The sequence below is a fragment of the Streptomyces sp. NPDC052023 genome (assembly GCF_044548465.1).
In the GTDB taxonomy this organism is placed as follows: Bacteria; Actinomycetota; Actinomycetes; order Streptomycetales; family Streptomycetaceae; genus Streptomyces.
Genome location: NZ_JBIUBW010000017.1, coordinates 115344 through 171851, shown reverse-complemented (window position 1 = coordinate 171851; position 56508 = coordinate 115344). Strand labels below are relative to the sequence as shown.

Sequence of the window (56508 nt, the reverse complement as noted above, 5' to 3'; positions counted from 1 at the left end):
ACGTCTTCGACGTGGAGACCGACGCGGCCCACCGCGGACGAGGACACGGCCGCACGCTGATGCTGCTCGCCGAGCGCCAGACGATCGCGGCCGGCCTGCACGTCCTCGGCCTCAACGTGTTCGCCGGGAACACCCCGGCCGAACGGCTCTACGAGTCACTCGGCTACGAGACGACCCGGCGCACCTTCTACAAGACCCTGCTCTGAGGGCCCGGGCGTCAGTCCTGCCCGGCCAGCAGCCGGTCCGCGATCTCCTCGACGCGCTCGCGCAGCCCCTCCTGGCTCTTGCCGCCGTCGAGGCGCTCGCCGCCGATGACGTAGGTGGGGGTGCCGGTCACGCCGATCGCCTTGCCCTCGGCCTGGTCGGCGTCGACGATCAGGATGTGCCGGCCGTCGATCAGCGCGGTGTCGAACTCCTCGGCGTCCAGGCCGAGTTCCCGCGCCACCTCGACCAGGAAGGCTTCCCCTTCACGGTCCAGTTCCTCGACCCGGGCCAGCACCGCCTCGACGTACTTCCACCCCTGCCCCTGCTCGGCGGCCTCCTCGGCGGCCTGCGCGGCGGCGAAGGAGTGCTTGTGCTTCTCCAGCGGGAAGTGCCGCAGCCGCAGTTCGAGCCGGTCGCCGTAACGGGCGCGCAGGGCGCGCAGATCGTCCAGGGCACTGCGGCAGTCCGGGCACTGCAGTTCGCACCAGACGTCGAGGACGGGCGCGGGGCGGGCGGTGGAGTCGTTCATGGGGCCAGTCTTCCAGCACCGGCGCACCGGACCCAATCGGCTCGGGGCCCTCATGCGTGCACCTGCGGAGGAGCCGACCCGGAGATGTCCCTGATGTCCGGGCGGGGCATGGCCTGGCGGGGTTCGGGAGGTGCAGGATGGAGGAGGCGACGCGCACCGCCCGCCCGAGGCTGCCTGGAGGACCGGATGATTGCCGAGACCGTGTGTTCCGCCGTTGCCGCGGCCGGCCTGGGCATCGCCGCGGTGACGGCGTTCCGCAGGCGCTTCCTCACGGCCACCCGTATCGCGGCCTATGCGCTGGTCCCTCTCGGACTGGTGATGACCGGTGTCGTGGAGTGGGCCGCGGACACCGCCTTCAGCCCGGTGGCGTGGGCGGGCTTCGGCGTCCTCGGCGGTGCCTGGCTGCTGTTCGCGGCCACACGGGCCGTGGAGCGGCGACGCGGACGCGAGGGCCGCGCGGTGGCCACGGCGGGCCCGCACGACCCGGTGGCCCCGCAGGCCTCGGCGCCCTCCCTCGGCCCGGCATCCCGCCCGGCCCCCCAGACCCGCACCAAGCCGCAGGCCGCGCCCCGGGCGGACGCCGCGGACGACTTCAGCGACATCGAGGCCATCCTCAAGAAACACGGCATCTGACGCCCGTCATGGCGGTCTGAAACGACCCGACGCTCCGGGTGATCGGAAGCTGTCCGGCTCGCGCCACAGACGTGCAGGTGATCACGGATTTCGGCGAACTCGCGCACATCCGTGCGTCTTGATCGCGTGGGGGCCGCCACCTGCGTCATCATCGCCGCGAGATGCTGGACACGACACAGAGCGATGCCGCGCCGCCGAAGGACGAGCCGCGCGGGTGCCTCTTCGCCCTTTCCCAGCCACCGCTGATGATCTTCCTTGCGGTGATCGGGTGTCTGCTGCTCATGGCTGCGTTGCACGATCTGTTCCTGCTGTGAGCCGTACGCGCGGTCCCCGGCGCCACCCGCCGGGAACCGCGTCGGCATCGACACTGCGCTGATCGGCCCGGAGGCCGTGATCGCGGCCGGGCGTCAGCCCGCCGCCTCCTTCCGGCGCGCCCGGTAGGCGGCCACGTGAAGACGGTTGCCGCAGGTGCGGCTGTCGCAGTAGCGCCGCGAGCGGTTGCGGGAGAGATCGACGAAGGCGCGCCGGCAGTCGGGCGCCTCGCAGCGCCGCAGCCGCTCCTGCTCGCCCGCGACCACGAAGAAGGCCAGCGCCATCCCGCAGTCCGCCGCCAGGTGGTCGGCGACGGAGGCGCCGGGCGCGAAGTAGTGCACGTGCCAGTCGTAGCCGTCGTGATCCGTGAGGCGGGGCGTGGTGCCGGCGGCGGCGACCAGTTCGTTGATCATCCCCGCCGCGGCCCGGCAGTCCGGCGCCGCGAAGATCCCCGCGAAGCGGCCGCGGATCTTGCGCACCGCCGAGAGGTCGAGCTCCGAGAGGACCCGGACGTCGCTGATTTCGTGGTTTCGTACGAATTCCGCGAGCGCCGCGACATCCGGCAGCCCGTCCGGCGTCGTCTCGTCCTCCGGTGCGGTGTTCACCAGATCGACCACGGTGTCGAGCGCGCACCGGGTGTCGTGGGTGATCAGCACGTTTCGCTCCCTGGCCTGGTGGTCGGGCGGGCGCCCGCCGATGCTGGCCGATGGTAGTGGCTCCGGGCCACCGCCCCACCGGCTCCGGAGGCACCGGGCCCGCGCCTGCTCGTTGAACGCGGCCGGGCGCGCCACGGTTCCCGACGGGCCAGGGGGGCGTCGCCGAGCGCCGGGGGAGCGGCTTCCACGCAGACCGGCGCCGCCTCCGCAGGATGTGCGGTGGCAGCGTCGCTGTGTGCCGTATGAGGTTGTCCTGGGCGCCATGGGGCCTGCCCGGAGGATCGTGCCGGAGACGGGCCCTGGCGGCTTCACGGTGACCGATCAGCGCCGTGGCCTGCTCCGGCCCGATCCGCCGGACAGGCCCGAGCCGTCTCCCCGAGTGGACGGCCGGGCAGCTTGGTGGGGGCCTCGACCTAGCTTTCCGCCAGGATGTGCGAGAGCTCCTGGTCGAGGTCGAAATGCCGGTGTTCCGTGCCGGGCGGCACGGCGGCGTCGGTTCGCTTCAGGAACGACTCCAGGGCCCGCGCCGGGGCCTCGAGCAGCGCTTCCCCCTCGGGGGAGCTCAGGGCGATGCAGACGACGCCCTGACCGTGGCTGCGCGACGGCCAGACACGGACGTCGCCGGTTCCTGTGGGCCGGTGAAGCCCCTCGGCGAGGAGGTCGCGGGCGAACACCCACTCGACGGTCTCCTCGGCTCCGGTGTGGAAGGTGGCGTGCACGGCGTAGGGGTCGGCCGTGTCGTACCGCAGGCCTGCGGGGACAGGCAGGGAGGACTCGCTCGACACAACGAGGCGCAGGTGCAGCTCGCAGCTGACCGTGGTGTTCATAAGCGCCAGGGCCTTTCGCTCAGTGTGCGCTCGGGGATTCGCACGTCGGCGAAATCGACATGCCACCTACGGTGCCGTTGTAAACCCCTCTGAGGGTTTTGCGTGTGTTTACGTAACTCTTCCGGCCGAGAACCTGTTCGTCCGATGCGCCCATTCCGGTGACCGGAATCGTTCGGGTAGGGTTTGGCCGTATGAATACGGGGAGTAGCAAGGCTGGCGAGGTTGCCGTGGCCGCCGACGAGACGGGGACGCATCGGGCGGAAGGTGAGCGTGCGCTCGGTTCCCGGGCGCCCGAGTTCATCAAGGCCCGGCGCCTGCTCCACGTGAGCTGGCAGGTGGGCGTCTTCCTCGTCGGTCTCGCGGTCGTGGTCACCGGCATCATCCTGCTGCCGCTGCCGGGTCCCGGCTGGGTGATCATCTTCGGCGGCATGGCGATCTGGGCGACCGAGTTCGTCTGGGCCCAGTTGGTGCTGCGCTGGACGAAGCGCAAGGTCACCGAGGCGGCACAGCGCGCACTCGATCCCAAGGTGCGTCGGCGCAACATCATCCTGACGTCGATCGGCTGCGTGGTCGTGGCCGCGATCGTGGGGTTCTACGTCTGGAAGTTCGGCTTCATGATGCCGTGGAAGATCAAGGACCAGTGATCCGCGGAGCGGGGTGCGGGGGCGGCCGACCGTGGTCACCCGCAGCCCCTGACATGGGGTAATGTTCTTCCTGCGCCCGGGCGATTAGCTCAGTGGGAGAGCGCTTCGTTCACACCGAAGAGGTCACTGGTTCGAACCCAGTATCGCCCACCCGGAACACGGCCCGTCTGCGAGACAGCAGGTGGGCCGTTGTCGTGTCCCGATGCCGCGGCGGCGTCGCCGGTTTCCGGAATTCCGTCGCGTTTCTCAGGAAGTACGACCGGCGGGGTGTTCTTCTCGACCTCTGGTTCAGGATCCACCGGATCCGACACAGCGTCACTCTTCATTGTCCTGAAGGCTTTTGAGAGGCACCGCCGCAATTGCCGAAGAGCGCCGCCGCACGGGCGGCGGCGCTTGTTCTGGAGTGTCGTCCAGGCCGCCAGGCACGCCATGAGTACGCGTACTCAGAACGTACTCGGACGGTGTACGGGAATGTCCCCTTACGGGCAGACTCGGTGCATGGACTGGACCCACTACCGCTTCCGCAGTCTGTGGTCACTGCCCGCCGCACCCGCCGCCGTGTACGGGGTGCTGGAGCGGCCCGAGGAGTACCCGCGCTGGTGGCGTCAGGTGCGCGAGGTCCAGCGGAAGGACACCACCACGGGCGTGATCCGGATCCGGTCGCTCCTCCCGTACGACATGACCTTCACCGCGCGCGAGGTGCGCCGGGATCCCGGGGCGGGGGTGCTGGAGATCGTGATGTCCGGCGACATCGAGGGCTGGGCGCGCTGGACGGTCACCGCTGCGGGCAGCGGGTGTCTCGCCCGCTACGACCAGGTGGTGGACGTGAACAAGCCGCTGCTGCGGCGGTTCGCCGTGCCGGGGAGGCCGGTCTTCCGTGTCAACCACCGGCTGATGATGCGGGCCGGACGGCGAGGACTGCTGGCGTACTTGGGCCGCGATCCCCAAGCGGTTTGAAGGAAGCGCCGGGGCACCTGTATTGTTCAGTGCGTTCCCGGGCGATTAGCTCAGTGGGAGAGCGCTTCGTTCACACCGAAGAGGTCACTGGTTCGAACCCAGTATCGCCCACCGGGAAGGCCGGTCCGCCATGGCGGACCGGCTTCTTTCATGTGCGCCGGGCGGTCAGGCCGCCGCCGCGAGCCCCGGCCGCAGGGGCCATGCCGGGTCCACCGCTTCCTCGTTGCCGGTGCGCGCGAACCACGCCTGCAGGCCACGCGCCTGCGCCGCGTGCCAGACCGCCTGCAAGGTGTGCAGCTCGGCCGGGGACAGGCGCTCCAGCCGGGACGCGAAACGGCGCCCTATGGCCCGCACCAGCTCGAGGGAGGCCATCGCGTCCGCCGCCGCGTCATGCGCGCCGTCGAGCGGGACGCCGTAGTGCTCGCACAGGTCGGTGAGCGTGCGGCGGCCCTTGCGATAGCGGTCCAGGTGCTTGTCCAGGACCCGCGGGTCCAGCACCAGCAGGGGCACCGACTCGAACCAGCGGCTCAGTGACGAAGCGCGGTGCCGGCGCAGCTCGCGGTCCAGCAGCGTCAGGTCGAACGGTGCGTTCATCACCACCAACGGCCTTCCGGTGCCCGCCTGTTCGGCGAGCTCGGTGGCTATCTCATGCATCACCGGTGCCGGCCAGCGGCCGTTGCGCGCCAGGTGATCCTCCGTCAGCCCGTGCACCGCCGTCGCCTCGGCGGGCACGGGCACGCCCGGGTTCACCAGCCAGTGGTGCATCCGGGGTCGCGTGCCAGGGGCGTCCTGGACGACGAGGGCGGCCGACACGATCCGGTCGGTCTCGACGTCCACGCCCGTTGTCTCTGTGTCGAATGCCGCCAGCGGGCCCTCGTACCAGCACGTCATACCTACACAACTCCTCGTTCACCCACGGCAGCTGACGCACCGTCTTCTGCCCGTTTGGTGATACCCGGGCTGTTTGCGCCGTACGCCGGTGGGAGACAACAGAAGTACGGGTCGGCGCAGTTCAGCGGCATGTCCCGCGGGCACGGCCCGGCGCGGGGAAATTCACTTTGCTTGGAAGGCTGCCGGCCATGGCGATAGCGCAGCCCGAGCGGGGCGGGCTGCTGCCCGAACGCACGGGCCCCCATCGCGGTTCACTCGCCACCACCGCCTGCATGGAGACACTGCAGGTGGGTTATCTGCACGCCGTCGCGGCCGCCGCCGGCTGCTCCCTGTCCCAGCCCTTTCCCGACAACGGCATCGACTGGCACGTCAGTCACAGCGCCCCCGGGCACACGGTCGACGACGAGGTCACCATCAAGGTGCAGCTCAAGGCCACGTACCAGATCGCACCCAAGCCGCCCGGGCGCTTCTTCTCCTTCACGCTCGACAACGACCACCTGGCGAAACTCGCCCGCACCCCGGTCTCGGTGCACAAGATCCTCGTCGTGATGCTCGTCCCGCGCTCGCAGGACGACTGGCTGCGCGCCAGCCACGACCGGCTCGACCTCAGGCACTGCTGTTACTGGGTCAACCTCGCCGGCCACCCCGTCACCGGCCGGCACCGGACCAACGTCCGCATACCGACCGCACGCATCTTCGACGACCGGGCGCTGTGCGAGATCATGACGCGGGTCGGGACGGGAGGCAGACCATGAGGCACCGTCCGCTCGACGAGCACCTGCGGCCCGTGCGGCCGCACCCGGAGACTCCCTGGGACCAGCCGCCCGAGCCCGGCCAGGTCGACCCCGCCGTGCTCGGCGCCCTGCTGCACCGGCACGGCTGGCAGCGGCGCGGCGGCGCCCCCGGGCGCTACGGCCGCTGGACACCACCTGGACCCGGCGCGTCCGGCACCAGCCTGCTCGTGCCGGAGAGCCGGGCCTTCCCCGACAGCGAGGACCTGCTCGGCGAGGCGCTGCTGGCCCTCTCCCGCAGCGCCATGCCGTCGGCGCGCGAGGTGCTCGTCGGGCTGAGCGTGCCCAGCGACGAGATCCGCTGGTGGCGTGACGTACCCGCCGGACCGGCGGGGGCGGCGCCCTGGGCCGTCGAGGAGCAGCTGCGCTCCGCCGCCCGCCAGACGCTGCTCGCCGGGGCGCTCGCCACACGCGCGCGTGCGGGCTACTACGGTGCCCGGCACAGGCGCGCCGCCGCCGTGATGCTGGAGAGCGTGCTGGTCGGCGCCGCGACCGGCGGCCGCGGCCTCACCGCCTTCGTCCCGGTCGACCCCGCCCGCCCGCTCGCCCTGCGCCTTCATCAGGCCCTCTACGCCGTCCGCGAGGCCATCGACTACCAGCGCGCCACCGACGGCATGGACGCCTTCGACGGGGCCGTGGAAGCCGGTGTGAGCCGCGAGCTGACCGAGGCCCTGGTCACCCTGGTCCGGGGCACGGAGGGGGCGCGCGTCGCCGTGGAGTGGGCGCCCGGCGCCGGTCCGCCCGAAGGCGGCGCCGCCCCCGGCGAAGCCGTCGAGTTCTCGCCGGGCGACCTGCCGGTGCTGCGCGAGGCCGGCGCCCGCTTTCTGCGCGAGGAGCCGTCCGTGCCGGTGCGGATCACCGGCGAGGTGGTCCGGATGCGCAGGTCGGAGCGGCGCGGGGAGGGGACGGTGCGGCTGCGGGTACTGGCCGGGGCCGAGATCCCGCACGTGCGGCTCACCCTGGACGAGGAGGACTACCGGATCGCCGGGCAGGCCCACCTCGTCGGGCTGCCGGTGCGGGTGCACGGGCGGCTGGAGAGCCGCGGCGGCTTCCGCAGGCTGACCGGCGCCTCCGGGGTCGTACCGGTGCAGGTGGACGAGGCGGAGCGGGACCGGCTGCTGAAGTCGTTGCAGGAGAACCTCGACTTCTTCGAGGAGGCGTGCGGCGGGGAATGATTTCGCCTGGGGTGGTCCGGGGTCGGTACGATCCCTTATTGCGCGCGCTCTCGGTACGGCGCCGCTTCCACCTTCAGTCAGGAGAGACCGGTGTCAGACGTCCGTGTGATCATCCAACGCGATTCCGAGCGGGAAGAGCGCACGGTGACGACGGGCACCACGGCGGCCGACCTCTTCGCCGGCGAGCGCTCCGTCATCGCGGCGCGCGTGGGCGGTGAGCTGAAGGACCTGACCTACGCACTCGGCGACGGCGACGAGGTCGAGGGCGTCGAGATCTCCTCCGAGGACGGCCTGAACATCCTGCGCCACTCCACCGCGCACGTCATGGCGCAGGCCGTGCAGGAGCTGTTCCCCGAGGCCAAGCTGGGCATCGGCCCGCCGGTCAAGGACGGCTTCTACTACGACTTCGACGTCGAGAAGCCGTTCACGCCCGAGGATCTCAAGGCCGTCGAGAAGAAGATGCAGGAGATCCAGAAGCGGGGGCAGAAGTTCTCGCGCCGGGTGGTGACCGACGAGGCCGCCCGCGAGGAGCTGGCCGACGAGCCGTACAAGCTGGAGCTGATCGGCCTCAAGGGCTCCGCGTCCAGCGACGACGGCGCGGACGTCGAGGTCGGCGCCGGTGAGCTGACGATCTACGACAACCTGGACGCCAAGACCGGCGAGCTGTGCTGGAAGGACCTCTGCCGTGGTCCGCACCTGCCCTCGACCCGCCTGATCCCGGCGTTCAAGCTGATGCGCAACGCGGCCGCCTACTGGCGCGGCAGCGAGAAGAACCCGATGCTCCAGCGGATCTACGGCACCGCCTGGCCGTCCAAGGACGAGCTGAAGGCCTACCTGGAGTTCCTCGCCGAGGCCGAGAAGCGGGACCACCGCAAGCTGGGCAGCGAGCTCGACCTGTTCTCCATCCCGGAGCAGATCGGCTCCGGCCTGGCCGTCTTCCACCCCAGGGGCGGCATCATCCGCCGGGTGATGGAGGACTACTCGCGGCGCCGCCACGAGGAGGAGGGCTACGAGTTCGTCTACACCCCGCACGCGACGAAGGGGAAGCTCTTCGAGACCTCGGGCCACCTGGACTGGTACGCCGAGGGCATGTACCCGCCCATGCAGCTCGACGAGGGCGTGGACTACTACCTCAAGCCCATGAACTGCCCGATGCACAACCTGGTCTTCGACGCACGCGGCCGGTCGTACCGCGAACTGCCGCTGCGGCTGTTCGAGTTCGGCACCGTCTACCGGTACGAGAAGTCCGGCGTCGTGCACGGCCTCACCCGCGCGCGCGGGTTCACACAGGACGACGCGCACATCTACTGCACCCGTGAGCAGATGTCCGAGGAGCTGGACAAGACGCTCACCTTCGTCCTCGGCCTGCTGCGCGACTACGGCCTGACCGACTTCTACCTGGAGCTGTCCACCAAGGACCCGGAGAAGTTCGTCGGCTCGGACGAGGCCTGGGAGGAGGCGACCGAGACGCTGCGCCAGGTCGCCGAGAAGCAGGGGCTGCCGCTGGTCCCGGACCCGGGTGGCGCCGCCTTCTACGGGCCGAAGATCTCCGTGCAGGCCAAGGACGCCATCGGTCGCACCTGGCAGATGTCGACCATCCAGCTCGACTTCAACCTGCCGGAGCGCTTCGACCTGGAGTACACCGCCGCGGACGGCTCCAAGCAGCGTCCCGTCATGATCCACCGGGCGCTGTTCGGCTCCATCGAGCGGTTCTTCGCGGTGCTCCTGGAGCACTACGCGGGTGCCTTCCCGGCCTGGCTCGCGCCCGTCCAGGCGATCGGCATCCCGATCGGCGACGCGCACGTCGAGTACCTGGCGAAGTTCGCCGCCGCGGCGAAGAAGAAGGGGCTGCGGGTCGAGGTGGACTCCTCGTCCGACCGGATGCAGAAGAAGATCAGGAACGCCCAGAAGCAGAAGGTGCCCTTCATGGTCATCGCGGGAGACGAGGACATGGCGAACGGCGCCGTCTCCTTCCGCTACCGCGACGGCTCCCAGGAGAACGGCATTCCCGTGGACGAGGCCATCGCCAAGATCGCGCAGGTCGTCGAGGAGCGTACGCAGGTCTGACGCACCCGGAAGGGCCCCGGGACGCTGCCGTCAGCCTCCTGGGGCCCTTCGTCGTGACGCGAGGGCCGGGGGGACGCTCGGTGTGGCGCCCCGGCCGGGCCTGGGTGGGTCGTGGTCCCTCCGCCCGGCTGGGCCTGAAGCGGGGCCCTCGTTCCTCCGCCCGGCTGGGTCCGGGGCGTGGGCCGTCCTCCCCCCCGCCCGGCCGGGATCTGGCGGGCGACCTCGTCCGCGGGCCCGGCTGAGTCCGGGACGTGAACCGTCGTCTCTCCGTCCGGCCGGGCCTGGAGGCCGTCCTCGTCCATCGGCGTGGCCGGCCCTCGGACAGCGGCCTCGTCCACCGGCCCGGCTGGGCCACGGGCCGTGCTCGGCGAGCCCCGGCGACACGCCGCGAATGGGCGAAGCCATATGCTGCCTTGCATGACGAGTGAGCCGGAGCAGCAGATCGGAGTGGGGACGCAGGACGCGTTCCAGCGCCTGTGGACGCCCCACCGGATGGCGTACATCCAGGGCGAGAACAAGCCCACCGGTCCGGGGGCCGACGACGGCTGCCCGTTCTGCTCGATCCCGGCGAAGTCCGACGAGGACGGGCTGGTCGTCCGGCGCGGCGCGCAGGTGTACGCGGTGCTGAACCTGTACCCGTACAACGGCGGCCACCTCATGGTCGTGCCCTACCGCCATGTCGCCGACTACACGGACCTCACCGAGCCCGAGACGGCGGAGCTGGCCGCGCTGACCAAGCAGGCGATGACGGCACTGCGCACCGCGTCGGGCGCCCAGGGCTTCAACATCGGCATGAATCAGGGCGCGGTCGCCGGCGCGGGCATCGCCGCCCATCTGCACCAGCACATCGTGCCGCGCTGGGGCGGTGACACGAACTTCATGCCGGTGGTGGGGCACACGCGCGTGCTGCCGCAGCTGCTGGCCGACACCAGGAAGATGCTGGCGGAGGCCTGGCCGACGGCGTGAGACCGCCGTCCGGTGGTGGTACGCCGCCTGCCTGGCATCCGTCCCACCACCGGGTCGCCTACGCGTCGTACAGGTCCGCCTTGCGGGGCGAGGGGTCCTGGACCGCCGTGCTGAGGAACGCCGAGCGGTTGCCGAACTTCTCGGTGTCCACCCCGTTCTCCTCGAGCACCCGGATCGCCGCCGAGTGGACCACGCGGAGCACCGGCGTGGCGGCACGCAGCGCGTCGTCGGCCATGAACCGGTGCCGCCAGGGCTTCGCGGCCCAGGCGTGCCGCAGACCGAAGGGCTCGGGCAGGACCAGCGAGCCGCCGAGCCAGTTCAGCAGCGGCGGGTACCAGGTCAGCGGCGCCCGGGCCGCCACGCGCACCACTTCGTCGGCGTCGACCAGCGGAAGCTTCACCGTCCGCGTCTCCCAGCGCTTGACCGACTTCTGCACCGCCTTCTCCTTCGCCGCCGGCTTGGAGGTGAAGAGCGGGTGCACCGGTCCCAGGGCGTGGCCGGTGACCTCGATGCGCAGGGTCTCGTAGAGCACGGTCACGGTGATCAGCATGGTGATCACGAGCTGACCGTCCCAGAGCGTCCACTGCACGCCCAGGTAGTGCCGGTCGCCGCTGCCGAACTGCTGCTTGTTGCAGATCTCCTGTATCGCGTGTGACTTGACCTGGTACGCCTCGACGTCCGTGCCCCCGGGCCGGGACACCGCCGTGGCGTTCTCACCGATCGGCGTCACGACCCAGTGCCGTATCGACGGCTTGGGGAAGCCGCCCGTGTTCAGCGGGCCGCGTTCCAGCATGCGCAGCTGGTCGTGGATGGACCGTACGACGTCCCAGCTGCGGAACGGGTGGATCTCCCGGCCGGGATCGGCCGGGGAGAGGTCCTCGGCGAGCTGCCAGCTGCCCCAGCGGGTGCCCATGCCGAGTATGCCCTTGGGCCCGGCGTAGAAGACGGAGTTGGACTGCTGCTCGGCGCTGAGCCGGGCGAGGGACTGGCGCAGCTGCTCGGCGGCGGTCTCGCCGGGGCTGCTGGGCACCGCCTCGGGCACCTTGGCGCCGACGCTGCTGCCCGACAGCAGGCTGTCCCAGCGCTCCCGCAGGTCCTTCGCGGTGCGCTCGCAGATCTGCTTGGCCCAGAACCAGCCGATCACCGGCATGACGACCGCCGCGCGTGCGTACCAGGCCCAGAAGCCGGTGAACGGCATCTGGACCAGGAAGATCACGGCCAGCGCCCCGACCGCGACGAGCAGCGTGGTGGCGAGCGTCGAGGCCCGCTTGTCCTCGCGCCGGGCGATGGTGGTGCGGATGGTGAACACCATCAGCCAGACCAGGAGCCCGGGCAGGAAGAGCAGACCGCACACGACCATGACGATCGACAGCAGGTTGTCGCGCTCCCGGCGGATGCGGTTGGCGGCGAGACAGTGCTCGACGACGACCTGCGGCTCCGCGCCGAAGGACTGGATCAGCGGTTCCCGGCCGGAGGCGAGCATGCGGTCCACCACCGCGCGGGAGAACGCCTCGCCGAGGTTGGGCCGGAAGATCTTCGCCCACTTCTGTCCGGGCTTCACCTTCGACTCGTGCCACTCGTTGTTGGCCTTGAGTATCTCCTCGACCCCGTTGTCCCGGTACGCCGCCGAGGCCAGCGCGTACGTGGCCGTCTGCCCCTCGTCGCCCGTGCGCGGCACCTGCGGCCCGAAGATGTCCGCGTAACCGCTGTCAACGGTCATTCCCGCCCCCGATCGCCGCCACTGTCGCTCTGCGGCCTTCCCGACTTCCGTGCTCCGCACACCTGTTGATCAGGCCATCAGCGTATCCCCCGGGCGCCGGCGTACGTCGGCGGACGGCCGAAGCCGTCCGCCGGCCCCGGGGCAACCGCTTCGCCCCGGCCGCGTGCGCGCGCCCCGAAACAACTGCGCGGTGCCGCGCGCCCCTTGTGCGCCTCCTAGGAAGCTTCCTGCTCCAGTTTCCGCAGCCGCTCGGCGACTTGGGCGGGCATCGGCTCGTGCCGCGCGTACTTCCGGCTGAACCGCGCGGTCCCGTGCGACAGCGAGCGCAGATCGACGGCGTACCGCCCGATCTCGATCTCCGGCACCTCGGCGCGCACGAGGGTGCGCCCGCCGGCGGTCTGCTCGGTGCCCAGCACCCGGCCGCGCCGCCCCGACAGGTCGCTCATCACGGTGCCCACGTAGTCGTCGCCGACCAGCACGCTGACCTCGGCCACCGGCTCCAGCAGATGGATCTTCGCGTCGGCCGCGGCCTCCCGCAGCGCGAGCGCGCCCGCGGTCTGGAACGCGGCGTCCGAGGAGTCCACCGAGTGCGCCTTGCCGTCCAGCAGGGTCACCCGCACGTCGACCAGCGAGTGCCCCGCGGCGACTCCCTTGGCCGCCTGCGCGCGGACGCCCTTCTCGACCGACGGGATGAACTGGCGCGGCACGGCCCCGCCGACGACCTTGTCGACGAACTCGATGCCCGAGCCGCCGGGCAGCGGCTCCACCTCTATCTCGCAGATGGCGTACTGCCCGTGGCCGCCCGACTGCTTCACATGCCGGCCGCGCCCGCCCGCCTTGGTCGCGAACGTCTCCCGCAGGGAGACCCTGTGCGGTACGACGTCGACCTGGACGCCGTACCGGCTGCGCAGCCGCTCCAGCGCGACGTCGGCATGCGCCTCGCCCAGGCACCACAGGACCACCTGGTGGGTGTCCTGGTTCTGCTCCAGCCGCATCGTCGGGTCCTCCGCGACCAGCCGGGCCAGGCCCTGGGACAGCTTGTCCTCGTCCGGTTTGCTGTGTGCCTGGATGGCGAGCGGCAGCAGCGGGTCGGGCATGTCCCAGGGCTCCATCAGGAGCGGGTCGTCCTTGGCGGAGAGGGTGTCGCCGGTCTCCGCGCGGTTCAGCTTCGCCACGCAGGCCAGGTCACCGGCGACGCAGTGCGACACGGGGCGCTGCTGTTTCCCGAACGGCGTGGACAGGGCGCCGACGCGCTCGTCGACGTCGTGGTCCTCGTGGCCCCGGTCGGTCAGCCCGTGCCCGGAGACATGCACGGTCTCGTCCGGTCGCAAGGTCCCGGAGAAGACCCGCACGAGTGAGACGCGGCCGACGTACGGGTCGGACGAGGTCCGCACGACCTCCGCGACCAGCGGTCCGTCCGGGTCGCAGAGATTCAGCTCGCGTGGATGGCCGTCGATCGTGGTGACCCGTGGCTGGTCGTGCTCCAGCGGGGTCGGGAAACCTCCGGTGACCAGCTCCAGCAGCTCGACCGTGCCGAGCCCCTGCCGGGCGCCGTCGGTCGCGGGGGCGGCGGCCAGAACGGGGAAGAACGACCCGCGCGCGACAGCCCGCTCCAGGTCCTGCACGAGCGTCTTGACGTCGATCTGCTCACCGCCGAGGTAGCGGTCCATGAGCGTCTCGTCCTCGCTCTCGGCGATGATGCCCTCGATCAGGCGGTTGCGGGCCTGCTCGATCAGCGGCAGCTGGTCCTCACCCGGCTCGGACTCCTTGCGCTCGCCCGAGGAGTAGTCGAACAGCTTCTGCGACAGCAGCCCGGTCAGGCCGGTCACGGGCGCGTGCCCGTCCGGTCCCTGCGGCCCGTGCAGCGGCAGGTACAGCGGCAGCACGGCGTCCGGGTCGTCGGCGCCGAAGGCCTCGGCGCAGATCCGTGTCATCTCCTCGAAGTCCGCCCGGGCGGCCTCCAGGTGCGTGACGACGATGGCGCGCGGCATGCCGACGGCCGCGCACTCCTCCCACACCATGCGGGTCGAGCCGTCCACGCCGTCCGAGGCGGAGACGACGAAAAGGGCCGCGTCCGCCGCTCGCAGACCGGCCCGCAGTTCCCCGACGAAGTCGGCGTATCCGGGGGTGTCGAGAAGGTTGACCTTGATGCCGTCCCACTCGACCGGTACCAGGGAGAGCTGCACCGAGCGCTGCTGCCGGTGCTCGATCTCGTCGTAGTCGGACACGGTGCCGCCGTCCTCCACGCGGCCCGCCCGGTTCACCGCTCCCGCGGTCAGCGCGAGAGCCTCCACCAGTGTCGTCTTTCCCGCTCCGGAGTGGCCGACCAGCACCACATTCCGTACGGACGTGGGGTGGTCGGCCGCCACTGCCCTGCCGGCGGCTCCGGGGTGTGCGTTGGTCTTGTCGCCCATGGATTCTGCCTCCCGTGCACGGTGAGGTCACTGTGGGCGCGGACACGCGGGACCCTCCTCCAGAGGGGAGACCCCCGGCTGGGCGGCTCCGGCGACGCCCGCGATTCTTCGAGCTTTCCACTCCCGTCACGGTGCGTCCATACGGAGGACGCGAAGGCGTCGGCCGGGGAGGGTTGCGGGCCGTCCGCCGGACCTCCCGAGAAGCCGTGGGTGCCGGGCGGCCACCCGCACGCGCGCGTGGCTACGATGGGCCAGCCGACGGCCAGCAGGGCCGCGCGGCGCAGCGACCCTCGGGAAGGCCATGCTGAACAAGTACGCGCGTGCATTCTTCACGCGTGTCCTCACACCGTTCGCCGCGTTTCTCATCCGCCGCGGCGTGAGCCCCGACACGGTCACGCTGATCGGCACCGCGGGTGTGATGGCGGGCGCGCTGGTCTTCTACCCCCAGGGCGAGTTCTTCTGGGGCACGGTCGTCATCACGCTGTTCGTCTTCTCCGACCTGGTCGACGGCAACATGGCCCGTCAGCTGGGACGCTCCAGCCGCTGGGGCGCCTTCCTGGACTCGACCCTGGACCGGGTCGCCGACGGCGCCATCTTCGGCGGCTTCGCCCTCTGGTACGCCGGTGGCGGCGACGACCTGGTGCTGTGCGCCGTCTCGATCTTCTGCCTGGCCAGTGGCCAGGTGGTGTCCTACACCAAGGCGCGTGGTGAGTCGATCGGCCTGCCGGTCGCGGTGAACGGACTCGTCGAGCGCGCCGAGCGCCTGGTGATCTCGCTGGTCGCGGCCGGGCTCGCGGGTCTGCACGCGTTCGGTGTGCCGGGCGTCCAGGTGCTGTTGCCGATCGCTCTGTGGCTGGTCGCCGTGGGCAGCGTGATCACGCTGATCCAGCGGGTCGTCACGGTCCGCTGCGAGTCCGCGGAGGCGGAGGCCGCGGACCGGGGGACCACCGGCAACGCCTCTCAGGGGAGGGAGGCGGCGAAATGAGCGCTCGGGACACGCTGACGGACGCCCTGTACGGCCTCGGCTGGAGCACGGTGAAGAGGCTGCCCGAGCCGATGGCCATGCGGCTCGGGAACACCGTGGCCGATCTGGCCTGGAGAAAGCGCGGCAAGGGGGTGCTGCGGCTGGAGAGCAACCTCGCGCGCGTGGTGCCCGACGCCTCCCCGCAGCGGCTCGCCGAGCTCTCGCGCGCGGGCATGCGCTCGTACCTGCGCTACTGGATGGAGTCCTTCCGGCTCCCGGCCTGGAGCGCCGAGCGGGTCGGGACCGGCTTCGAAGCCAAGGACCTGCACTTCCTGACCGACGGACTGGCCGCGGGCAAGGGCGTGGTGCTGGCGCTGCCGCACCTGGCCAACTGGGATCTGGCCGGCGCCTGGCTCACCACCCGGCTGGGCATCCCCTTCACCACGGTCGCCGAACGGCTGAAGCCGGAGACGCTGTACGACCGTTTCGTCGCCTACCGGGCCGGCCTCGGCATGGAGGTCCTGCCGCACACCGGCGGCTCCGCCTTCGGCGCCCTGGCCCGGCGGCTGCGTGACGGCGGCCTGGTCTGCCTGGTCGCCGACCGTGACCTGTCCGCCTCCGGGGTGGAGGTCAGCTTCTTCGGCGACACCGCCCGGATGCCTGCCGGGCCGGCGCTGCTGGCCCAGCAGACCGGGGCCCTGCTGATGCCGGTGACGCTCTGGTACGACGACTCACCGGTCATGCGGGGCCGCGTACATCCCCCGATCGAGGTACCGGAGTCAGGCACCCGGGCCGAGAAGACGTCTGTCATGACGCAGGCGCTGGCGGACGCCTTCGCCTCGGGGATCGCCGACCATCCGGAGGACTGGCACATGCTGCAGCGGTTGTGGCTCAAGGACCTCGACCCGGCGAAGGGCGGTCCGGCGGCCTCGGATCCCACGAAGGGGACGCCGTGAGGATCGGCATCGTCTGCCCGTACTCCTGGGACGTGCCGGGCGGCGTCCAGTTCCACATCCGGGATCTGGCCGAGTACTTCATCCGCCAAGGACACGAGGTCTCCGTCCTCGCCCCCGCCGACGACGACACCCCGCTCCCGCCGTACGTCGTCTCGGCCGGCCGCGCGGTCCCGGTGCCCTACAACGGCTCGGTGGCCCGGCTGAACTTCGGTTTCCTGTCGGCCGCGCGGGTCCGCCGCTGGCTGCACGACGGCGCCTTCGACGTGATCCACATCCACGAACCGGCGTCCCCGTCGCTCGGCCTGCTGGCCTGCTGGGCCGCGCAGGGCCCGATCGTCGCCACGTTCCACACCTCCAACCCCCGCTCCCGCGCGATGATCGCCGCGTACGCGATCCTGCAGGCGGCGCTGGAGAAGATCAGCGCCCGGATCGCGGTCAGCGAGTACGCCCGCCGCACGCTGGTCGAGCACCTCGGCGGGGACGCCGTGGTGATCCCCAACGGTGTGGACGTCGACTTCTTCGCGAAGGCCGAGCCCAACCCCGAATGGCAGGGCGACACCCTCGGCTTCGTGGGCCGGATCGACGAGCCCCGCAAGGGCCTGCCGGTGCTGATGCGGGCGCTGCCGCGCATCCTCGCCGAGCGGCCGCAGACACGGCTGCTGGTCGCGGGCCGCGGCGACGAGCGGCAGGCGGTGGAGTCGCTCCCCGCCGAGCTGCGCTCCCGGGTGGAGTTCCTCGGCATGGTGAGCGACGAGGACAAGGCCCGCTTCCTGCGCAGCGTCGACGTGTACGTGGCGCCGAACACCGGCGGCGAGAGCTTCGGGATCATCCTGGTCGAGGCGATGTCGGCCGGAGCACCCGTACTGGCCTCGGACCTGGACGCCTTCGCCCAGGTGCTCGACCAGGGCGCGGCGGGGGAACTGTTCGCCAACGAGGACGCGGACGCGCTGGCCGCGGCGGCGCTGCGGCTGCTGGGCGACCCCCGGCGCCGGAAGGAGCTGCGCGCGCGGGGCAGCGCGCACGTGCGCCGGTTCGACTGGTCGACGGTCGGCGCGGACATCCTGTCGGTCTACGAGACGGTCACCGACGGCACCACCGCGGTCGCCGCCGACGACCGCTCCGCGGGACTGTGGGGCCGGTTCGGGCTGGCCCGCGACTGACTGATCACGCACCGGTGACACCCCGGTAGCCTTGCCGCCCGTGACCCCAACCCTCATCTGGATCCTCGTCGCCCTCATCGCCGTCGGCGTGTACCTGAGCTGGACGGCGGGCCGCCTGGACCGGCTGCACGCCCGGATCGACGCCACCCGGGCCGCCCTCGACGCACAGCTGCTGCGCCGGGCCTCCGTGGCGCAGGAGGTGGCCACCTCCGGGGTGCTCGACCCGGCGGCCTCGATCGTCCTGTACGAGGCGGCGCACGCGGCCCGGCAGTCCGAGGAGGAGCACCGGGAGGTCGCCGAGAGCGAACTGAGCCAGGCCCTGCGCGCCGTCTTCGCCGACCCGCAGCAGGTCGAGGCGGTCCGGGAGGCACCCGGGGGAGAGTCCGCGGCCCGGGAGCTGACCGAGGCCGCACGACGGGTGCCGATGGCCCGGCGCTTCCACAACGACGCGGTGGGCGCCGCCCGCAGACTGCGGCAGCACCGCAAGGTGCGCTGGTTCCGGCTGGCCGGCCATGCTCCCTTCCCCATGGCCTTCGAGATGGACGACGAGCCACCGACGGCCCTGGCGGAGCGCGGCGCCTGAACCCCGGAGTGGCGGGAAAACGATCCACCGGCTTCCTATTGGCCCTTGCTGTGGACCGCACCCCTCCCGTTTCCTCGGTGTTTGCAGAAACCCTCTTTTCCCTTCAGTGAGGTCACCCGTGTCCAGCACGCTCTCCGAAAACCAGGCCCCCGCCACCGGCACCGCGCGCGTGAAGCGCGGCATGGCCGAGCAGCTCAAGGGCGGCGTGATCATGGACGTCGTCACGCCGGAGCAGGCGAAGATCGCCGAGGACGCGGGCGCCGTCGCCGTCATGGCCCTCGAGCGGGTCCCGGCCGACATCCGCAAGGACGGCGGGGTGGCCCGCATGTCCGACCCGGACATGATCGAGGGCATCATCGACGCCGTCTCCATCCCGGTGATGGCCAAGTCCCGCATCGGCCACTTCGTCGAGGCCCAGGTCCTGCAGTCCCTCGGGGTCGACTACATCGACGAGTCCGAGGTGCTCACCCCGGCCGACGAGGTCAACCACTCCGACAAGTGGGCCTTCACCACCCCGTTCGTCTGCGGCGCCACCAACCTCGGTGAGGCCCTGCGACGCATCGCCGAGGGCGCGGCCATGATCCGCTCCAAGGGCGAGGCCGGCACCGGCAACGTCGTGGAGGCGGTCCGCCACCTGCGCCAGATCAAGAACGAGATCGCGCGTCTGCGCGGCTACGACAACAACGAGCTGTACGCCGCCGCCAAGGAGCTGCGTGCCCCGTACGAGCTGGTCAAGGAGGTCGCCGAGCTCGGCAGGCTGCCGGTCGTGCTGTTCTCCGCCGGTGGCGTCGCCACCCCGGCCGACGCCGCGCTGATGCGCCAGCTCGGCGCCGAGGGCGTCTTCGTCGGCTCCGGCATCTTCAAGTCGGGCGATCCGGCCAAGCGCGCTGCCGCCATCGTCAAGGCGACCACCTTCTTCGACGACCCGAAGATCGTCGCCGACGCGTCCCGCAACCTGGGCGAGGCCATGGTCGGCATCAACTGCGACACCCTCCCCGAGGCCGAGCGCTACGCCAACCGCGGCTGGTAAGGCACTGCATCCCATGAGCAACACCCCCGTCATCGGTGTCCTGGCCCTCCAGGGCGACGTACGGGAGCACCTCATCGCCCTGGCCGCGGCCGACGCCGTGGCCAGGCCGGTCAGGCGCCCCGAAGAGCTCGGCGAGGTGGACGGCCTCGTCATCCCCGGTGGCGAGTCCACCACCATCTCCAAGCTGGCCCACCTGTTCGGCGTGATGGAGCCCCTCCGCGCGCGTGTGCGGGACGGTATGCCGGTCTACGGCACCTGCGCCGGCATGATCATGCTGGCGGACAAGATCCTCGACCCGCGCTCGGGCCAGGAGACCATCGGCGGCATCGACATGATCGTGCGCCGCAACGCCTTCGGGCGGCAGAACGAGTCCTTCGAGGCGGCGGTCGACGTCAAGGGCGTCACGGGAGATCCTGTGGAGGGCGTCTTCATCCGCGCCCCCTGGGTCGAGTCCGTTGGCGCCCGGGCCGAGGTGCTCGCCGAGCACGACGGCCACATCGTCGCTGTCCGCCAGGGCAACGCGCTCGCCACGTCGTTCCACCCGGAACTGACCGGCGACCACCGCGTGCACGGCCTGTTCGTCGAGATGGTGCGCGCGAACCGGACAGCGGGGTCCTTGTAGGATCTCTGGCGTTCGTTGCAGAGATGGGTTACGCGAAGGAGACAGGCAGATGTCCGGCCACTCTAAATGGGCCACGACGAAGCACAAGAAGGCCGTGATCGACGCCAAGCGCGGCAAGCTCTTCGCGAAGCTGATCAAGAACATCGAGGTCGCGGCGCGCATGGGCGGCGTCGACCTCGAAGGCAACCCGACGCTCTACGACGCCGTCCAGAAGGCCAAGAAGCAGTCGGTCCCGAACAAGAACATCGACTCCGCGATCAAGCGTGGCGGTGGTCTCGAGGCCGGCGGCGCCGACTACGAAACGATCATGTACGAGGGCTACGGCCCGAACGGTGTCGCGGTGCTCATCGAGTGCCTGACCGACAACCGCAACCGCGCCGCCTCCGACGTCCGCGTCGCCATGACCCGCAACGGCGGCTCCATGGCCGACCCGGGCTCGGTGTCGTACATGTTCAGCCGCAAGGGCGTCGTCATCGTGCCCAAGGGTGAGCTGACCGAGGACGACGTCCTCGGCGCCGTCCTGGACGCGGGTGCCGAGGAGGTCAACGACCTCGGTGAGTCCTTCGAGGTCATCAGCGAGGCCACCGACCTGGTCGCGGTCCGCACCGCCCTCCAGGACGCCGGGATCGACTACGACTCCGCCGACTCCAGCTTCGTGCCGTCCGTCCAGGTCGAGCTGGACGAGGAGGGCGCCAAGAAGATCTTCAAGCTGATCGACGCGCTGGAGGACAGCGACGACGTGCAGAACGTCTTCGCCAACTTCGACGTGAGCGACGAGATCATGGAGAAGGTCGACGCGTAACCACCGCCGCGGGCTCCAGCGTGCTCCACGGGCCGACGGGACACACCCGTCGGCCCGTCGCGTTGTCGGTGGCACCCGATAGCCTGCACAAACAGGAGATCGAAGGAGGGGCGGGTGCGCGTACTGGGTGTGGACCCGGGACTGACCCGGTGCGGTGTCGGCGTCGTGGAGGGGGTCCCCGGACGTCCGCTCACCATGCTCGGCGTCGGCGTCGTCCGCACGCCGGCGGACGCCGAGCTGGGGCAGCGTCTGGTCGCCGTCGAGCAGGGCGTCGAGCGGTGGCTCGACGAGCACCGGCCCGAATTCGTCGCCGTGGAGCGGGTGTTCAGCCAGCACAACGTGCGTACGGTGATGGGCACGGCCCAGGCCAGCGCCGTCGCCATGCTCTGCGCGGCCCGTCGCGGCATCCCGGTCGCCCTGCACACTCCCAGCGAGGTGAAGGCCGCCGTCACCGGCACCGGACGCGCCGGCAAGGCACAGGTGGGCGCCATGGTCACCCGGCTGCTGCGACTCGACGCACCGCCCAGACCGGCCGACGCCGCCGACGCCCTGGCACTGGCCATCTGCCACATCTGGCGCGCCCCCGCGCACAACCGCCTCCAGCAGGCCGTCGCCCAGCACACCGCAAGAGCAACCGCACCGAAAGGCCGCACGGCATGATCGCCTTCGTCAGTGGCACGGTCGCCGCACTCGCACCCGACGCCGCCGTGGTCGAGGTCGGCGGTGTGGGCATGGCCGTCCAGTGCACGCCCAACACGCTGTCCACGCTCCGCATGGGCCGGCCCGCCAAGCTGGCCACCTCTCTGGTCGTACGGGAGGACTCGCTCACCCTCTACGGCTTCGCGGACGACGACGAGCGGCAGGTCTTCGAACTGCTCCAGACCGCGAGCGGGGTCGGCCCCCGGCTCGCCCAGGCGATGCTCGCCGTGCACACGCCGGACGCCCTGCGCCGCGCCGTCGCGACCGGCGACGAGAAGGCGCTCACCGCCGTCCCCGGCATCGGCAAGAAGGGCGCCCAGAAGCTGCTGCTGGAGCTGAAGGACCGCCTGGGCGAGCCGATCGGCGCCCCTGCCGTCGGCGCCCCGGTCAGCACGGGCTGGCGCGACCAGCTGCACGCGGCCCTGATCGGCCTGGGTTACGCGACCCGTGAGGCCGACGAGGCGGTCGCCGCGGTCGCGCCGCAGGCGGAGGCCGCCGACGGCACGCCCCAGGTGGGGCAGTTGCTGAAGGCGGCCCTGCAGACGCTCAACAGAACACGATGACGCGGGGCGCCGCACACGGCCCGGAACGCGGGGCCCGTCCGGCAGATTCCGGTGTGCCCCGCCGCGTCCGGAAGCCAGACCCAGGCCGGCCGGGAGCCGCACGCCGGACCCGCCGGGACAGCCCGGGAAGCGGCCCCATTCCTCCGTACGTACCCTCCATGACCCGTCCGCTCGCCAACGCACCCGAGGCCCACGCACATGAACTGGGACGACCCGACCGACCCCGCCGACACCGAGCGGCTGGTGGGCCCTGCCGCCGACCGTGAGGACCAGGCCGTCGAGGCCGCGCTGCGCCCCAAGGACCTGGGCGAGTTCATCGGCCAGGAGAGGGTCCGCGAGCAGCTCGACCTGGTGCTGCGCGCCGCACGCGCGCGCGGCGCCACCGCCGACCATGTGCTGCTCTCCGGTGCTCCCGGCCTGGGCAAGACCACCCTCTCCATGATCATCGCGGCCGAGATGGGCGCCCCGATCCGGATCACCTCGGGCCCCGCCATCCAGCACGCCGGCGACCTCGCCGCGATCCTCTCCTCCCTCCAGGAGGGCGAGGTCCTCTTCCTCGACGAGATCCACCGCATGTCCCGGCCCGCCGAGGAGATGCTGTACATGGCGATGGAGGACTTCCGTGTCGACGTCATCGTCGGCAAAGGCCCCGGCGCCACCGCCATCCCCCTGGAGCTGCCCCCGTTCACGCTGGTCGGCGCCACCACGCGCGCGGGCCTGCTGCCGCCACCGCTGCGCGACCGCTTCGGCTTCACCGCGCACATGGAGTTCTACGAGCCCGCCGAACTGGAGCGGGTCATCCACCGCTCGGCGAACCTGCTGGACGTCGAGATCGACACCGACGGCGCCGCCGAGATCGCCGGCCGCTCCCGCGGCACGCCCCGGATCGCCAACCGGCTGCTGCGCCGCGTCCGCGACTACGCGCAGGTCAAGGCCGACGGGATCATCACGCGCGACATCGCCGGGGCGGCGCTGCAGGTCTACGAGGTCGACCCTCGGGGCCTGGACCGGCTCGACCGCTCCGTACTCGAAGCGCTGCTGAAGCTCTTCGGCGGCGGGCCGGTCGGTCTGTCCACGCTCGCCGTGGCGGTGGGGGAGGAGCGGGAGACCGTCGAAGAGGTCGCCGAGCCGTTCCTGGTACGGGAGGGCCTGCTGGCCCGGACCCCGCGCGGCCGGGTCGCGACGCCGGCGGCCTGGGCCCATCTCGGCCTCACCCCGCCTCGCCAGGGCGCGGCGGGAACCGGACAACAGGACCTGTTCGGGGCGTGACGGCGGGGGCATTGGCCCGAGCAGGAACCCCGGTGCCATGCTGAGCGTTGTTCCATGCGCGCGGACTCGCTTAGACTCCGCCGATGCCGCCTTCCTCGGCGGCTGACATACCCCCATCCAACAGGCCGCCCACCTGCGCGGTCGTGCGAAGGAAATCGCCCCGTGAATAGCCTCGTGACCCTCCTCCCGTTCATCGTGCTCATCGGGGCCATGATCCTGATGACCCGCTCGGCCAAGAAGAAGCAGCAGGCCGCCGTCGACATGCGGAACCAGATGCAGCCCGGTTCCGGGGTCCGCACCATCGGGGGCATGTACGCAACGGTCAAGGAGGTCAACGAGGACACGGTCCTCCTCGACGCCGGCCCGGGCGTCGACCTCCTCTTCGCCAAGAACTCGATCGGTGCCGTGCTCTCCGACGACGAGTACAACCGCATCGTGCACGGCATCGAGCACGACCTGAAGGCCGACGCGGACACCGTCCCCGACGACGCCTCCTCCCTCACCACGACCGACGAGCCCGTCGACGCCGCCCCCTCCGACGAGAAGTCCGTCGACCTCGGCAAGAAGGACGCGGACGAGGAGCCCGTCGACGCCGCCGAGGCGAAGCGTGACGAGGTGCCGAAGAAGACCGACGGCGACGCCGACGCGAAGTAGTCATGTCCCGGGAGCGCGCGGGCCGGGATCGCGTGCCCGGGACATTGCGCATCCCGCACGGGATCCCGACACCATGTCATGGCCGTCCGCCCGCTGACCCGGAGTGAGGCGGCCCGAGAGGGAGTACGAGAAGGTGGCAGCACCTAAAAAGGGCCGGAGCTCGAGCGCCCAGAGCAAGCCGTGGCGCTCGCTGGCCCTGATTCTGATCGCCCTCGTGGCGCTCACCGGGGGAATGTTCGTCTCCGGACACACCACTCCGCGTCTCGGCATCGACCTGGCCGGTGGTACGAGCATCACGCTCGGGGCCGTTGCCGAGGACGGCAACGAGGCCGCGATCAACCCGACCAACATGAACACCGCGGTCGAGATCATGGAGCGCCGCGTCAACGGTCTGGGCGTCTCCGAGGCCGAGGTCCAGACGCAGGGCGATCGCAACATCATCGTCAACATTCCCAAGGGCACCAACTCTCAGCAGGCCCGGGAACAGGTCGGCACCACCGCCAAGCTCTACTTCCGCCCGGTCCTGGCCACCGAGCCGTCCGGCGGCGACGCCCCTCAGACCCCCTCGCCCAGCGCCTCCCCGTCCGGCGGCTCGGACAAGGCCACCGACCCGGACAAGGCCACCGACCCGGCGAGCCCTTCGGCGTCGGACTCCGCGAGCCAGAGCGGGACCCCCTCGCCGAGCGCCACCACCCAGGGCCGCGCCGTCACGGACGCCCTGAAGAAGGCCCCCACCCCCTCGGCGTCCGGCTCCGGCTCACCGAGCCCCGCGCCGTCGGCCAGCGGCGGCACCAACGGCGACGACACCGCCAAGCTCCAGGCGGAGTACGCGGCGCTCGACTGCAGCAAGCAGTCGGTCCGCGCCAGCACCGGCGAAGGTGCCAAGCCCACCGAGTCCACCGTGGGATGCGGCGAGATCCAGGGCGTCTGGTACAAGTACCTGCTCGGCCCGGCCGGGGTCGACGGCATCGAGGTCGACGACGCCTCGGCGGTGTACGACACGCAGAGCGGCGCCGGCTGGAAAGTCCAGATGAAGTTCACGGACGCCGGTGCCAAGAAGTTCGCCGAGATCACCGGCAAGCTCGCGCAGAACCAGTCGCCGCAGAACCAGTTCGGCATCGTCCTCGACGGCGAGGTCGTCTCCAGCCCGTACGTCAACCAGTCGATCGGCGGCGGCAACGCCGAGATCTCCGGCAGCTTCACGCAGGAGGAGGCCCAGGGCCTCGCCAACATGCTGTCGTACGGCGCCCTGCCGCTGACCTTCCGCGAGGACAGCGTCACCACGGTGACCGCGGCGCTGGGCGGTGACCAGCTCCAGGCAGGTCTGATCGCCGGCGCGATCGGCCTCGCGCTGGTCGTGATCTACCTGCTGGTGTACTACCGCGGCCTGTCGTTCATCGCCATCCTGTCGCTGCTGGTCTCCGCGGCGCTCACGTACACGCTGATGTCGCTGCTCGGCCCGGCCATCGGCTTCGCGCTGAACCTGCCCGCCGTCTGCGGCGCGATCGTCGCCATCGGCATCACGGCGGACTCGTTCATCGTCTACTTCGAACGGGTCCGGGACGAGATCCGTGAGGGCCGCACGCTGCGTCCCGCCGTCGAGCGTGCCTGGCCGCGTGCCCGGCGCACCATCCTGGTCTCCGACTTCGTGTCGTTCCTGGCCGCCGCGGTGCTGTTCATCGTCACCGTCGGCAAGGTGCAGGGCTTCGCCTTCACGCTCGGCCTCACCACCCTGCTCGACGTCGTGGTCGTCTTCCTCTTCACCAAGCCCCTGCTGACGCTGATGGCTCGCCGGAAGTTCTTCGCGAGCGGTCACCCCTGGTCCGGCCTCGACCCCAAGCGCCTGGGCGCCCGGCCGCCGCTGCGCCGCACCCGCCGCCCCGCCGGCCCCGTCGAAACGAAGGAGGCCTGAGATGTCGAAGCTCGGCAACCTCGGCGCCCGACTGCACCGTGGCGAGGTCAGCTACGACTTCGTCGGCAACCGCAAGATCTGGTACGGCATCTCCATCCTGATCACCATCACGGCGATCGTCGGCCTGGCGGTGCGGGGCCTGAACATGGGCATCGAGTTCCAGGGCGGTGCCGTCTTCACGACCCCGAAGACGTCCGTCTCGGTCTCGCAGGCCGAGGAGTACGCGGAGGCGGCCTCCGGGCACGACGCGATCGTCCAGCAGCTCGGCAACGGCAGCCTCCGCATCCAGATCGCGGGCATCGACACCGGCCAGGCGGACCGGATCAACCAGGCGCTGGCCGACGACATGAAGGTCGACGCCGAGAAGATCAACGCGGAACTGGTCGGCCCCAGCTGGGGTGAGCAGATCGCCAACAAGGCCTGGCAGGGCCTCGGGATCTTCCTGGTCCTCGTGGTGATCTACCTGGCCATCGCCTTCGAGTGGCGGATGGCGGTCGCGGCGTTCGTCGCGCTGATCCACGACATCACCATCACGGTCGGCATCTACGCCCTCGTGGGCTTCGAGGTCACGCCGGGCACGGTGATCGGTCTGCTGACGATCCTCGGTTATTCGCTGTACGACACGGTGGTCGTCTTCGACAGCCTCAAGGAACAGACGAAGGACATCACCAAGCAGACGCGCTGGACCTACAGCGACATCGCCAACCGGTCGATCAACAGCACCCTGGTCCGCTCGATCAACACCACGGTGGTCGCGCTGCTGCCGGTGGCGGGCCTGCTGTTCATCGGTGGCGGTGTGCTCGGCGCCGGCATGCTCAACGACATCTCGCTCTCGCTGTTCGTCGGTCTCGCGGCGGGCGCGTACTCGTCGATCTTCATCGCCACGCCGCTCGTCGCCGACCTCAAGGAGCGCGAGCCGAAGCTGAAGGCGCTCCGCAAGCGGGTCCTGGCCAAGCGGGCACAGGGCGGTGACCAGGGCGAGACGCCGGCTGCCGGCAGCGCGGCCGAGCCGTTCGACGACGAGCCGGACGACGCCGCTCACGCGGTGGTCGGCCCGCGCGACCAGCCCGCGTCCCGCACCCGCGGCCGCGGCCGGCCCTCGGGGAAGCGCCGATGACCGACATCAGGGAGCTGCTGCTCAGCCGCATCCGTGATGTGGCCGACTACCCGGAGCCGGGCGTGATGTTCAAGGACATCACCCCGCTTCTGGCGGACCCGGCGGCGTTCACCGCGCTGACGGACGCACTGGCGGAGATCGCGGAGCGCAACGGTGCCACCAAGGTGGTCGGCCTGGAGGCCCGCGGGTTCATCCTGGGCGCCCCGGTGGCCGTCCGGGCCGGCGTCGGCTTCATCCCCGTACGCAAGGCGGGCAAGCTCCCCGGAGCGACGCTGCGCCAGGCGTACGACCTGGAGTACGGCTCGGCCGAGATCGAGGTGCACGCCGAGGACCTGACCGACGCGGACCGCGTCCTGGTGGTCGACGACGTCCTCGCGACCGGCGGCACGGCGGAGGCGTCCCTGGAGCTGATCCGCCGGGCCGGCGCCGAGGTCGCCGGCGTGGCGGTGCTGATGGAACTGGCCTTCCTGAACGGACGCACCCGTCTGGAACCGGCCCTCGCCGGGGCCCCGCTGGAGGCCCTGCTCACGGTCTGACGGGACCCCGCACCGGAGGCGCTCCTCATCCGAGGGGCGCCTCCGCCGCATTTCCCCCGCCGGAGCCTTCGCCGGCGTCCTCACCGGCCCGCCGCCCCCGCGAAAGCCGCAGGCAACGCGCATGCAAGCTGTGTGACACCGTTGACAGGGGGGCGGAGGAATCCGATGTCCGGGTCAGGCGTTCCCTGGGTACACGGCCCTCACATCGGCCTGAAGGCGATCCTGGAGCTCAGGATCGCTACCATGGGGTCTCCGGAGCCTGACCGGGGGACCCGGATCGCGCACGAGGAGCCCTCTTGCCAGACGAGGCCCAGCACCTGACCGCCGCCAAGCCCGAGCGCGCCTCGGAGCACGCGGCCCAGCCCGCGCAGCACACGAGGAACGACTCCCGCGGGTCGGTCGAGCACGCCCAGTCCGCGCCCGGCGCGAAGGCCGCCGAGCAGTCGCGTCCCAAGCCGGCACCTCCCGAGCGCCCCGCGTCCACCGCCCCGATCCGGCCCGCCGCGACGCCCCAGACGCCCCGCTCCGGCTCCTCCAACCGCGTCCGCGCCCGCCTGGCCCGTCTCGGCGTCCAGCGCGCCAATCCCTACAACCCGGTCCTGGAGCCCCTGCTGCGGATAGTCCGCAGCAACGACCCCAAGATCGAGACCTCGACGCTGCGCCAGATCGAGAAGGCCTACCAGGTCGCCGAGCGCTGGCACCGCGGCCAGAAGCGCAAGAGCGGCGACCCGTACATCACGCACCCGCTCGCGGTGACGACCATCCTCGCCGAGCTCGGCATGGACCCGGCCACCCTCATGGCGGGCCTGCTGCACGACACCGTCGAGGACACCGAGTACGGCCTGGAGGACCTGCGCCGTGACTTCGGCGACGTGGTCGCGCTGCTCGTCGACGGCGTCACCAAGCTGGACAAGGTCAAGTTCGGTGAGGCCGCGCAGGCCGAGACCGTGCGCAAGATGGTCGTCGCGATGGCCAAGGACCCGCGTGTCCTGGTCATCAAGCTCGCCGACCGCCTGCACAACATGCGCACCATGCGCTACCTCAAGCGCGAGAAGCAGGAGAAGAAGGCGCGCGAGACCCTGGAGATCTACGCGCCGCTCGCCCACCGCCTCGGCATGAACACCATCAAGTGGGAACTGGAGGACCTCGCCTTCGCGATCCTCTACCCCAAGATGTACGACGAGATCGTACGACTGGTGGCCGAGCGGGCACCGAAGCGTGACGAGTACCTGGCCATAGTGACCGACGAGGTCCAGCAGGACCTGCGCTCCGCCCGCATCAAGGCGACCGTCACCGGCCGCCCGAAGCATTACTACAGCGTCTACCAGAAGATGATCGTCCGCGGCCGTGACTTCGCGGAGATCTACGACCTGGTGGGCATCCGCGTCCTCGTGGACACCGTCCGCGACTGCTACGCGGCCCTCGGCACGGTGCACGCGCGATGGAACCCGGTCCCCGGCCGGTTCAAGGACTACATCGCGATGCCCAAGTTCAACATGTACCAGTCGCTGCACACCACGGTGATCGGCCCCAACGGCAAGCCGGTCGAACTGCAGATCCGCACGTTCGACATGCACCGCCGCGCCGAGTACGGCATCGCCGCGCACTGGAAGTACAAGCAGGAGGCCGTGGCCGGTGCCTCCAAGGTGCGTACCGACGTGCCCAAGGCGTCCGGCAAGGACAAGGACGCCATCAACGACATGGCGTGGCTGCGGCAGCTCCTCGACTGGCAGAAGGAGACCGAGGACCCGGGCGAGTTCCTGGAGTCGCTGCGCTTCGACCTCTCCCGCAACGAGGTCTTCGTCTTCACCCCCAAGGGCGACGTCATAGCGCTCCCCGCGGGTGCCACCCCCGTGGACTTCGCCTACGCCGTGCACACCGAGGTCGGCCACCGCACCATCGGGGCACGGGTCAACGGCCGTCTCGTCCCGCTCGAGTCCACCCTGGACAACGGCGACCTGGTGGAGGTCTTCACCTCCAAGGCGGCGGGCGCGGGTCCGTCCCGCGACTGGCTCGGCTTCGTGAAGTCGCCACGCGCGCGCAACAAGATCAGGGCGTGGTTCTCCAAGGAGCGCCGCGACGAGGCGATCGAGCAGGGCAAGGACGCCATCGTCCGCGCGATGCGCAAGCAGAACCTGCCGATCCAGCGCATCCTCACCGGCGACTCCCTGGTCACGCTCGCGCACGAGATGCGCTACCCGGACATCTCCGCGCTGTACGCGGCGATCGGCGAGGGCCACGTCTCCGCGCAGAACGTGGTGCAGAAGCTCGTCCAGGCCTTCGGCGGCGAGGAGGCGGCCACCGAGGAGATCGACGAGAGCGTGCCGCCGGCGCGCGGCCGCAGCCGCAAGCGCCGGTCCAGCGCCGACCCCGGAGTGGTCGTCAAGGGCGTCGACGACGTGTGGGTCAAGCTGGCCCGCTGCTGTACGCCCGTCCCCGGTGACCCGATCATCGGTTTCGTCACGCGCGGCAGTGGTGTATCGGTTCACCGCAGCGACTGTGTCAACGTGGAGTCACTGTCCCGCGAGCCCGAGCGCATCCTCGACGTCGAGTGGGCGCCCACCCAGTCCTCGGTCTTCCTGGTCGCCATCCAGGTCGAGGCCCTCGACCGCTCCCGGCTCCTCTCGGACGTCACACGCGTGCTGTCCGACCAGCACGTCAACATCCTCTCCGCGGCCGTCCAGACCTCCCGCGACCGTGTCGCCACCTCCCGCTTCACCTTCGAGATGGGCGACCCCAAGCACCTCGGGCACGTCCTGAAGGCGGTCAGGGGAGTCGAGGGCGTGTACGACGTGTACCGCGTGACATCGGCGCGCAGCCGGGCGTGAGCGGGCAAGACGTACGAGAAGGGGCCCCGTACCTCGGTACGGGGCCCCTTCTCGTCGTCTGCGCGCCGTGGGTCAGCCTGGGTCAGCCGCCGAACTCCTGCAGACCCTTCAGTGCCTGGTCCAGAAGCGCCTGGCGGCCCTCCAGCTCACGCTCCAGCTTGTCGGCCTTGGCGCTGTTGCCCTGGGCACGCGCCTGCTCGATCTGCTTCTGGAGCTTGTCCACAGCGGCCTGGAGCTGGCCCGTCAGACCCTCGGCACGCGCGCGTGCCTCCGGGTTCGTCCGGCGCCACTCCGCCTCCTCGGCCTCCTGGATGGCCCGCTCCACGGCGTGCATCCGGCCCTCGACCTTGGGCCGGGCGTCGCGCGGCACATGGCCGATGGCCTCCCAGCGCTCGTTGACCGAGCGGAAGGCGGCCCGCGCGGCCTTCAGGTCGGTCACCGGGAGGATCTTCTCGGCCTCCTCGGCCAGCTCCTCCTTGAGCTTGAGGTTCTCCGCCTGCTCCGCGTCCCGCTCGGCGAAGACCGAGCTGCGGGCGGCGAAGAAGACGTCCTGGGCGCCGCGGAAGCGGTTCCACAGGTCGTCCTCGTGCTCACGCTGGGCGCGGCCCGCCGCCTTCCACTCCGACATCAGCTCGCGGTAGCGCGCGGCCGTGGGACCCCAGTCCGTCGAGGCCGACAGCTGCTCGGCCTCGGCGACCAGCCGCTCCTTGGTCTTGCGGGCGTCCTCGCGCTGCGCGTCCAGCTGTGCGAAGTGCGCCTTGCGGCGCTTGGAGAACGCGGACCGGGCGTGCGAGAAGCGGTGCCACAGTTCGTCGTCCGACTTGCGGTCCAGCCGCGGCAGGCCCTTCCAGGTGTCCACCAGGGCCCGCAGCCGCTCACCGGCGGCCCGCCACTGGTCGGACTGGGCCAGCTCCTCCGCCTCGGCGACCAGCGCCTCCTTGGAGTGCCGGGCCTCGTCGGTCTGCCGCGCCCGCTGCGCCTTGCGCTCCTCGCGGCGCGCCTCGACGGTCTGCACGAGCTTGTCCAGCCGGCCCCGCAGCGCGTCCAGATCGCCGACCGCGTGGTGCGCGTCGACCTGCTCGCGCAGATGGTCGATGGCGGCCGTCGCGTCCTTCGCCGACAGGTCGGTGGTCTTCACTCGCTTCTCGAGGAGGCCGATCTCGACAACCAGGCCCTCGTACTTGCGCTCGAAGTAGGCCAACGCTTCCTCGGGGGAGCCGGCCTGCCAGGAACCGACGACCTGCTCGCCGTCGGCCGTACGCACGTACACGGTCCCCGTCTCGTCGACGCGGCCCCACGGGTCGCTGCTCACAGCGCCTCCTCCACATGATGCCTGCGGGGGCCTGAAGCTCCCCCGGGCATCGTCCACAGTTTCGTCACGGCCAACATAGGCGACCGGCGGGTTACCTGTCCGCATCCCGCGCGACCGAAATTTCGCAGTTGGGGCTCAGGATTTCGTGACGGTTGCCTTGTTCAGGACGACCGTCGCGTTGGGCGCACCGTCACCGGCCCCCGTGCTCTCACCCGCACCGGCGATCTTCTTCAGAACCGCCATACCGGGCTCGGAAACGGTACCGAACGGTGTGTAGTTGGGTGGCAACTGGCTGTCCTGGTAGACAAGGAAGAACTGGCTGCCGTTGGTGTTCGGGCCGGAGTTGGCCATCGCCACCGTGCCCGCCGGATAGACGTTGCCCTTCAGGCTCTTGTCCTTCAGGTTCTCGTCCGCGATCTGGTACCCGGGGCCACCGGTGCCGCTGGCCGTCGGGTCGCCGCACTGGAGCACGTAGATGCCGTTGGTGGTCAGCCGGTGGCACTTGGTGTGGTCGAAGTAGCCCTTTCCGGCCAGGAAGCTGAAGGAGTTGACGGTGTGCGGGGCCGCCGACGCCTTCAGGGCGATGTCTATGTCGCCGCAGGTCGTCGCGAGCTTCATGGTGTAGTCGGCCGACTTGTCGATGGACATCGCCGGCTCCTTCTTCCAGGTCTCCGACGTGGGCTTGCCGGCGGCCGGCTTGTCGCACGGGTCGGGTGCCTTCGACGGCGCCGCGCTCTCCGTGACCTCCGCGCCCGCGTTGGTCTTGCCGTCGTCCTTGAGTACGCCGGTCGTGTACAGCGCGAGGCTGCCGATCAGGACCACGCCGAGCGCCGAAGCGATCACGGCGTTGCGGGTGCGCGACTTGCGCCGGGCGTCGGTGCGCCGCTGCTGCTGCCGCAAGAACTTCTCCCGGGCGAGCTGACGCCGCCGCTGTTCCTGGCTGACCACCGGATCTACTCCTCATGCGTCTGGAACGTCGACCGGTACGCGTGCGTCTCGTGGGCCGACCGTCTGCGTGTGCCCCGTACCGTATATGGGTTCGCTGAGGAATCGGCAGCGCCGGTAGGCTCTTGACGTCAGGCGCAGCCGTCGCCGAGTCCGCCCGTATCTACACAACGAAGGACGATCGTGCTCATTGCCGGGTTCCCCGCCGGGGCCTGGGGGACGAACTGTTATCTCGTCGCCCCCGCCGCCGGTGAGGAGTGCGTGATCATCGACCCAGGCCACCAGGCGGCCCCCGGAGTCGAGGAAGCACTGAAGAAGCATCGGCTCAAGCCCGTCGCCGTCGTCCTCACCCATGGTCACATCGACCACGTGGCCTCGGTCGTCCCCGTCTGCGGAGCGCACGACGTACCGGCCTGGATCCACCCCGAGGACCGCTACATGATGAGCGACCCGGAGAAGGCCCTCGGCCGGTCGATCGGCATGCCGTTGCTGGGCGAGCTCACGGTGGGGGAGCCGGACGACGTGAAGGAGCTGGCCGACGGGGCCGCGCTGGAACTGGCGGGACTGGAGTTCTCGGTCGCGCACGCGCCGGGCCATACCAAGGGGTCGGTGACCTTCCGGATGCCCGAGGCCGCGGACGTGCCGTCCGTGTTCTTCTCCGGGGATCTGCTGTTCGCCGGCTCCATCGGACGCACCGACCTGCCCGGCGGTGACATGGCCGAGATGCTCGACTCGCTGGCCCGCGTGTGCCTGCCGCTCGACGACTCGACCGTGGTGCTGTCCGGCCACGGCCCCCAGACCACCATCGGCCAGGAGCGCGCCACCAACCCGTATCTGCGGCAGGTGGCCGCCGGCCAGGGAGTCCCCGGGACTCCCCGACGAGGAATGTGACGAGACTTTCCGTGAGCACCTTCAAGGCCCCCAAGGGCACCTACGACCTGATCCCGCCGGACAGCGCGAAGTACCTGGCCGTCCGGGAGGCGATCGCGGCCCCGCTGCGCAACTCCGGCTACGGCTACGTCGAGACGCCCGGCTTCGAGAACGTCGAGCTGTTCGCGCGCGGTGTCGGGGAGTCCACCGACATCGTCACCAAGGAGATGTACGCCTTCGAGACCAAGGGCGGTGACCAGCTCGCCCTGCGCCCCGAGGGCACGGCGTCGGTGCTGCGCGCCGCGCTGGAGGCCAACCTGCACAAGGCGGGCAACCTGCCGGTCAAGCTCTGGTACTCGGGCTCGTACTACCGCTACGAGCGCCCCCAGAAGGGCCGGTACCGCCACTTCTCCCAGGTCGGCGCCGAGGCGATCGGCGCGGAGGACCCCGCCCTGGACGCCGAGTTGATCATCCTGGCCGACCAGGCGTACCGCTCGCTGGGTCTGAGCGACTTCCGCATCCTGCTCAACAGCCTGGGCGACAAGGAGTGCCGCCCCGTCTACCGAGCCGCCCTCCAGGAGTTCCTGCGCGGCCTGGACCTCGACGAGGACACCCTGCGCCGCGCGGAGATCAACCCGCTGCGGGTGCTGGACGACAAGCGCGAGTCGGTGCAGAAGCAGCTCACGGGCGCCCCCCTGCTGCGCGACTACCTCTGCGACGCCTGCAAGGCGTACCACGAGGAGGTCCGTGAGCTGATCACCGCGGCGGGCGTCGGCTTCGAGGACGACCCGAAGCTGGTGCGCGGCCTGGACTACTACACGCGGACCACCTTCGAGTTCGTCCACGACGGCCTGGGCTCGCAGTCCGCGGTGGGCGGCGGCGGACGCTACGACGGCCTGTCGGAGATGATCGGCGGCCCCGCGCTGCCCTCCGTCGGCTGGGCCCTCGGCGTCGACCGCACGGTGCTCGCCCTGGAGGCGGAGGGCATCGAGCTCGAACTCCCCGCCGCCACCAGCGTGTTCGCGGTGCCGCTCGGCGAGGAGGCCCGCCGCGTGCTGTTCGCCAAGGTCACCGAGCTGCGCAAGCAGGGCGTCGCCGCGGACTTCTCCTACGGCGCCAAGGGCCTCAAGGGCGCCATGAAGAACGCCAACCGCAGCGGCGCCCGGTACACGATCGTGGCCGGCGAACGCGACCTCGCCGACGGCGTGGTCCAGCTCAAGGACATGGAGTCCGGTGAGCAGACGGCCGTCGGCGTGGGCGAGATCGTGGCCGAACTGGAAGCCCGGCTGGGCTGATCGCGCCGACGAGGGCGCCGGAGGTCCCGAGGGACGTCCGGCGCCCTCGCGCGTGTCCGGAACCGATCGGCGGGGCGTGGGTCCTTATGTGCAGCGAACGGTGACTTACGCGCGCGTGCGGCACAATGTCCCCTGCCGGAAGCAGGCCCTCTCAAGTGACGGAATCGGCGTGATGAGCAAGACGACAGTCAAGGACGTCTCCACCGAGCCGGAGCCGCGTGACGTGGCCGCCGGTCCGCACGCGGTCGGCGGCAGCCGGGCCTTCGCCCTGCTGCTGGTGATCACGGGCGCGGCAGGACTGCTCGCCGCGTGGGTCATCACGCTCGACAAGTTCAAGATCCTGGAGGCCAAGGCCCGGGGCGAGACGTTCACGCCGAGTTGCAGCCTCAACCCGATCGTCTCCTGCGGCAGCGTCATGGAGAGCGACCAGGCCGCCGTCTTCGGCTTCCCCAACCCGATGCTGGGCCTGGTCACCTACGGCATCGTGATCTGCGCCGGCATGAGCCTGCTCGCCCGCGCCCGCTTCCCGCGCTGGTACTGGCTCACCTTCAACGCGGGCACGCTCTTCGGCGTCGTCTTCTGCGCCTGGCTGATGTTCCAGTCGCTGTACCGGATCAACGCACTGTGCCTGTGGTGCTGCCTGGCCTGGGTCGCCACCATCGTCATGTTCTGGTACGTGACCTCGTTCAACATCCGCAACGGCTTCCTGCCGGCACCGGACGGTCTCAAGCGGTTCTTCGCCGAGTTCACCTGGGTGCTGCCGGTCACGCACATCGGCATCATCGGCATGCTGATCCTGACCCGCTGGGGCAGCCAGCTCTGGGCCTGAGCCCGGGGGCGGCGGCGTTGTCAGTGCCGTGATTTAGGGTTTCAGCGTGGAGCCCGACCTGTTCACCGCCGCCGCAGAAGAACGCCAGGAGAAGGACCCGACCGCGAGTCCCCTGGCGGTGCGCATGCGCCCGCGCACCCTTGACGAGGTGGTGGGCCAGCAGCACCTGCTGAAGCCCGGCTCACCCCTGCGCCGGCTGGTCGGCGAGGGCGCCGGGGGACCGGCGGGCCCGTCCTCGGTGATCCTCTGGGGGCCGCCCGGCACCGGCAAGACGACCCTGGCGTACGTCGTCTCCAAGGCGACCGACAAGCGGTTCGTGGAACTGTCCGCGATCACCGCCGGCGTCAAGGAGGTCCGCGCGGTCATCGACGGCGCCCGCCGCGCCTCCGGCGGTTTCGGCAAGGAGACCGTCCTCTTCCTGGACGAGATCCACCGCTTCAGCAAGGCCCAGCAGGACTCCCTCCTCCCGGCCGTGGAGAACCGCTGGGTCACGCTGATCGCGGCGACGACCGAAAACCCGTACTTCTCGGTGATCTCGCCCCTGCTCTCACGCTCCCTGCTGCTCACTCTCGAACCCCTCACCGACGACGACGTGCGCGGCCTGATCAGGCGCGCCCTCGCCGACGAACGCGGTCTCGCCGGCGCCGTCACCCTCCCCGAGGACACCGAGGCCCACCTCCTGCGGATCGCCGGCGGCGACGCCCGCCGCGCCCTGACCGCCCTGGAGGCCGCCGCCGGAGCCGCCCTCGACAAGGGGGAGACCGAGGTCGGCCTGACGACGCTGGAAGAGACCGTCGACCGCGCCGCCGTGAAGTACGACCGTGACGGCGATCAGCACTACGACGTGGCCAGCGCCCTCATCAAGTCGATCCGCGGCTCCGACGTCGATGCCGCGCTGCACTATCTGGCCCGGATGATCGAGGCCGGCGAGGACCCCCGCTTCATCGCCCGCCGTCTGATGATCTCCGCCAGCGAGGACATCGGCCTCGCCGACCCGGGCGCCCTGCCGCTGGCGGTCGCGGCCGCCCAGGCCGTCGCCATGATCGGGTTCCCCGAGGCGGCCCTCACCCTCAGCCACGCCACCATCGCCCTCGCCCTGGCGCCGAAGTCCAACGCCGCGACGACCGCGATCGGCGCCGCCCTGGACGACGTACGCAAGGGGCACGCGGGGACGGTGCCCGCGCATCTGCGGGACTCCCACTACAGGGGGGCGGGCAAGCTCGGCCACGGGCAGGGGTACGTGTACCCGCACGACCTGCCCGAGGGCATCGCCGAGCAGCAGTACGCGCCGGACGCCCTGAAGGACCGGGAGTACTACACACCGACCCGGCACGGCGCCGAGGCGCGGTACGCGGACGCCGTCGAGTGGACCAGGAAGCACCTCGGTCGTAAGCCGTCCTGAGCACCCTGTAGAATCCCCCCAGTGCTGAGTCCCGTGCTGTCAGAGCGGGACAGCCAGTCGGAGATCCAGTCCCTCGTGGACTGACTCCAGGAGCGTCGCGCACCGTCGAATGGTGTCGCGGGCAGCCCACCACCACCCGTCGCGGACGGGAGCGGTCGGTGGGCCGTTCGTGTGCTGCACGTATGTGCCCAGACCAGGGGAGCGGCTGCCCGGCAGGTCCGTCTGCGGACCTGGTGGGATTCCCCGGCTGCGGATGCGACCTCCCTCACTGCTGACAAGCCGGAAAACTAGGAAAGAGACACAGACAGTGGCGAACCAGTCCCGCCCCAAGGTCAAGAAGTCGCGTGCGCTCGGCATCGCGCTGACCCCGAAGGCCGTCAAGTACTTCGAGGCCCGCCCCTACCCGCCGGGTGAGCACGGCCGTGGCCGCAAGCAGAACTCGGACTACAAGGTCCGTCTGCTCGAAAAGCAGCGTCTGCGCGCGCAGTACGACGTGTCCGAGCGTCAGCTCGTCCGCGCCTACGAGCGTGCCTCCAAGGTTCAGGGCAAGACCGGTGAGGCCCTGATCATCGAGCTGGAGCGTCGTCTCGACGCCCTGGTCCTGCGTTCGGGCATCGCCCGCACGATCTACCAGGCCCGTCAGATGGTCGTCCACGGCCACATCGAGGTCAACGGCCAGAAGGTCGACAAGCCGTCGTTCCGCGTCCGTCCCGACGACGTCGTGATGGTCCGCGAGCGCAGCCGCGAGAAGACCCTCTTCTCCATCGCCCGTGAGGGCGGCTTCGCCCCCGACGGCGAGATCCCGCGCTACCTCCAGGTGAACCTCAAGGCCCTGGCGTTCCGCCTGGACCGTGAGCCGAACCGCAAGGAGATCCCGGTGATCTGCGACGAGCAGCTCGTCGTCGAGTACTACGCCCGCTGACCCGGACGTAGCTCACCTGCGCATCAGCCCGTCGTCTCCCCGCCCTTGCGGGTGGGGGAGGCGGCGGGCTTTCGCATGCGAGCGGCGCCCCGGCCCTGCCGCACCGGCCCGCGCGGCTCCGGCAGCGCCGCCACCGGCCCCGGCCGGCCGAGCGCCAGCCCCACCGCCTCCTCCCGGCCGAGCCGCGCACCCTGGCGCACGCAGGCCTCGTACCGCTCGTCGCCGAGCAGCTGCCGGGCCGTCGCCTCGCACAGCTCGTGCGGGGTGTTGTAGTACGCCGAGCCGAACAGCGGCAGGCCGACCGACGGCCACATCCCCTGGGCCGCCCCTTGGAGCACCGCGGCCTCGGCAGGGTCGCCGTCCGCCGTGGTCACCAGCGCGAGCAGCTCGATCGCCAGCACCGAGCCGAGCAGGTCGTGGAAGGCGTGGGCGCCGGTCAGGCAGTCGGTGAGCAGCTCGCGGGCCCGCGCCGGGTCGCCCTCGGCCCAGGCGGCGTACGCCAGGACGAACAGCGCGTAGCCGCGGGCCCAGCGCTCGCCGTGGTCCTCGCACACCCGGCGCACGTCGTCGCACAGCTTCACCGCGTCCGCCAGATCGCCCTGGAACGCCCGCGCCATCGCCAGCTCGACCTGCGCCATCAGGACGTTGCTGTTGAGCTCGCCGATCTTCTGGTAGCGGTCCAGCGCCGAGCGCAGCAGCGTTTCTGCGCGCGGCAGGTCGTCCGTGACCAGCGCCAGACAGCCGGTGCGATGCTCGGCGTAGGCCAGCGCGGTGGCGTTCCCGGACCGCTCCGCCTCCTCCCCGCACTCCTGGAGCGCGGCAAGGGCCGGCACCGGGTCCCCCTGGAGGACGGCGACGTAGCCGAGCACCCACAGGGCCTTCAGCCGGGACTGCTCATTGCCCGAGTCGAGCCGAAGGCCCCGTTCCAGCCAGTGCCGCCCCTCCGACAGCCGCCCGCAGCCCGCCCAGCAGAACCACAGCGAGCCCGCGAGGTACTGGCCCAGATGGGCCTCCTCCGGTTCCGTCAGGCAGTAGTCCAGGGCGGAGCGCAGATTCGGCAGTTCCACGTCGATGCGCGCCGCCACCTCGCCCTGGCGCGGCGAGAACCAGTCCAGCTCGCACCAGGTCGCGAGGCCCACGTACCAGTCGCGGTGCCGCCGCCGCAGCCGGCCCGCGTCCCCGGCCGCCGCGAGCCACTGCGCCCCGTACGCCCGGACCGTGTCCAGCATCCGGTAGCGCAGCCCGGCCGGGGTGTCCTCGCGGGTCACCACGGACTGCGCGATCAGTTCGGTCAGCACGTCGAGGACGTCGTCGGCGTCCAGTCCGCCGCCGCTGCACACGTACTCGGCGGCCTCCAGGTCGAACGCGCCGGCGAACACCGACAGCCGCGCCCACAGCAGCCGCTCCCCGGGTGTGCACAGCTCGTGGCTCCAGCCGATCGCCGTGCGCAGCGTCTGATGCCGGTGCGGTGCCTCCCGCCCCCCGCCGGTCAGCAGCCGGAACCGGTCGTCGAGCCGGTCCAGCAACTGCCCGGGGGACAGTGCCCGCAGCCGTCCCGCCGCCAGCTCGATCGCCAGCGGGATCCCGTCCAGCCGCCGGCACACCTCCCGCACGGCCCGCTCGTCGTCGCACGCCGCCCCGTGCTGGGCGGCGCGGTCCGCGAACAGCTCGACCGCCTCCGCCTCCCCGAGCGGCGCCAGCGGGAACTGCCGCTCGCCCGCCACGCCCAGCGGTCGGCGCCCCACCGCCAGCACGCGCACCCCCGGCGCCCGCCGCAGCAGCTCCGTCACCAGTGCGCCGCACGCTTCCACCAGATGCTCGAACCCGTCGAGAAGCAGCAGGAGTTGCCGCTCGGCGAGATGGCCGAGGAGCGTCTCGCGCGGCAGCCGTGTGGTGTGGTCGGTCAGCCCCAGCGCCTCCACGACCGCGTAGTCCACCAACTCCGGATCGCTCACCGGCTCCAGATCCACGCGCCACACCCCGTCCGGCGGCGCGCACCGGGCGGCCGCCCGCGCCGCGAGCCGGGACTTGCCCACCCCGCCGGTCCCCGTCACGGTCACCAGCCGGGAGGCGTCCAGCGCCCGGACCAGCCCGGTGAGTTCGGCCGTCCGGCCCACGAACGCGTCCAGCTCCAGAGGAAGATTGCCGAGGGCGGGGCCGCCGTCGCGCTGAGGGGGTCGCATGGGACACGGAGCGTACTGAGCCGTGTTCAGTCCGTACAATCGCTTCCCGCAACTCCGCCCGGCCCGCGCCGTAATCCGGTACGGAGCGCAAGCCCCGGCGCGATAGGCTCGGTGCACGACTTTTTCGATGTTCAGGCACGTTTAGGGAGCGGGTGCGCAGTGTCCGGTGGAGAGGTGGCCGGCATCCTGGTGGCCGTCTTCTGGGCGATCCTGGTCTCCTTCCTCGCCGTGGCTCTGGCGAGGCTGGCCCAGACGCTCAGGGCGACCACCAAGCTGGTGGCGGACGTGACCGACCAGGCAGTGCCGCTGCTGGCGGACGCCTCCTCGGCGGTGCGCTCCGCGCAGACCCAGATCGACCGGGTCGACGCGATCGCCACGGACGTCCAGGAGGTCACGTCGAACGCGTCCGCGCTCTCCACGACCGTCGCCTCCACCTTCGGCGGCCCGCTGGTCAAGGTCGCCGCCTTCGGATACGGCGTGCGCCGGGCGCTCGGCGGCCGCAAGGAGGACGTGCCCGCCAAGTCGTCCAGGCGTACCGTGATCGTGGGCCGTACCGTCCCGGCCGCACGGCGGGCCAAGCGGAAGAAGGACTGAGACCTAGCGATGTTCCGCCGTACGTTCTGGTTCACCACGGGCGTCGCCGCCGGCGTGTGGGCCACCACCAAGGTCAACCGCAAGCTCAAGCAGCTCACCCCCGAGAGCCTCGCCGCGACGGCGACCAACAAGGCGATCGAGGCGGGCCACCGGCTCAAGGACCGGGCGGTGGGCTTCGCCCTCGACGTCCGGGCCAACATGGCCCAGCGGGAGGCCGAGCTGGAGGACGCGCTGGGCCTGCACGCGGACCCGGAACTGCCCCCCGCGCGGCGTCACGCCGTCATCGAGAACCGCAACAAGCCGAAGACGTACGTCATCGACAACACGACGTACACGTACAACCGGAATGAGGACCACTGATGGAGTCGGCTGAGATCCGCCGCCGCTGGCTGAGCTTCTTCGAGGAGCGCGGGCACACCGTCGTCCCTTCGGCGTCGCTCATCGCGGACGACCCGACTCTGCTCCTCGTCCCCGCCGGCATGGTGCCCTTCAAGCCCTACTTCCTGGGCGAGGTCAAGCCGCCGTACCCGCGTGCCACCAGCGTGCAGAAGTGCGTGCGCACGCCGGACATCGAGGAGGTCGGCAAGACCACCCGGCACGGCACGTTCTTCCAGATGTGCGGCAACTTCTCCTTCGGCGACTACTTCAAGGAAGGCGCCATCAAGTACGCCTGGGAGCTGCTCACCAGCCCCCAGGACAAGGGTGGTTACGGCCTGGAGCCGGAGAAGCTCTGGATCACCGTCTACAAGGACGACGACGAGGCCGAGCGCATCTGGCACGAGGTCGTCGGCGTTCCGAAGGAGCGTATCCAGCGCCTCGGCATGAAGGACAACTACTGGTCCATGGGCGTCCCGGGCCCCTGCGGCCCCTGTTCCGAGATCAACTACGACCGCGGCCCCGAGTTCGGCGCCGAGGGCGGCCCCGCCGTCAACGACGAGCGGTACGTGGAGATCTGGAACCTCGTCTTCATGCAGTACGAGCGTGGCGAGGGCATCGGCAAGGACAACTTCGAGATCCTCGGCGAACTGCCCAGCAAGAACATCGACACGGGCCTCGGCCTCGAGCGGCTCGCCATGATTCTGCAGGGCGTGCAGAACATGTACGAGATCGACACCTCCATGGCCGTCATCAAGAAGGCCACCGAGCTGACCGGCGTCGCCTACGGCGACGCCCACGACTCGGACGTCTCGCTGCGCGTGGTCACCGACCACATGCGCACGTCCGTGATGCTCATCGGTGACGGCGTCACCCCCGGCAACGAGGGCCGCGGCTACGTGCTGCGCCGCATCATGCGCCGCGCCATCCGCAACATGCGCCTGCTCGGCGCCACCGGCCCGGTCGTCAAGGACCTGATCGACACGGTCATCGCGATGATGGGCCAGCAGTACCCGGAGCTGATCACCGACCGCGAGCGTATCGAGAAGGTCGCCGTCGCCGAGGAGAACGCCTTCCTCAAGACGCTGAAGGCCGGCACCAACATCCTCGACACCGCCGTCACCGAGACCAAGCAGTCCGGCGGCACCGTCCTCGCCGGCGACAAGGCGTTCCTGCTCCACGACACCTGGGGCTTCCCGATCGACCTCACCCTGGAGATGGCCGCCGAACAGGGCCTTTCCGTGGACGAGGACGGCTTCCGGCGCCTGATGAAGGAGCAGCGGGAGCGCGCCAAGGCGGACGCCCAGGCCAAGAAGACCGGCCACGCCGACGTCGGCGCCTACCGGGAGATCGCCGACAGCGCCGGTGCGACCGACTTCATCGGCTACACCGACACCGAGGGCGAGACCACGATCGTCGGCATCCTCGTCGACGGTGCCTCCTCTCCGGCCGCCACCGAGGGCGACGAGGTCGAGATCGTCCTGGACCGCACCCCGTTCTACGCCGAGGGCGGCGGTCAGATCGGCGACACCGGCCGCATCAAGGTGGACAACGGCGCCGTGATCGAGGTCCGGGACTGCCAGAAGCCGGTGCCCGGCGTGTACGTGCACAAGGGCGTCGTCCAGGTCGGCGAGGTCACCGTGGGCGCCAAGGCCCACGCCACCATCGACAGCCGCCGCCGCACGGCCATCGCCCGCGCCCACTCGGCCACCCACCTCACCCACCAGGCCCTGCGCGACGCCCTCGGCCCGACGGCCGCCCAGGCGGGTTCCGAGAACCAGCCCGGCCGCTTCCGCTTCGACTTCGGCTCGCCGTCCGCCGTCCCGACGGCCGTGATGACCGACGTCGAGCAGAAGATCAACGAGGTACTCACCCGCGACCTCGACGTGCACGCCGAGGTCATGGGCATCGACGAGGCCAAGAAGCAGGGCGCCATCGCCGAGTTCGGCGAGAAGTACGGCGAGCGGGTCCGCGTCGTGACGATCGGCGACTTCTCCAAGGAGCTGTGCGGCGGCACGCACGTGCACAACACCGCCCAGCTGGGCCTGGTGAAGCTGCTCGGCGAGTCCTCCATCGGCTCGGGCGTGCGCCGTATCGAGGCACTGGTCGGCATGGACGCCTACAACTTCCTCGCCCGTGAGCACACGGTCGTCGCCCAGCTCCAGGAGCTGGTCAAGGGCCGTCCGGAGGAGCTTCCGGAGAAGGTCTCCGCCATGCTCGGCAAGCTGAAGGACGCCGAGAAGGAGATCGAGAAGTTCCGCGCCGAGAAGGTGCTCCAGGCCGCCGCCGGTCTCGCCGAGTCCGCCAAGGACGTACGCGGTGTGGCGCTCGTCACCGGTCAGGTCCCGGACGGCACCACCGCCGACGACCTGCGCAAGCTCGTGCTCGACGTGCGTGGCCGCATCCAGGGTGGCCGGGCCGCTGTGGTGGCCCTGTTCACGACGGTGGGCGGCAAGCCGCTGACGGTCATCGCCACCAACGAGGCCGCCCGCGAGCGCGGGCTGAAGGCCGGTGACCTGGTCCGTACGGCCGCCAAGACCCTCGGTGGCGGCGGAGGCGGCAAGCCGGACGTCGCCCAGGGCGGTGGCCAGAACCCGGCCGCCATCGGCGACGCCGTCGACGCCGTCGAGCGGCTCGTGGCGGACACGGCCAAGTAAGGGTCTGGTGGAGATGCGCAGAGGACGTCGTCTCGCGATCGACGTCGGGGACGCCCGCATCGGGGTCGCCTCGTGCGACCCCGACGGGATCCTCGCCACGCCGGTCGAGACGGTCCCCGGGCGGGACGTTCCCGCAGCTCACCGCCGGCTGAGGCAGCTCGTCGAGGAGTACGAACCGATCGAGGTCGTCGTCGGTCTCCCGCGTTCCCTGAAGGGGGGCGAGGGGCCCGCGGCGGTCAAGGTCCGCAGCTTCGCACAGGAGCTGGCCAAGGGCATCGCCCCGGTGCCGGTCCGGCTGGTGGACGAGCGGATGACGACGGTGACCGCGGGACAGAGCCTCCGCGCCAGCGGCAAGAACTCCAAGAAGGGCCGCACCGTCATCGATCAGGCCGCCGCGGTCATCATCCTGCAGCAGGCCCTGGAATCCGAACGGGTGTCAGGTAATACGCCCGGTGAGAGCGTCGAAGTGGTCATCTGATCGCGATACGGTAACGTTCCGCGCGATGCGGCGGCATTCGAACAGCCGCCGCACAGCAAGAGGCGGGACGGGAGCCGAGCCCGGAAGCCACGCGACCGCCGCCTCGCGGCTCTAGGGGATCGATGACTGAGTATGGCCGGGGCCAAGGCTCCGAACCGTGGCATCCGGAGGACCCGTTGTACGGGGACGGCGGATGGGGAGGACAGCAGGCCCGCGCGGGTCAGCAGTCCCCCTACGGCGGCCAGCCGCAGCACTATCCAGAGCAGCCGCAGCAGCCGCAGCAGCAGCAGCCGCAGTACGGCGACTGGGGCACCGGCGAGCACCCCGGTTACGGTCAGGCGCAGCAGCAGTACCAGCAGCAGTACCAGCAGCAGTACGACCAGCAGCAGTACGCCGCCCAGGGGCAGCAGCAGTACGCCGCCCAGCAGCAGTACGACACGGGCACCTGGGCCACCGGCGCACAGCCGCACCTGCCGTACGCCGCCGACCCCACCGACCCCGTCTACCCCCAGCAGGCGGCGGCCTACGGCGGTGAGCAGCCGGACTTCTACGGCACGCCCGACGCCTACCCGCCGCCCGAGCCGCCCAGCCGGCGTCGCGCGGAACCCGAGCCGAAGACCGACTGGGATCCCGGACCCGACCAGGGCGAGCACGCCTTCTTCGCGGGCGGGGACGATGACGACGACGAGCCGGGGGACCGGCCCGGGCGTGGTGAGCGGCGGGGCAGGGGCGGCAAGAAGAAGAGCCGCAACGGATGTGCCTGTCTCGTGGTGGCCCTGGTGTTCGGCGGAGGTCTGGCCGGTGTCACCTACTTCGGCTACCAGTTCTACCAGGATCGTTTCGGCGCGGCCCCGGACTACGCGGGCGAGGGCACGAGCGAGCAGGTCACCGTCGAGATCCCCAAGGGCGCGAGCGGAGCGGAGATCGGCCGCCGCCTGAAGGAGGCCGGCGTCATCAAGAGCGTCGACGCCTTCGTGGCCGCGCAGTCGCAGAACTCCGAGGGCGGCTCGATCCAGGCGGGCGCCTATCTGCTGAAGAAGCAGATGTCGGCGGCGAGCGCCGTCGAGATGATGCTCGACCCGAAGAGCCAGAACAACGTCATGGTCACCCCGGGTCAGCGCAACGTGGCCGTGTACAACGCCATCGACGAGAAGCTCGGCCTGGAGTCCGGCACCACCGAGGACGTCGCCGAGAAGCAGTACAAGAAACTCGGCCTGCCCGGCTGGGCGAACAACGACCCCGACATCAAGGACCCGCTGGAGGGCTTCCTCTTCCCGGGCACCTATCCCGCGGCGAAGGGCATGAAGCCCGAGGCGGTCCTCAAGGAGATGGTCACGCAGGCCAACCGCCAGTACGGCCAGTACGACCTCGCCGCCAAGGCCAAGGCGCTGGACCTGGAGAACCCGCTGCAGGTCATCTCGGTCGCCAGCCTCGTCCAGGCCGAGGGCAAGACGGAGGACGACTTCCGCAAGATGGCCGAGGTGGTCTACAACCGCCTGTCGCCCGACAACACGGAGACCTACCAGCTCCTCCAGTTCGACTCGTCCTTCAACTATCTGAAGGGCGAGAGCAACATCGACATCAGCGAAGCCGAGATCAACAGCAACCAGGACCCGTACAACACCTACACCCAGAAGGGCCTGCCGCCCGGACCGATCGGAAACCCCGGTGCGGACGCGCTGAAGGCGGCGCTGAACCCGACCGACGAGGGCTGGCTGTACTTCGTGGCGACCGACGGCCGCAACAGGACCGAGTTCGCCCGCACGCACGACGAATTCCTGGAGCTCAAGGACAAGTTCAATGAAAGCTCGGGCAACTGAGGCCCGTCGGGCCGCCGTGCTCGGTTCACCCATCGCCCACTCCCTGTCCCCGGTGCTGCACCGGACGGCATACCGGGAACTGGGGCTGACGGGCTGGACGTACGACCGCTTCGAGGTCGACGAGGAAGGGCTGCCGGGCTTCATGGCGCAGCTCGGCCCCGAGTGGGCCGGGCTGTCGCTGACCATGCCGCTGAAGCGGGCCGTGATCCCGCTGCTGGACGAGGTCAGTGACACCGCCGCCTCGGTCGAGGCGGTCAACACGGTCGTCCTCACCGGCGACGGCCGCCGCGTCGGCGACAACACCGACATCCCGGGCATGGTCGCGGCCCTGCGCGAGCACGGCATCGAGCAGGCCGGCTCGGCCGCGATCCTCGGCGCCGGCGCCACCGCGTCCTCGGCGCTGGCCGCGCTGGCCCGGATCTGCACAGGCGAGGTCGTGGCCTACGTGCGCAGCGCGGGCCGGGCCGCGGAGATGCGGGAGTGGGGAGAGCGGCTGGAGGTCGAGGTCCGGATCGCGGACTGGGCCGACGCCGCCGAGGCGCTGCACCACCCGCTGGTCGTCGCGACCACGCCCGCCGGTACCACGGACGCGCTCGCCGCCGCCGTGCCCGAGCGGCCCGCGACACTCTTCGACGTGCTGTACGACCCGTGGCCCACGACGCTGGCCGCGCGCTGGTCGGCGTACGGCGGGGCCGTCGTCAGCGGGCTCGACCTGCTGGTCCACCAGGCCGTGCTCCAGGTGGAGCAGGTGACGGGCCGCGCGCCCGCGCCGCTGGACGCGATGCGCAAGGCCGGCGAGCAGGCCCTCGCCGGTCGCTGACGTCCCGGCGCCCGCCCATGTCCCGCGCCCTCGTCCTGACACAGTACGTCCGCCTGCTGGACCGGCGGGCTGGCCGGCGGTCCGGACGTGGGAGGATCGAACGTGGCGGGCCAGGGCCGCGCACCCGGGTCGCGCCACCCGCTACGCGAGCAGACGCGTACGCAGGTCAGTACCGGGCGCGAGCACAGAGGAGCACCGTTGAGCAGGTTGCGCTGGCTGACCGCGGGGGAGTCCCACGGTCCCGCACTCGTCGCGACGCTGGAGGGCCTTCCCGCCGGCGTGCCGATCACCACGGAGATGGTGGCGGACCACCTGGCGAGGCGTCGGCTCGGCTATGGACGCGGTGCGCGCATGAAGTTCGAGCAGGACCAGGTCACCTTCCTCGGCGGTGTCCGGCACGGACTGACCCTCGGCTCACCGGTCGCCGTCATGGTCGGCAACACCGAGTGGCCGAAGTGGGAGAAGGTCATGGCGGCCGATCCCGTGGACCCGGACGAGCTGGCGGCGCTGGCCCGCAACGCGCCGCTGACGCGCCCCCGGCCCGGTCACGCCGACCTCGCCGGCATGCAGAAGTACGGCTTCGACGAGGCGCGTCCGATCCTGGAGCGGGCGTCGGCCCGGGAGACCGCGGCCCGCGTGGCGCTGGGCGCGGTCGCGCGGTCGTATCTGAAGGAGACCGCCGGCATCGAGATCGTCAGCCATGTCGTGGAGCTCGCGGCGGCGAAGGCCCCCTACGGCGTCTACCCGACACCGGCCGACGTCGAGAGGCTCGACGCCGACCCGGTGCGTTGCCTCGACGCCGACGCGTCGAAGGCGATGGTCGCGGAGATCGACCAGGCCCACAAGGACGGCGACACGCTCGGCGGAGTCGTCGAGGTGCTGGCCTACGGCGTGCCGGTGGGCCTCGGCTCGCACGTGCACTGGGACCGCAGGCTGGACGCCCGGCTGGCCGCTGCCCTGATGGGCATCCAGGCGATCAAGGGCGTCGAGGTCGGCGACGGCTTCGAGCTGGCGCGCGTGCCGGGCTCGAAGGCGCACGACGAGATCGTCACCACCGATGACGGCATCCGCCGTGCCACCGGCCGCTCCGGCGGCACCGAGGGCGGCCTGACCACGGGTGAGCTGCTGCGGGTGCGCGCGGCGATGAAGCCGATCGCGACCGTTCCACGGGCGCTGCAGACGGTCGACGTGGTCACCGGTGAGGCCGCCCAGGCCCACCACCAGCGCTCCGACGTGTGCGCGGTCCCGGCCGCCGGCATCGTCGCCGAGGCGATGGTCGCGCTCGTCCTCGCGGACGCGGTGGCGGAGAAGTTCGGCGGCGACAGCGTGACCGAGACCGCTCGCAACGTGCGGGCCTACCTCGACCACCTGGCGATCCGGTGAGCGGGCCGCTGGCCGTGCTGGTCGGCCCCATGGGGGTCGGCAAGTCCACCGTGGGTCACCTGCTGGCCGAGCGGCTCGGCGTCGCCTTCCGGGACACGGACGAGGACATCGTGACCGAGCAGGAACGCGCCATCGCCGACATCTTCGTCGAGGACGGCGAGGCCGCCTTCCGCACCCTGGAGAAGCAGGCGGTGCGCACCGCGCTCGCCGAGCACACGGGTGTGCTGGCGCTGGGCGGCGGAGCCGTCCTCGACGCAGGCACCCGGGAGCTGCTCGCCGGGCACCAGGTCGTCTACCTGTCGATGGACGTCGATGAGGCGGCCCGGCGGACCGGCCTGAACACGGCCCGGCCGCTGCTGGCCATCAACCCGCGCAAGCAGTGGCGGGAGCTGATGGAGGCCCGGCGGCACCTGTACGAGGAGGTGGCACGCTCGGTCGTGGCCACCGACGGCCGTACGCCCGAAGAGGTCACCCAAGAGGTGCTGAACGCCCTGGAGTTGAAGGAAGCATGAGCGAGTCAGTGACGCGGATCCAGGTCGGCGGCACCGCGGGCAGTGAGCCGTACGAGGTCCTGGTCGGCCGTCAGCTGCTCGGGGAACTCGGCGGTCTGGTCGGCGACCGTGCCAAGCGGGTCGCGGTCATCCACCCCGAGGCGCTTGCCGAGACGGGTGAGGCGCTGCGCACCGACCTGGCCGAACAGGGCTACGAGGCGATCGCCATCCAGGTGCCCAACGCGGAGGAGGCCAAGACGGCCGAGGTCGCCGCGTACTGCTGGAAGGCGCTCGGTCAGTCCGGCTTCACCCGCACCGACGTGGTCGTGGGTGTCGGCGGCGGCGCGACCACCGACCTCGCCGGCTTCGTGGCCGCGACCTGGCTGCGCGGGGTGCGCTGGATCGCGATTCCCACCACCGTCCTGGCCATGGTCGACGCGGCCGTCGGCGGCAAGACCGGCATCAACACGGCCGAGGGCAAGAACCTGGTGGGCGCCTTCCACCCGCCCGTCGGCGTCCTCTGCGACCTCGCCGCGCTGGACTCCCTCGCGGTCAACGACTACGTCTCCGGACTGGCCGAGGTCATCAAGGCGGGCTTCATCGCCGACCCGGCGATCCTGGAGCTCATCGAGTCCGACCCCCAGGCGGCGCGCACGCCGGCCGGCCCGCACACCGCCGAGCTCATCGAGCGGTCGATCAGGGTCAAGGCCGAGGTGGTCTCCTCCGACCTCAAGGAGTCGGGTCTGCGGGAGATCCTCAACTACGGCCACACTCTCGGCCACGCCATCGAGAAGAACGAGCGCTACCAGTGGCGGCACGGTGCCGCGGTCTCCGTCGGGATGCACTTCGCCGCCGAACTCGGCCGTCTGGCGGGCCGGTTGGACGACGCCACGGCCGACCGCCACCGCACGATCCTGGAGTCGGTCGGGCTGCCGCTGCACTACCGCTACGACCAGTGGCCCAAGCTGCTGCAGACGATGAAGGTCGACAAGAAGTCCCGCGGCGACCTGCTGCGCTTCATCGTCCTGGACGGCCTGGCCAAGCCGACGGTGCTGGAGGGACCTGACCCGGCGATGCTGCTGGCGGCGTACGGCGAGGTCGGTCAGTAGAAGTCGGTCAGGAGAACCGGCGGGCGGTCCGGTACATCCCGCCGGGTCCCTTCCGTCCGATTCTCCTTGTCCGGACGGGCACTTCGGGCCGTCCCCCGCCGTTCACCAAAGGACGGCGGGGGGCGGTACCGTTCGGTAGCGAGCGGGGTCAGCGCCCCGCCGCCAGCGCCAATTGCCTGTACGAGACGGAGTGGCACCGGATGCAGCACGCAGTGGGGTCTCCGCTGCCGCCGCCCCACCAGCCGGGGCACGGACCGGCCGCCGGCTGGTCGCCGGCCGCACAACACCCGGGTGCGGGTCCTCACCCCCAGGGGACCGAGCCCGTCCCGCAGGGCTCCGTCCCCGCGCCCCCGCCTCCCGGCTTCACCGGCCCCCCGCCGACCGCTCCGCACCAGCCCCCGATGGCCCCGCCGCCCCCGGACACCACCGGCCACGTTCAGCTGCCCCCCGGCGGACCGGTGACGATGCCCGCCGCGCCGGCCGCCACCAGCGCGCCCGACGCGGGTACCACCACTCTCGCGGTGCTGCTCATCGGGCCGGCGGGCGCGGGCAAGACCAGCGTGGCGAAGTACTGGGCCGACCACCGCAGGGTGCCCACGGCCCACATCAGCCTCGACGACGTACGTGAATGGGTCCGTTCGGGCTTCGCCGACCCCCAGTCCGGCTGGAACGACAACTCCGAGGCGCAGTACCGCCTGGCCCGCCGCACCTGCGGCTTCGCCGCGCGCAACTTCCTGGCCAACGGCATCTCCTGCATCCTCGATGACGCGGTCTTCCCGGACCGGCCCGTCGTGGGCCTGGGCGGCTGGAAACGCCATGTGGGCCCCGGCCTCCTGCCCGTCGTCCTCCTCCCCGGCCTCGACATCGTCCTGGAACGCAACGCGGAACGCTCGGGCAACCGCCGCCTCACCGACGAGGAGGTGGCCCGCATCCACGGCCGTATGGCCGGCTGGTACGGCTCGGGCCTCCCGATCATCGACAACTCCCAACTGGACGTCCCCGGCACGGCCCGGGTCCTGGACGAGGTCCTCTCCCGCGCCATAGCAAGCCCACCCACGTGGTGACACCTCCATAGGACCTCGAAGACGCCCCCGCCTTGGGGCTGCCGAGGCGGGGGCCGAGGCTGCCTGCGACGGGGCGGGGGCCTGCGTGGCACGCGGCGCCCGGCCTTGAGGGCCTTGGTGACGCGGGGGCGAGGTATCGCTCTGAAGGGGCGGGGAACGGCGCGGCAGGCCCCCACCGGCCGGTAGCCGCCGACGGACAGCTCCCCGTCCCTCGGTGGGGGGCTTGGTGACGCGGGGGCGAGGTATCGCTCTGAAGGGGCGGGGAACGGCGCGGCAGGCCCCCACCGGCCGGTAGCCGCCGACGGACAGCTCCCCGCCCATCCATCGGCGCCCGGCCTCGGACCGAGTGACGCGGCCGCATACCGCCCACTCGGCCTCCCCGAGCGGCGTGACCGCACCGAAGCTCTTACGCTCGGCACATGTCAGAGGTGTACGCGACCCGCCGGACCCGGCTACGGGAGCGCTGCAACGCGGGCGGCAGCGCGGCGGCGCTGATCTCCCGGCCCGCCAACGTGCGCTACCTCGCGGGCGCGGCCCCCCACGGTGCCGTACTGCTGCTGGGCAAGCGCGAGGACCTGCTGGTCGGGGCCGGTCCGCCGGACGACCGCCCCACCGAGGGCCGCCTGGACGAGACCCTGGGCCTGCACACGGTGCCCGCCACCGGCGCCGACCCCGCCGTCGCCGCCGCGGACCTCGCCACGGCCCAGGGCGCCGACTCCCTCGCCGTCGAGGAACACCACCTCACCGTCGCCCGTCACCGGGCCATCGGCTCGGCCGCCCCCGCCCTCCGCCTCGCCGATCTCGGCAACGCGGTCGAACAGCTCAGAGTCGTCAAGGACGAGGAGGAGATCTCCTGCCTCCGCATCGGCGCCGAAATCGCCGACCAGGCCCTCGGTGAGCTTCTGGAGTCCATCCTGGTGGGCCGCACCGAACGCCACCTCGCCCTGGAACTCGAACGCCGCCTCGTCGACCACGGTGCCGACGGGCCCGCGTTCCCCACGTCCGTCGCCACCGGCGCGAACTCCGGCAGACGGGGCCACCGCCCCACCGACCGCCGCGTCGAGGAGGGTGACTTCCTCTCCGTGTGCCTGGGCGCCACCTACCGCGGCTACCGCTGCGAGATCGGCCGTACCTTCGTCATCGGCACCTCGCCCGCGGACTGGCAGATCGAGCTGTACGACCTGGTTTTCGCCGCTCAGCGGGCCGGCCGCGAAATGCTCGCCCCCGGCGCCGCCTACCGCGACGTGGACCGCGCGGCGCGCCACGTGCTGGACTCGGCCGGGTACGGACAGGGCCTCCCGGAGCTCATCGGGCACGGAGTGGGACTGGAAATCGACGAGGACCCTCAGCTGGCCCCCACGGCCATGGGTAAACTGGACGCTTGCGTGCCGGTCACCGTCGAACCGGGGGTCCACCTCCCGGGCCGGGGCGGTGTCCGGATCGATGACACGCTCGTCGTACGCCCCGAGGCGGACGGCGGACCCGAGCTACTCACCATCACGACCAAGGAGCTGCTCGCGCTCTAGCCTCAGAGCTGTCGCGCCTGCCCCGGGGTCGTCCACGTACGTCCAGGAGATTGAAGCAACCGTGGCTTCCACGAACGACCTCAAGAACGGCATGGTGCTGAAGCTCGATGGCGGCCAGCTCTGGTCCGTCGTCGAGTTCCAGCACGTCAAGCCCGGCAAGGGCCCGGCCTTCGTGCGCACCAAGCTCAAGAACGTGCTCTCGGGCAAGGTCGTCGACAAGACCTTCAACGCCGGCGTGAAGGTCGAGACGGCCACCGTCGACAAGCGCGACATGCAGTTCTCCTACATGGACGGCGACTACTTCGTCTTCATGGACATGGAGACCTACGACCAGCTGATGGTCGACCGCAAGGCCGTCGGCGACGCCGCCAACTTCCTGATCGAGGGCTTCACCGCCACCGTCGCGCAGCACGAGGGCGAGGTGCTCTTCGTCGAGCTGCCGGCCGCCGTCGAGCTCGTCGTCCAGGAGACCGAGCCCGGCGTGCAGGGCGACCGCTCCACCGGCGGCACCAAGCCCGCCACCCTGGAGACCGGCCACCAGATCCAGGTCCCGCTCTTCATCACCACCGGTGAGAAGATCAAGGTCGACACCCGCACCAGCGACTACCTCGGCCGGGTGAACAGCTAACCGTGGCTGCCCGCAACACGGCCCGCAAGCGCGCCTTCCAGATCCTCTTCGAGGGCGACCAGCGCGGCGCCGACGTCCTGACGGTCCTCGCGGACTGGATCCGGCACTCGCGGACCGACACCCGGCAGCCGCCGGTGAGCGAGTACACGATGCAGCTCGTCGAGGGCTACGCGGAGCACGCGACGCGCATCGACGAGCTGATCGCCCAGTACTCGGTCGGCTGGACGCTCGACCGGATGCCGGTCGTCGACCGCAACCTCCTGCGGCTCGGCGCGTACGAGCTGATCTGGGTCGACGAGACCCCGGACGCGGTCGTGCTGGACGAGATGGTGCAGCTGGCCAAGGAGTTCTCGACGGACGAGTCGCCGTCGTTCGTCAACGGGCTGCTGGGCCGGCTCAAGGACCTCAAGCCCTCGCTGCGGCGCACCGACGGGGACTGAGACACCACGGAACGCCGTAGGGCCGCAGCGCATGCTGCGGCCCTACGGCGTTCTCATGTCACCGGGGCTCCACGGATACGTCCGGGACCCGTGAGGCGCGCAGAAAGCCGCCGGGGTGGCCGGAACCATGAAGTTCCGGCCACCCCGGCGGCACGTTTCTGCTGAAGCGGCCGGGGCGCTCAGCCCTCCTCGTGCGAGGCCACCGCGCGACGCGCGTCCGCGTCCAGCACACCCCAGCTGATCAGCTGCTCGGTGAGGACCGAGGGCGACTGGTCGTAGATGACGGCGAGGGTGCGCAGGTCGTCCTGGCGGATCGACAGCACCTTGCCGTTGTAGTCACCGCGCTGCGACTGGATCGTCGCCGCGTACCGCTGGAGGGGGCCCGCCTTCTCGGCCGGCACGGTGGCCAGCCGCTCCAGGTCCAGGACCAGCTTGGGCGGCGGCTCGGCGGCGCCACCGGGGGTCGTACCCGGAAGCAGTTCCTGCACGGGAACGCCGTAGAAGTCCGCCAGCTCGGCAAGGCGCTGCACGGTCACGGCGCGGTCGCCGCGCTCGTACGACCCGACCACCACCGCTTTCCAGCGCCCCTGGGACTTCTCCTCGACACCGTGGAGGGAAAGGCCCTGCTGGGTGCGGATGGCCCGGAGCTTGGCCCCGAGCTGTTTGGCGTATTCGCTGGACATATGGCTCCCCGGACACTGTGTCGACGCGACAGGTGTGGTTCCGTGCCGCGCGGCTGGTAACTCACTGTGAGGTTACGCAGCGTTACTCTCCTGCGTCAAGCCGAATGGTCCGCACCGACTCTTCCGTGGTATCGACAGTCGACTAGGCCAAACGGGTGATCCGGTAACCCTGTGGGGGGTGATCCGGGGTGTCGCCACGGCCTGCTACGGTGGATGGCGCAATCCCGACGTCCTTTAAGGTCCGTCCCGTGAGGCGGAGAAGGAGGTCCGTTTCGTATGGACACGCAAGAGTCCGATGCGCGGCCCGTGCTCGAAGGCCCCGACATCGCGCGGGTGCTGACCCGCATCGCCCACGAGATCGTCGAGCGCGCCAAGGGCGCCGACGACGTGGTGCTCCTCGGCATTCCGACCCGGGGCGTCCACCTCGCCCAGCGGCTCACCGCCAAGCTGGAAGAGATCACCGAGCGCAAAGTCCCGTGCGGTTCGCTGGACATCACGATGTACCGCGACGACCTGCGCATGCACCCGCCGCGCGCACTGGCCCGCACCGACATCCCCGGTGACGGTATCGACGGCAAGCTGGTCGTCCTCGTCGACGACGTCCTCTTCTCCGGCCGCACCATCCGCGCCGCCCTCGACGCCCTGAACGACATCGGGCGCCCCCGCGCGGTCCAGCTCGCGGTCCTCGTCGACCGGGGCCACCGCGAACTGCCCATCCGTGCCGACTACGTCGGCAAGAACCTCCCCACGTCGCTGCGGGAGACGGTCAAGGTCCACCTCGCCGAGGAGGACGGTCGCGACACCGTGCTGCTCGGTGTGAAGCAGACCGCCCAGTAGCAACCGCGGGCGTACGGCGGTAGCCGTGCGCCGGCTCGGCACGCCCCCGCGTGTGCACGGTTGCCCGAATTCTCCCGAATGAACTGTCTTACGGAGCCTGAAAGATGCAGCGCCATCTCATCTCGGCCGCCGACCTCACCCGCGACGACGCCGTCCTCGTCCTCGACACCGCCGAGGAGATGTCCCGGGTCGCCGACCGGCCGATCAAGAAACTGCCGACCCTGCGCGGCCGCACCGTGGTGAACCTCTTCTTCGAGGACTCCACCCGCACCCGGATCTCCTTCGAGGCCGCCGAGAAGCGCCTGTCGGCGGACGTCATCAACTTCTCCGCCAAGGGGTCCTCGGTCTCCAAGGGCGAGTCCCTGAAGGACACCGCCCAGACCCTGGAGGCGATGGGCGTCGACGCGGTCGTCATCCGGCACGGCGCGTCCGGCGCCCCGTACCGGCTGGCCAACTCCGGCTGGATCGACGCGGCCGTCATCAACGCCGGCGACGGCACCCACCAACACCCCACCCAGGCACTGCTCGACGCGTTCACCATGCGCCGCCGCCTGCTCGGCCGGGACGCCGGGCTCGGCCACGACCTGGCCGGCAAGCGCGTCACGATCGTCGGCGACATCCTGCACAGCCGGGTCGCCCGCTCCAACGTCGACCTGCTGCACACCCTCGGCGCCGAGGTCACCCTCGTCGCCCCGCCCACCCTGCTGCCGGTCGGCATCGGGACCTGGCCCTGCGAGGTCTCCTACGACCTCGACAGCACGCTGCCCAAGTCCGACGCGGTGATGATGCTGCGCGTGCAGCGCGAGCGCATGAACGCCGCGTTCTTCCCGACCGAGCGCGAGTACTCGCGGCGCTACGGACTGGACGGCGACCGGATGGCGAAGATGCCCGAGCACGCCATCGTGATGCACCCCGGCCCGATGGTCCGGGGCATGGAGATCACCGCCCAGGTCGCCGACTCCGGCCGCTGCACCGCCATCGAGCAGGTCGCAAACGGAGTCTCCATCCGGATGGCCGTCCTGTATCTGCTGCTCGGTGGAAACGAACCCGCCACCACCACCCGTACCGAGGAGAAGTAAGACAGATGAGCAAGATCCTGATCCGTGGTGCGAAGGTGCTCGGCGGCGAGCCGCAGGACGTGCTGATCGACGGCGCGGTGATCGCCGAGGTGGGCGCCGGTCTGGTGGCCGAGGGTGCCGAGGTCGTGGAGGCCGCCGGCAAGGTGCTGCTGCCGGGCCTGGTGGACCTGCACACCCATCTGCGCGAGCCCGGCCGTGAGGACTCCGAGACGGTGCTGACCGGCACGCGCGCGGCCGCGTCCGGCGGCTACACGGCCGTGTTCGCCATGGCCAACACCTTCCCCG

The 56508-nt window shown here is 70.9% G+C and carries 55 protein-coding genes and 2 tRNA genes (2 of these 57 running past the window's edge); 47 read left to right on the top strand and 10 right to left on the bottom strand.

Annotated elements, in window-relative coordinates; genetic code table 11:
- Window positions 1-206 carry the 3' portion of a GNAT family N-acetyltransferase gene (locus tag ACIHCM_RS28425; RefSeq protein ID WP_399901658.1) on the top strand. The gene continues 619 nt to the left of window position 1, outside the view, so 206 of the gene's 825 nt are visible here — the last part of the coding sequence; its start codon lies beyond the left edge, outside the window; its stop codon occupies window positions 204-206.
- An 11-nt stretch (window positions 207-217) separates the two neighbouring features.
- Here the strand turns inward: ACIHCM_RS28425 and ACIHCM_RS28420 are convergent, their stop codons facing one another.
- A complete protein-coding gene (locus ACIHCM_RS28420; protein WP_399901655.1) occupies window positions 218-733 on the bottom strand; it encodes a DsbA family protein in 516 nt (171 codons plus the stop codon).
- A 186-nt stretch (window positions 734-919) separates the two neighbouring features.
- On the opposite strand from ACIHCM_RS28420, the gene ACIHCM_RS28415 reads away from it, so the two are divergent.
- Window positions 920-1366 carry a hypothetical protein gene (locus ACIHCM_RS28415; protein ID WP_399901652.1) on the top strand — a complete coding sequence of 149 codons (447 nt, stop codon included), beginning with the start codon at window positions 920-922 and terminating at the stop codon, window positions 1364-1366.
- A 161-nt stretch (window positions 1367-1527) separates the two neighbouring features.
- Window positions 1528-1680, top strand: a complete 153-nt coding sequence (locus ACIHCM_RS28410) for a hypothetical protein (RefSeq protein WP_189699665.1) — start codon at window positions 1528-1530, stop codon at window positions 1678-1680.
- A gap of 93 nt (window positions 1681-1773) precedes the next feature.
- Here ACIHCM_RS28410 and ACIHCM_RS28405 read toward each other — a convergent pair whose 3' ends face one another.
- Together ACIHCM_RS28405 and ACIHCM_RS28400 are read right to left on the bottom strand one after the other, a co-directional pair.
- Window positions 1774-2334 carry a CGNR zinc finger domain-containing protein gene (locus tag ACIHCM_RS28405; protein ID WP_399901648.1) on the bottom strand — a complete coding sequence of 187 codons (561 nt, stop codon included), beginning with the start codon at window positions 2332-2334 and terminating at the stop codon, window positions 1774-1776.
- A 413-nt stretch (window positions 2335-2747) separates the two neighbouring features.
- Window positions 2748-3161 (bottom strand): SsgA family sporulation/cell division regulator, encoded by a 414-nt coding sequence (locus ACIHCM_RS28400; RefSeq protein WP_004002642.1) that lies wholly within the window; start codon window positions 3159-3161, stop codon window positions 2748-2750.
- A 191-nt stretch (window positions 3162-3352) separates the two neighbouring features.
- On the opposite strand from ACIHCM_RS28400, the gene ACIHCM_RS28395 reads away from it, so the two are divergent.
- The 4 genes from ACIHCM_RS28395 (at window position 3353) to ACIHCM_RS28380 (ending at window position 4873) form a co-directional block, all read left to right on the top strand.
- Complete coding sequence (locus tag ACIHCM_RS28395) at window positions 3353-3805, top strand: TIGR02611 family protein (RefSeq protein WP_399901645.1); 453 nt, start codon at window positions 3353-3355, stop codon at window positions 3803-3805.
- A gap of 78 nt (window positions 3806-3883) precedes the next feature.
- A tRNA-Val gene (locus ACIHCM_RS28390) sits at window positions 3884-3955 on the top strand.
- A 348-nt stretch (window positions 3956-4303) separates the two neighbouring features.
- The gene (locus ACIHCM_RS28385) at window positions 4304-4762 is read left to right on the top strand and encodes an SRPBCC family protein (protein ID WP_399901643.1); all 459 of its coding nucleotides are present in this window, start codon (window positions 4304-4306) and stop codon (window positions 4760-4762) included.
- A 39-nt stretch (window positions 4763-4801) separates the two neighbouring features.
- Window positions 4802-4873, top strand: a tRNA-Val gene (locus ACIHCM_RS28380).
- A 54-nt stretch (window positions 4874-4927) separates the two neighbouring features.
- Here the strand turns inward: ACIHCM_RS28380 and ACIHCM_RS28375 are convergent.
- Window positions 4928-5653 (bottom strand): 3'-5' exonuclease, encoded by a 726-nt coding sequence (locus ACIHCM_RS28375; protein WP_399901641.1) that lies wholly within the window; start codon window positions 5651-5653, stop codon window positions 4928-4930.
- A 188-nt stretch (window positions 5654-5841) separates the two neighbouring features.
- On the opposite strand from ACIHCM_RS28375, the gene ACIHCM_RS28370 reads away from it, so the two are divergent.
- The 4 genes from ACIHCM_RS28370 to ACIHCM_RS28355 all read left to right on the top strand — a co-directional run bounded on the left by ACIHCM_RS28370 (window position 5842) and on the right by ACIHCM_RS28355 (window position 10652).
- Entirely contained in the window at window positions 5842-6408 is a 567-nt protein-coding gene (locus ACIHCM_RS28370; protein ID WP_393102918.1) for a DUF4365 domain-containing protein, read from the top strand.
- Window positions 6405-7619, top strand: coding sequence for a hypothetical protein (locus ACIHCM_RS28365; RefSeq protein WP_399901637.1), 1215 nt, complete (start codon window positions 6405-6407; stop codon window positions 7617-7619). Before ACIHCM_RS28370 ends, ACIHCM_RS28365 begins: the two co-directional genes overlap by 4 nt.
- A 90-nt stretch (window positions 7620-7709) precedes the next feature.
- On the top strand, window positions 7710-9686 hold the full coding sequence (gene thrS, locus ACIHCM_RS28360; RefSeq protein ID WP_399901634.1) for a threonine--tRNA ligase: 1977 nt from the start codon (window positions 7710-7712) through the stop codon (window positions 9684-9686).
- A gap of 405 nt (window positions 9687-10091) precedes the next feature.
- The gene (locus ACIHCM_RS28355) at window positions 10092-10652 is read left to right on the top strand and encodes an HIT family protein (RefSeq protein ID WP_399901631.1); all 561 of its coding nucleotides are present in this window, start codon (window positions 10092-10094) and stop codon (window positions 10650-10652) included.
- Window positions 10653-10710: 58 nt separating this feature from the next.
- Here the strand turns inward: ACIHCM_RS28355 and ACIHCM_RS28350 are convergent, their stop codons facing one another.
- Together ACIHCM_RS28350 and ACIHCM_RS28345 are read right to left on the bottom strand one after the other, a co-directional pair.
- The gene (locus ACIHCM_RS28350; protein WP_399901628.1) at window positions 10711-12372 is read right to left on the bottom strand and encodes a hypothetical protein; all 1662 of its coding nucleotides are present in this window, start codon (window positions 12370-12372) and stop codon (window positions 10711-10713) included.
- A 215-nt stretch (window positions 12373-12587) separates the two neighbouring features.
- Window positions 12588-14786 (bottom strand): elongation factor G-like protein EF-G2, encoded by a 2199-nt coding sequence (locus ACIHCM_RS28345; protein ID WP_399901625.1) that lies wholly within the window; start codon window positions 14784-14786, stop codon window positions 12588-12590.
- A 301-nt stretch (window positions 14787-15087) separates the two neighbouring features.
- Between ACIHCM_RS28345 and pgsA the strand changes: the two genes are divergently transcribed.
- From pgsA to ACIHCM_RS28270, 15 genes are all read left to right on the top strand, one after another.
- On the top strand, window positions 15088-15771 hold the full coding sequence (pgsA, locus tag ACIHCM_RS28340; RefSeq protein WP_399901622.1) for a phosphatidylinositol phosphate synthase: 684 nt from the start codon (window positions 15088-15090) through the stop codon (window positions 15769-15771).
- The gene (locus tag ACIHCM_RS28335; protein ID WP_399901619.1) at window positions 15768-16706 is read left to right on the top strand and encodes a phosphatidylinositol mannoside acyltransferase; all 939 of its coding nucleotides are present in this window, start codon (window positions 15768-15770) and stop codon (window positions 16704-16706) included. The genes pgsA and ACIHCM_RS28335 overlap by 4 nt, the downstream gene beginning before the upstream one ends.
- Complete coding sequence (locus ACIHCM_RS28330) at window positions 16703-17866, top strand: glycosyltransferase family 4 protein (RefSeq protein WP_399901616.1); 1164 nt, start codon at window positions 16703-16705, stop codon at window positions 17864-17866. Before ACIHCM_RS28335 ends, ACIHCM_RS28330 begins: the two co-directional genes overlap by 4 nt.
- A 40-nt stretch (window positions 17867-17906) precedes the next feature.
- A complete protein-coding gene (locus tag ACIHCM_RS28325) occupies window positions 17907-18449 on the top strand; it encodes a hypothetical protein (protein WP_399901613.1) in 543 nt (180 codons plus the stop codon).
- Between the two features lie 118 nt (window positions 18450-18567).
- Window positions 18568-19479 (top strand): pyridoxal 5'-phosphate synthase lyase subunit PdxS, encoded by a 912-nt coding sequence (gene pdxS / locus ACIHCM_RS28320; protein ID WP_399901610.1) that lies wholly within the window; start codon window positions 18568-18570, stop codon window positions 19477-19479.
- Window positions 19480-19492: 13 nt separating this feature from the next.
- Entirely contained in the window at window positions 19493-20101 is a 609-nt protein-coding gene (gene pdxT, locus ACIHCM_RS28315; protein ID WP_399901607.1) for a pyridoxal 5'-phosphate synthase glutaminase subunit PdxT, read from the top strand.
- 49 nt (window positions 20102-20150) lie between these two features.
- A complete protein-coding gene (locus ACIHCM_RS28310; RefSeq protein ID WP_393102941.1) occupies window positions 20151-20903 on the top strand; it encodes a YebC/PmpR family DNA-binding transcriptional regulator in 753 nt (250 codons plus the stop codon).
- Window positions 20904-21017: 114 nt separating this feature from the next.
- Entirely contained in the window at window positions 21018-21563 is a 546-nt protein-coding gene (gene ruvC / locus ACIHCM_RS28305) for a crossover junction endodeoxyribonuclease RuvC (RefSeq protein ID WP_399901603.1), read from the top strand.
- Window positions 21560-22165 (top strand): Holliday junction branch migration protein RuvA, encoded by a 606-nt coding sequence (ruvA, locus tag ACIHCM_RS28300; protein WP_399901600.1) that lies wholly within the window; start codon window positions 21560-21562, stop codon window positions 22163-22165. The genes ruvC and ruvA overlap by 4 nt, the downstream gene beginning before the upstream one ends.
- A gap of 198 nt (window positions 22166-22363) precedes the next feature.
- The gene (gene ruvB / locus ACIHCM_RS28295; protein WP_399901597.1) at window positions 22364-23434 is read left to right on the top strand and encodes a Holliday junction branch migration DNA helicase RuvB; all 1071 of its coding nucleotides are present in this window, start codon (window positions 22364-22366) and stop codon (window positions 23432-23434) included.
- Between the two features lie 162 nt (window positions 23435-23596).
- Window positions 23597-24088: a preprotein translocase subunit YajC gene (gene yajC, locus ACIHCM_RS28290; RefSeq protein WP_399901593.1), complete on the top strand. Its 492-nt coding sequence runs from the start codon at window positions 23597-23599 to the stop codon at window positions 24086-24088.
- Between the two features lie 133 nt (window positions 24089-24221).
- Window positions 24222-26000, top strand: coding sequence for a protein translocase subunit SecD (secD, locus tag ACIHCM_RS28285; RefSeq protein ID WP_399901589.1), 1779 nt, complete (start codon window positions 24222-24224; stop codon window positions 25998-26000).
- 1 nt (window position 26001) lies between these two features.
- On the top strand, window positions 26002-27117 hold the full coding sequence (gene secF, locus ACIHCM_RS28280; RefSeq protein ID WP_399901586.1) for a protein translocase subunit SecF: 1116 nt from the start codon (window positions 26002-26004) through the stop codon (window positions 27115-27117).
- Window positions 27114-27653, top strand: coding sequence for an adenine phosphoribosyltransferase (locus ACIHCM_RS28275; protein ID WP_399901583.1), 540 nt, complete (start codon window positions 27114-27116; stop codon window positions 27651-27653). The genes secF and ACIHCM_RS28275 overlap by 4 nt, the downstream gene beginning before the upstream one ends.
- Before the next feature lie 296 nt (window positions 27654-27949).
- On the top strand, window positions 27950-30481 hold the full coding sequence (locus ACIHCM_RS28270; protein ID WP_399901580.1) for a RelA/SpoT family protein: 2532 nt from the start codon (window positions 27950-27952) through the stop codon (window positions 30479-30481).
- Between the two features lie 82 nt (window positions 30482-30563).
- Here ACIHCM_RS28270 and ACIHCM_RS28265 read toward each other — a convergent pair whose 3' ends face one another.
- Both ACIHCM_RS28265 and ACIHCM_RS28260 read right to left on the bottom strand, forming a co-directional pair.
- Window positions 30564-31793, bottom strand: coding sequence for a DUF349 domain-containing protein (locus ACIHCM_RS28265; protein WP_399901577.1), 1230 nt, complete (start codon window positions 31791-31793; stop codon window positions 30564-30566).
- Between the two features lie 135 nt (window positions 31794-31928).
- Window positions 31929-32741 carry a peptidylprolyl isomerase gene (locus ACIHCM_RS28260; RefSeq protein ID WP_399901574.1) on the bottom strand — a complete coding sequence of 271 codons (813 nt, stop codon included), beginning with the start codon at window positions 32739-32741 and terminating at the stop codon, window positions 31929-31931.
- A 180-nt stretch (window positions 32742-32921) separates the two neighbouring features.
- Here ACIHCM_RS28260 and ACIHCM_RS28255 point away from each other — a divergent pair, with 180 nt between their 5' ends.
- The 5 genes from ACIHCM_RS28255 to rpsD all read left to right on the top strand — a co-directional run bounded on the left by ACIHCM_RS28255 (window position 32922) and on the right by rpsD (window position 38056).
- A complete protein-coding gene (locus ACIHCM_RS28255) occupies window positions 32922-33629 on the top strand; it encodes an MBL fold metallo-hydrolase (protein ID WP_399901571.1) in 708 nt (235 codons plus the stop codon).
- Between the two features lie 11 nt (window positions 33630-33640).
- Entirely contained in the window at window positions 33641-34903 is a 1263-nt protein-coding gene (gene hisS, locus ACIHCM_RS28250) for a histidine--tRNA ligase (protein WP_399901568.1), read from the top strand.
- Window positions 34904-35075: 172 nt separating this feature from the next.
- Window positions 35076-35732, top strand: coding sequence for a vitamin K epoxide reductase family protein (locus ACIHCM_RS28245; protein WP_399901565.1), 657 nt, complete (start codon window positions 35076-35078; stop codon window positions 35730-35732).
- Window positions 35733-35778: 46 nt separating this feature from the next.
- A complete protein-coding gene (locus tag ACIHCM_RS28240) occupies window positions 35779-37134 on the top strand; it encodes a replication-associated recombination protein A (protein ID WP_399901562.1) in 1356 nt (451 codons plus the stop codon).
- 307 nt (window positions 37135-37441) lie between these two features.
- A complete protein-coding gene (gene rpsD, locus ACIHCM_RS28235; protein ID WP_399901559.1) occupies window positions 37442-38056 on the top strand; it encodes a 30S ribosomal protein S4 in 615 nt (204 codons plus the stop codon).
- 23 nt (window positions 38057-38079) lie between these two features.
- Here the strand turns inward: rpsD and ACIHCM_RS28230 are convergent, their stop codons facing one another.
- Entirely contained in the window at window positions 38080-40239 is a 2160-nt protein-coding gene (locus tag ACIHCM_RS28230; RefSeq protein ID WP_399901555.1) for an ATP-binding protein, read from the bottom strand.
- 159 nt (window positions 40240-40398) lie between these two features.
- On the opposite strand from ACIHCM_RS28230, the gene ACIHCM_RS28225 reads away from it, so the two are divergent.
- The 13 genes from ACIHCM_RS28225 to nusB all read left to right on the top strand — a co-directional run bounded on the left by ACIHCM_RS28225 (window position 40399) and on the right by nusB (window position 53624).
- Complete coding sequence (locus ACIHCM_RS28225) at window positions 40399-40833, top strand: DUF948 domain-containing protein (RefSeq protein ID WP_393102969.1); 435 nt, start codon at window positions 40399-40401, stop codon at window positions 40831-40833.
- Window positions 40834-40842: 9 nt separating this feature from the next.
- Complete coding sequence (locus tag ACIHCM_RS28220) at window positions 40843-41193, top strand: hypothetical protein (RefSeq protein ID WP_399901552.1); 351 nt, start codon at window positions 40843-40845, stop codon at window positions 41191-41193.
- Complete coding sequence (alaS, locus tag ACIHCM_RS28215; protein ID WP_399901549.1) at window positions 41193-43865, top strand: alanine--tRNA ligase; 2673 nt, start codon at window positions 41193-41195, stop codon at window positions 43863-43865. The genes ACIHCM_RS28220 and alaS overlap by 1 nt, the downstream gene beginning before the upstream one ends.
- Window positions 43866-43878: 13 nt before the next feature.
- A complete protein-coding gene (gene ruvX / locus ACIHCM_RS28210) occupies window positions 43879-44343 on the top strand; it encodes a Holliday junction resolvase RuvX (protein WP_399901546.1) in 465 nt (154 codons plus the stop codon).
- 122 nt (window positions 44344-44465) lie between these two features.
- Window positions 44466-46163, top strand: coding sequence for an endolytic transglycosylase MltG (mltG, locus tag ACIHCM_RS28205; RefSeq protein ID WP_399901543.1), 1698 nt, complete (start codon window positions 44466-44468; stop codon window positions 46161-46163).
- Complete coding sequence (locus ACIHCM_RS28200) at window positions 46144-46983, top strand: shikimate dehydrogenase (RefSeq protein WP_399901540.1); 840 nt, start codon at window positions 46144-46146, stop codon at window positions 46981-46983. Before mltG ends, ACIHCM_RS28200 begins: the two co-directional genes overlap by 20 nt.
- Before the next feature lie 198 nt (window positions 46984-47181).
- Complete coding sequence (aroC, locus tag ACIHCM_RS28195; protein WP_399901536.1) at window positions 47182-48366, top strand: chorismate synthase; 1185 nt, start codon at window positions 47182-47184, stop codon at window positions 48364-48366.
- Entirely contained in the window at window positions 48363-48878 is a 516-nt protein-coding gene (locus ACIHCM_RS28190) for a shikimate kinase (RefSeq protein ID WP_399901533.1), read from the top strand. Before aroC ends, ACIHCM_RS28190 begins: the two co-directional genes overlap by 4 nt.
- On the top strand, window positions 48875-49966 hold the full coding sequence (gene aroB / locus ACIHCM_RS28185; RefSeq protein ID WP_399901530.1) for a 3-dehydroquinate synthase: 1092 nt from the start codon (window positions 48875-48877) through the stop codon (window positions 49964-49966). The genes ACIHCM_RS28190 and aroB overlap by 4 nt, the downstream gene beginning before the upstream one ends.
- Window positions 49967-50166: 200 nt before the next feature.
- Complete coding sequence (locus ACIHCM_RS28180) at window positions 50167-51030, top strand: Pro-rich N-terminal domain-containing protein (protein ID WP_399901527.1); 864 nt, start codon at window positions 50167-50169, stop codon at window positions 51028-51030.
- A 419-nt stretch (window positions 51031-51449) separates the two neighbouring features.
- Window positions 51450-52556: an aminopeptidase P family protein gene (locus ACIHCM_RS28175; RefSeq protein ID WP_399901524.1), complete on the top strand. Its 1107-nt coding sequence runs from the start codon at window positions 51450-51452 to the stop codon at window positions 52554-52556.
- A 61-nt stretch (window positions 52557-52617) separates the two neighbouring features.
- Window positions 52618-53184: an elongation factor P gene (efp, locus tag ACIHCM_RS28170; protein ID WP_365460426.1), complete on the top strand. Its 567-nt coding sequence runs from the start codon at window positions 52618-52620 to the stop codon at window positions 53182-53184.
- A 2-nt stretch (window positions 53185-53186) separates the two neighbouring features.
- A complete protein-coding gene (gene nusB, locus ACIHCM_RS28165; RefSeq protein ID WP_399901520.1) occupies window positions 53187-53624 on the top strand; it encodes a transcription antitermination factor NusB in 438 nt (145 codons plus the stop codon).
- A gap of 179 nt (window positions 53625-53803) precedes the next feature.
- Here nusB and bldD read toward each other — a convergent pair whose 3' ends face one another.
- A complete protein-coding gene (gene bldD / locus ACIHCM_RS28160; protein ID WP_030166512.1) occupies window positions 53804-54307 on the bottom strand; it encodes a transcriptional regulator BldD in 504 nt (167 codons plus the stop codon).
- 276 nt (window positions 54308-54583) lie between these two features.
- Here bldD and pyrR point away from each other — a divergent pair, with 276 nt between their 5' ends.
- From pyrR to ACIHCM_RS28145, 3 genes are all read left to right on the top strand, one after another.
- Window positions 54584-55144, top strand: coding sequence for a bifunctional pyr operon transcriptional regulator/uracil phosphoribosyltransferase PyrR (gene pyrR / locus ACIHCM_RS28155; protein ID WP_399901516.1), 561 nt, complete (start codon window positions 54584-54586; stop codon window positions 55142-55144).
- A 104-nt stretch (window positions 55145-55248) separates the two neighbouring features.
- Window positions 55249-56223 carry an aspartate carbamoyltransferase catalytic subunit gene (locus tag ACIHCM_RS28150; protein WP_399901513.1) on the top strand — a complete coding sequence of 325 codons (975 nt, stop codon included), beginning with the start codon at window positions 55249-55251 and terminating at the stop codon, window positions 56221-56223.
- A gap of 5 nt (window positions 56224-56228) precedes the next feature.
- On the top strand, window positions 56229-56508 hold the 5' portion of the coding sequence (locus ACIHCM_RS28145; RefSeq protein ID WP_399901510.1) for a dihydroorotase. The gene runs 1007 nt beyond the window's last position; only the first 280 of its 1287 coding nucleotides appear in the window; it begins with the start codon at window positions 56229-56231; the stop codon falls past the right edge of the window.

Excerpts from the sequence above, each read along its gene's own strand:
- aroB (WP_399901530.1), top strand. The coding sequence starts at position 48,875 with ATGAGCGAGTCAGTGACGCGGATCCAGGTCGGCGGCACCGCGGGCAGT.
- pdxT (WP_399901607.1), top strand. The coding sequence starts at position 19,493 with ATGAGCAACACCCCCGTCATCGGTGTCCTGGCCCTCCAGGGCGACGTA.
- bldD (WP_030166512.1), bottom strand. The coding sequence starts at position 54,307 with ATGTCCAGCGAATACGCCAAACAGCTCGGGGCCAAGCTCCGGGCCATC.
- ACIHCM_RS28410 (WP_189699665.1), top strand. The coding sequence starts at position 1,528 with ATGCTGGACACGACACAGAGCGATGCCGCGCCGCCGAAGGACGAGCCG.
- ACIHCM_RS28365 (WP_399901637.1), top strand. The coding sequence starts at position 6,405 with ATGAGGCACCGTCCGCTCGACGAGCACCTGCGGCCCGTGCGGCCGCAC.
- ACIHCM_RS28180 (WP_399901527.1), top strand. The coding sequence starts at position 50,167 with ATGCAGCACGCAGTGGGGTCTCCGCTGCCGCCGCCCCACCAGCCGGGG.
- ACIHCM_RS28400 (WP_004002642.1), bottom strand. The coding sequence starts at position 3,161 with ATGAACACCACGGTCAGCTGCGAGCTGCACCTGCGCCTCGTTGTGTCG.
- ruvA (WP_399901600.1), top strand. The coding sequence starts at position 21,560 with ATGATCGCCTTCGTCAGTGGCACGGTCGCCGCACTCGCACCCGACGCC.
- ACIHCM_RS28230 (WP_399901555.1), bottom strand. The coding sequence starts at position 40,239 with ATGCGACCCCCTCAGCGCGACGGCGGCCCCGCCCTCGGCAATCTTCCT.
- ACIHCM_RS28370 (WP_393102918.1), top strand. The coding sequence starts at position 5,842 with ATGGCGATAGCGCAGCCCGAGCGGGGCGGGCTGCTGCCCGAACGCACG.
- alaS (WP_399901549.1), top strand. The coding sequence starts at position 41,193 with ATGGAGTCGGCTGAGATCCGCCGCCGCTGGCTGAGCTTCTTCGAGGAG.
- ruvB (WP_399901597.1), top strand. The coding sequence starts at position 22,364 with ATGAACTGGGACGACCCGACCGACCCCGCCGACACCGAGCGGCTGGTG.
- secF (WP_399901586.1), top strand. The coding sequence starts at position 26,002 with ATGTCGAAGCTCGGCAACCTCGGCGCCCGACTGCACCGTGGCGAGGTC.
- ACIHCM_RS28150 (WP_399901513.1), top strand. The coding sequence starts at position 55,249 with ATGCAGCGCCATCTCATCTCGGCCGCCGACCTCACCCGCGACGACGCC.
- ACIHCM_RS28310 (WP_393102941.1), top strand. The coding sequence starts at position 20,151 with ATGTCCGGCCACTCTAAATGGGCCACGACGAAGCACAAGAAGGCCGTG.
- mltG (WP_399901543.1), top strand. The coding sequence starts at position 44,466 with ATGACTGAGTATGGCCGGGGCCAAGGCTCCGAACCGTGGCATCCGGAG.
- ACIHCM_RS28175 (WP_399901524.1), top strand. The coding sequence starts at position 51,450 with ATGTCAGAGGTGTACGCGACCCGCCGGACCCGGCTACGGGAGCGCTGC.
- ACIHCM_RS28335 (WP_399901619.1), top strand. The coding sequence starts at position 15,768 with ATGAGCGCTCGGGACACGCTGACGGACGCCCTGTACGGCCTCGGCTGG.
- ACIHCM_RS28345 (WP_399901625.1), bottom strand. The coding sequence starts at position 14,786 with ATGGGCGACAAGACCAACGCACACCCCGGAGCCGCCGGCAGGGCAGTG.
- ACIHCM_RS28355 (WP_399901631.1), top strand. The coding sequence starts at position 10,092 with ATGCTGCCTTGCATGACGAGTGAGCCGGAGCAGCAGATCGGAGTGGGG.
- ACIHCM_RS28415 (WP_399901652.1), top strand. The coding sequence starts at position 920 with ATGATTGCCGAGACCGTGTGTTCCGCCGTTGCCGCGGCCGGCCTGGGC.
- pgsA (WP_399901622.1), top strand. The coding sequence starts at position 15,088 with ATGCTGAACAAGTACGCGCGTGCATTCTTCACGCGTGTCCTCACACCG.
- pyrR (WP_399901516.1), top strand. The coding sequence starts at position 54,584 with ATGGACACGCAAGAGTCCGATGCGCGGCCCGTGCTCGAAGGCCCCGAC.
- ACIHCM_RS28395 (WP_399901645.1), top strand. The coding sequence starts at position 3,353 with ATGAATACGGGGAGTAGCAAGGCTGGCGAGGTTGCCGTGGCCGCCGAC.
- ACIHCM_RS28350 (WP_399901628.1), bottom strand. The coding sequence starts at position 12,372 with ATGACCGTTGACAGCGGTTACGCGGACATCTTCGGGCCGCAGGTGCCG.
- ACIHCM_RS28200 (WP_399901540.1), top strand. The coding sequence starts at position 46,144 with ATGAAAGCTCGGGCAACTGAGGCCCGTCGGGCCGCCGTGCTCGGTTCA.
- ACIHCM_RS28420 (WP_399901655.1), bottom strand. The coding sequence starts at position 733 with ATGAACGACTCCACCGCCCGCCCCGCGCCCGTCCTCGACGTCTGGTGC.
- ruvX (WP_399901546.1), top strand. The coding sequence starts at position 43,879 with ATGCGCAGAGGACGTCGTCTCGCGATCGACGTCGGGGACGCCCGCATC.
- ACIHCM_RS28375 (WP_399901641.1), bottom strand. The coding sequence starts at position 5,653 with ATGACGTGCTGGTACGAGGGCCCGCTGGCGGCATTCGACACAGAGACA.
- ACIHCM_RS28245 (WP_399901565.1), top strand. The coding sequence starts at position 35,076 with ATGAGCAAGACGACAGTCAAGGACGTCTCCACCGAGCCGGAGCCGCGT.
- ACIHCM_RS28220 (WP_399901552.1), top strand. The coding sequence starts at position 40,843 with ATGTTCCGCCGTACGTTCTGGTTCACCACGGGCGTCGCCGCCGGCGTG.
- ACIHCM_RS28385 (WP_399901643.1), top strand. The coding sequence starts at position 4,304 with ATGGACTGGACCCACTACCGCTTCCGCAGTCTGTGGTCACTGCCCGCC.
- ACIHCM_RS28275 (WP_399901583.1), top strand. The coding sequence starts at position 27,114 with ATGACCGACATCAGGGAGCTGCTGCTCAGCCGCATCCGTGATGTGGCC.